The following is a 55,843-nucleotide window of genomic DNA, read 5'->3' on the forward strand; positions in this document are numbered from 1 at the left end:
CGCCGGGGGCACCGGGGGTGCCGCCACCGGTGGGTGCCGCGCCGGTGGGGGCGCTGCCGGCCGCGGTGGGGCTGGCGGCGGTGGCCGTGGCCGCCGGGCTCGGCGCGGCCGTGGCGGGGTCCGCCGGGTCGCAACCGGTGAGCAGCGCGGCGGCGCCCGTGGTGAGGGCGAGGGCCAGGGCGATGGCGGAGGCGTGGGACCGGCGGCGACGGACAGACATGAGTGGTTTCCCCCAGGACTTCGTGTTGACAGGAAGAGCTTCGCAACGCGGGTTCCCGAATTCGTGTGCTGTCTGTCACAGGCCTGCCACAGCGGGCAGCCCGCCGGTGGACGGGCTCCGCCGCCGGGCTGCCCGGCGGCGGAGCCCGCGGTGCAATGGAAGGGACGGGGCGCGTCGCCCGAGCCGGGAGAGTCCGATGGAGAAGGTCTACGAGCTGTACATCAGCACCACGCCCGAGCGGCTGTGGGAGGCGATCACCGATCCCGGGATCAGGAGCAGGTACACCTTCGGGGCCCGGGTGAACTCCGACTGGACCGTCGGCTCCCGCTACGAGCTGACGGCGCCGGGCGGGATCGGGCTGCTGGGGGAGGGCGAGAACCTCGAGGTCGAACCGCCGCGCCGGCTGGTGCAGAGCATGGTGGCGCTCTGGAGCGAGCAGGTGAAGAGCGAGGGGAACTCCCGGGTGACCTGGGAGATCGAGCCGGTGGCCGACTCCTGCCGGCTCGTGGTCACCCACGACCACCTGCGCGAGCACGCCAACGCCGAGCTGTACGGCGGCTGGCCGATGATCCTCTCCGGCCTCAAGACCTGGCTGGAGACCGGCCGGGTGCTGACCACGCCCGGGTCGCTGCGCTACACCTGAGCGGCACCGCTCCTGAGCGGCGCCGCACCTGGGCGGCCGGCGCCCGGCGGGGCTCAGTTCCGGTTGAAGGTCCGGGTGGCCGCCGCGGCGATGGCGATGCCCAGGGTCCAGCCCAGGACGGTCAGCACGGCGCTGACCACGGCCGGCACCCCGTGGTACTGCCAGACCTCGGACTGGCCGAACCGGATGATGGGGATCAGGTGGTCGGCGGCGTAGAGCACCGGGTTGAAGACCGAGGTGTCCTCGCTGCTCACCCGCTGCGGCCGGACCCGGTCGAAGTACGCGCTGCTGACCGCCAGCAGCCCCAGCGCCCAGCCGATCGCCCGCAGCGGCCGGTAGCCGTAGCCGACCAGCAGGTCGAGCAGGTAGCCCGGGATCCGGCGCGGACGCGACAGCTTGCCACGCAGCACCCGTTGCCGGGTGAGCAGGACCGTCCTGGCCTCGCCGTCGTTGCCGAGCCTGCGGTAGTGGTCCGCCAACTGCGCGTACGGCTGGGCGCGGTAGGCGCCGACCCGGTGGCGTTCGGTGTGCCGGACCTGGCGGCGCAGCAGCGGCAGCCGCGCGGAGGCGTCGGCGTAGCGGTCGAAGGTGCCGTAGCTGAAGCCGTCCAGGTCCAGGCGGCCGGGCCAGCTGCGGGCGTCCTCCTGTATGCCGCCGGCGGCGCTGGCGGCGGCGAGCGTCAACAGGGCGTCCGGGCAGGCCATCGCACGCAGGTCGAGGTAGCCGGCGATGCGCACGCCGGTCAGCTCGATCTCGCCGTCGGCGCGCATCCCGGCGCCGATCCGCAGGTTGTCCTCGACCGTCATCCGGCTGGCGAGCAGGGCGGGTTCGCCGGGGCAGGGGGAGAACAGGGCGCCGCTGAGGTCGAGTCCGCGTCCGAACCGCGCGCCCGACAGGCGCACCGTGCCGGCGGCGGTGAAGCGACGGGTGTCGGGGCCGCCGGAGTTGGGGGCGAAGGAGGCCTCGCTGGAGACCGCGAGCGAGGGGGCGTGCAGGGCCGGGCCGCCGAGCCCGTCGAGGGTGGCGCCGGTGAGCAGCAGCGAGCTGCCGATGTGCGCGCCGGGCAGCCGCACCTCGCCGGTGGCCACCAGGCGCATGGCCAGCAGGCTGCGGCCGATCCGGATCCCGCCGGCGTTGAGGGAGGGCGTGGCGGCGTCGGGGCCGAGCAACTGGGTGTCGATCAGGGTCAGCTGGCCGCCGATCTGCGCGTGGATCAGGCCCAGGGTGCCGTGCAGCACCGCCCGGTTGGCCAACAGGCCGGCCTCGACCACCACGTTCTCGGCGTGCACGGCGCGGCCGCCGCGGCCGGTGATCACGGTGTCCCGCAGGTCCAGGGTGCCCTGGATCCGGGCGCCGAACGCGCTGAGCAGCGGCAGCCGCGAGCCGCGCAGGTCCACCGACTCGGCGCTGGCGCCGTCGAGCACCAGGGCTCCCTCGAACCGGCACGCGCGCAGCGCCAGGACCGGGGAGAGCTGCCCGTGGTCGACGGCGAGGTCGCCGGTGATCAGCGCCCCGGTGAGCCGCACGGCGGCCACCGACCCGACCTCGGCCGGGCCACCACCGAGCAGCAGCGCGGCGATCACCTCGCCGCGCACCGCACGGTCGGCCGTCCACCGGTCGGCGGCGGCCGGGTCGTCCAGTGCGGCGTCGCCGGTGCGCAGGTCGACCGTCTCGCCGCGGGCGAAGGCCTGCCAGACCCGTCGTTCGGTGGCGGTGAGCCGGCCGAGCCGGGTCGGGGCGGACGGGGTCGCGGCGGCGGGCGGACGGCTCATACGATCATCTTGCCGCAGCGACCCCAGAGTGGTCCCGGGTTCGCCCTTCTGACGGACGGACAGCCTGACGGTCACTCCGGTAGCGCGGTCCGACGGTCGTTCCACAGCCGGCGACGTCAGGGCGCGACGGCGAGGCCCAGGGAGTCGGCGCCCATCGGCTTCGGCGCCCCCTTCTCGTAGAAGACGTCGAGTTCGGTGACCGTGAAGCCGGCGCCGGTCAGCAGCTCCACGATCGGCCGGGTGAGGTGGCAGCCGTCGAAGACCCGCTGCTCCAGCGGGTCGAGCCGGTGCTGCCAGCGGCGCACGTTCTCGTCCGGCGCCAGGCCGTGCTCGATGAAGTGCAGTGCCCCGCCCGGCTTGAGGACGCGGCGCACCTCACGGAGCGCGGTGTCCGCGTCCGGGACGGTGCAGAGCGTCCAGGTGGAGAGCGCGGCATCGAACGTGTGGTCGGCGAACGGCAGCGACTGGCCGTCCAGGCCGGCCCGCTCCACCGGCGTGCTGCTGGCCCGCAGGCGCTTCTCGGCCAGCTTCCAGCCCACGTCGGACGGGTCGACGGCGGCCACCCGGGTCACCGCGTCCGGATAGAACGGGACGTTGTGCCCCGAGCCGAACCCGATCTCGAGCACCTCGCCCGCCAGCCCCTCGCAGACCCGGCGGCGCAGCTCGTCGGCCTCGCCCATCCCGCAGGCGACGTCGATGATGCGCGGAACGATGTGTGTGGCGTAGAACCCCATCTTCCTCACCATCCCTCCCGACCAGTCTGGCACCATCGCCGCCGGGGCGGGCGTCCCGGCCGGGACGCCCGCCCTGCTCGGCGCCGTCTCGGCCGGGCGGCGCGGTCAGCCCCGGTAGGGCGGGGTGATGCCCCAGTCCCAGCGCGGCATCGGCGACTCGGGCAGCGGGGGCGGGTTGGGACCGGAGTAGAGCACGGCCATCCGGGTGCCCCACTCCAGGTAGTACGCCAGGACCGCACGGAACTCGGGGTCGGCGGGCAGGCCCACCTCGTCGGCGGTGTCCGCCAGCAGCGCCACCCAGCGCCTGCGCTGCGGCTCGGTGACCCCGCGGCCCAGGTGCCGCGAGGCCATCTGCCGGTGTCCGCCGTGCTCGGTGCTGTAGCGGGCCGGGCCGCCGAAGACCTCCCCGAGCCAGGCCGCCACGTGCTGGGCGTGCCCCGGGTCCTTGCCGGCGAAGACCGGTGCGAGCAGCTCGTCCTCGTCGACCCGCTCGTAGAAGCGGGTGAAGAGCCGCTCGAAGGCCGGCGCCCCGCCGGCCCAGTCGTACAGGGTCGGCGTGGAGCCGCCGCGGCCCGCGACGTCGGTGACCTCGTAGTGCCGCATCTCCTCGATGGACTCGACGTACGGCTTGATCTCGGCGAAGAAGGCGGCGAAGTGCTCGCCCTTGCGGAAGCCCCCGAGGTGCTCCTCGGCGGAGGTCCAGCGGATGCGCAGCACGTACGCGCCCGGATCCTCGGTGCAGCGGGCCAACTCGTAGTCCACGCACTGCTCGGCCGCCCCGAGCGGCCCGGCCGCCCGGCGGTAGGCGTCCTCGAACGCCGTACGTTCGGCGTCGGCGATCCGGTAGCGGATGTATTCGACAATCATGAGGGGACTCAACCGCACCTCCGGGGCCCGGACAAGGACTGACCCGGCGGTAAGTACCCGGAACAGGACAGTGATGCCCGAGAACGGTCGACAGTTCCACTGCCCGGTCGAGCTGACGCTGGAGGTGATCGGCGGCAAGTGGGCCACCCTGGTGCTGGCGCACCTCAAGGAGGGGGTGCACCGCTACGGCGCGCTGCGCCGGCGGATGCCCGGGGTCAGCGAGAAGGTGCTGGTCCAGCGGCTGCGCGCGCTGGAGGCGCGCGGGCTGATCGAGCGCCGCTCGGACGGCGGGACCCCGCCGGGCGTCGAGTACCGGCTGACACCGGAGGGGCACAGCCTGGTCCCGGTGCTGCAGGCGCTGTACGACTGGGGGCAGCAGCGGGCCGCCCGCACCGGTGTGCGGATCGAGCCCGCGGTGATCGATCCGGCCTGATCCGGACGGTCGGGGGTCCGGCGCACCGGTCCGTCAGCCATCAGCCGTCAGCCGCCCGCTGTCAGGCGTCAGCCGTCCGCCCGGGCGAGCCCGTCGTCCAGGGCGGTGCGCAGCCAGTCGTGGGCGGAGCCGAGCGTCGGCTCCGGCGGGCCGGTCGGCGGCCCGGTCAGCTCCCCGGCCAGCGCCCAGTAGCGCTCGACCACCGGGTCCGCCGACATCGCCAGCAGGCCGCTGAGCTGCCGGCGGAAGGCGGGGGTGTCGCGCAGGCCGTGGGCGCGCGCGTGGGCGGAGACGAAGCAGTCGAGCGCCCCGCCCTCCTGCGGTGGCCGCTGCGCCCGCAGGTCCAGCGAGGCCAGCCGGTACGCCTCGCCCAGGCCGTCGTAGAGCACGGTCGGGCGGAACTCCTTGTCGACGGGAGGCGTTTCGGGCCGGCAGCGGCCGATGGTGCGCAGCGCGTCGGTGGTCAGGGCGTGCAGCCGGGCGAAGGTCAGCACCTGCTGGGGCGTGGGGTCCGCCGGTGGCTGCGGCACCGCCGACTCCAGGATCGCCGAGACCAGCCGCTTCGGCAGGCGCGCGGGCAGCGCGAACCGCCAGAAGCGGGCCAGGGCGGCCGTGGTGGGCGGGGCGCTCACCGCGCCGACCAGCCGCAGCCGGTCGGCGCGCTCCTCGGCCGGGCAGTCCCGCACCAGCTGCAGGGCGGCCTCCCGCCAGCGCAGCGCGGCCAGTTGGGAGCCGACCTCGCGCAACTGCCCGGCGATGACGTCCGCCAGGTCCTCCTCCCGCTCCAGGACCCGGCCCACCTCGGTGACCGGCAGGTCCAGGGTGCGCAGCGAGCGGATCAGCCGCAGCCGCTCCAACGCCTCGGGTCCGTAACGGCGGTGGCCGCCGGAGCTGCGGCCGGCGGCCGGCAGCAGTCCGCGGTCGGAGTAGAAGCGGACGGTCTTGACGGTGGCGCCGGCCTGCTCGGCGAGCTCCCCGATGCTCCACAGATCGTCGTCGGACACGACTTGAACCTCCCTCAGGGGGAGTTCCTACGGTACCTGTGAGCGCGCGGGGCCCGCAGGGCGGTCGGTCGCGCGGACCAGAGGCAGGAGGAGGCGGTCATGACGGCGTTCGTGCTGGTGTCGGGGAACTACACGGGGGGTTGGGTCTGGCAGGAGGTGGCCGAACGGCTGCGCGGGTCGGGGGCCGAAGTACACCCGGTGACGCTCACCGGGATGGGGGAGGGCGGCCCGCCGGCCGATGCGCACACCGACCTGGAGACGCACGTCGAGGACCTGCTGCGGGTGATCGACGCGGTGCGCGAGCCGCAGTTGGTGATCGTCGGCCACGACTACGGCATCCACCCGGTGCTGGGCGCGGCCGACCGCCGCCCGGAGCGGATCTCGCGGATCGTCTACCTGGACGCGGGCCTGCCGCAGGACGGCGACTCGGTGCTCGCCACCCTGCGCGACCCGTCGGTCCGCGAGCGGCTGCTGCAGCGGGCCGAGCGGTCCGCGGACGGCCGGTGGATCGCCCCGCCCCCGCTCGACGAGCAGGACGTCTGGGGCAGCATGGCCGGCCTGACCGAGCCGGCCCGGCAGCGGCTGACCACCCTCGCCGTGCCGCAGCCGCTGGGCACGTTCACCGGGCCGCTGCGGCTGTCGGGGGCGCTCGCGGCGCTGCCGACGTCCGGCATCTTCTGCACCGCCGGCGGGATGAGCGTCGCCCTGCTGCAGAACATGGTGCGGATGGGCGACCCGCGCCTGCAGCCGCTCGCCGACCCGCGGGTGGGCTTTTTCGACCTCGACACCGGGCACTGGCCGATGCTCTCGCGCCCCGCGGAGCTGGCCGAGCTGCTGCTGCGGGCGGCGGCGGGCGAGGGGACGCGGCTGGTGGCCGACGAGCGGCCCGACTTCCACGGGCCGTTCCTGCTCGACGTGGAGCAGCGGCCGCGCGAGCGGGTCGGGACGGTGGACCTGTACCTGCCCGACGTCCCGGCGGACGCGGCTCCCCGGCCGGCGGTGATCCTGGTGCACGGCGGCCCGGTCCCGGCCGAGGCGAGGCCCACTCCGCGCGACTGGTCGATCTTCACCGGCTACGCCGGGTACCTGGCGAGCCAGGGCGTGGTCGGCGTGACCTTCGACCACCGGCTCCACGACATCGGCGACTACGGGGTTGCCGCCGAGGACGTGGCGGCGGCGGTCGAGCTGGTCCGGGCCGATCCGCGGGTCGACGCGGACCGCGTCGCGCTCTGGTTCTTCTCCGGCGGCTCGCTGCTGTCGACCCCGTGGCTCGCGGCGCCGCCGCCGTGGCTGCGCTGCCTGGCGGCGACCTATCCGATGCTCGCGCCGCTGCCGAACTGGGGGTTCTCGGACGCCCGGTTCAGCCCCGCGGCGGCGCTGGCCGGCGCGGGGGAGCTGCCGATCGTGCTGACCCGGGTGGAGCTGGAGTTCCCGGAGCTGGTGCCCACGGTCGAGAAGTTCCTGGCCGCCGGCAAGGAGTGCGGGGCCCGCGTCGAGGTGATCGACGTGCCGCTCGGGCACCACGGGTTCGAGACGATCGACCACACCGAGCCGGCCCGCGAGGCCGTGCGGCGGGCGGTGGCCTCGGTGCTGGGCCACCTGGGGAGCCTCGACACCGCTTGAGGGCCCGCCCCCGGTCCCGGCCCCCCGCCCCCCCCCCCCCGCCCCCCCCCCCCCCCCCGGCCCCCCCCCCGCCGGCTCGCCCGGACCGCCTTCGGGGACGGGTCGGGTGGGCCGGGGCAGCCCGGGGGGTGGGGTCACCGGGCCGGGCGCACACCCGTGTGGACGGTGACGGCGGTGAGCAGGAAGGCGTCGGGACGGCGCAGGATGCCCTGCGGTGCCTCGGGGTCGACCAGGACGTCCAGGGCCTGGAGGTCCTCGGGGTGCAGGGCCTCGCCCATGCTCTCCCGCAGGCGGGTCAGGTGACCGTGCAGGAAGGCGCGGGCCGCCTCGCCCAGCGGCGCGGGCAGGTCGACCAGGGCGGTGGTGCTCCCGGTGTCGACCAGGCCGGCGCGGCCCAGCATCGCGGGCCAGTCCTCGAGCACGGCGGCGCTGCCGGGCAGTTCGGCCCGCATGGTCTCGAACCACTCCTCCTGGACGGCGTCGATCCGCGACTGCAGGCCCGGCCGGCCCAACTGCGGGTCGCGCGGCAGGAAGCGCATCGGCAGGCCGCCCTCGGCCACCGCGAGGACCCCGCCGGGCCGCAGCACCCCGGCGAGCGCGTCCAGCGCGCCCTGCTGGTCGCCCAGGTGGTGCACGGCCTTGCTGCTCCAGACGAGGTCCGCCGCACCGAGCGCCTCGCGCGCGCCCTCGGCGCCCGCGCCCAGCGCCTCGTGCAGTTCCACCCGCCGGGCGGTGACCCGCTCGCCGAGGCCGAGCCGCCCGGCCCGGGCCAGGGCGGCCGTCAGCAGCCCGGGCGCGCCGTCGACGGCGACGGTCTCGGCGCCGGGGAAGGCCTCGGCGAGCACGCCGGTCATCACCCCCGGACCGCTGCCGACGTCCAGCACCCGCCGGACCTGCTGCGGCGAGCCGAACAGCGTGCGCAGGTGCTCGGCCGTCCGGCGCAGGGCCGGGAGCTGCAGCTCGCCGTTGCTCTCCAGGTGGGTGGCCAGCACGTCCCAGTCGATCTCGGTGTGGTGGCCGTGGCCGTGGCCGTGGTTCTGTCCGTGGCCGTGACCCGCTCCGTGCCGGTGGCCGGCCGCGGGTCCGGAGGTGCTCTGTGGGCTCATGGCGGTGAGCGTGCACCCGCCGGCGCGGGACGGCAACTACTGTTGCCGTTTCCGGGACGGCGCGGTGGAATGCTCCCATGGACAGTGCCCCGCCGCACCAGGCGGTCCTCGACGAGGTCGGTCCCCGGCTCAGGCGGCTGCGCGCCAAGCGCGGCCTGACGCTGGCCGCGCTCAGCGAGGTCACCGGCATCTCCAAGAGCACCCTCTCCCGGCTGGAGTCCGGCCAGCGCCGACCCAGCCTGGAACTGCTGCTGCCGCTCGCCGCCGCCTACCGCGTCCCGCTGGACGACCTGGTCGGCGCGCCCGAGGTGGGCGATCCGCGGGTCCGGCTGACGCCGCGCACCCTGCCGGGCGGCGGCACCTTCGTGCCGCTCTCCCGGGGTCCGGGCCCGCTCCAGGCGTACAAGCTGATCGTCTCCGACCGGGGTCCCGAGCCGGACTTCCGCACCCACGAGGGCTACGAGTGGCTCTACGTGCTGGCGGGCCGGCTGCGGCTGGTCCTCGCCGAGCACGACCTGGAGCTCGGCCCCGGTGAGGTCGCCGAGTTCGACACCCGGCTCCCGCACTGGTTCGGCAGCGCGGACGGTCACCCGGTCGAACTCCTCAGCCTCTTCGGCCGGCAGGGCGAGCGCATGCACGTGCGCGCCAGGCCCCGCTCCTGACCGACCCGCCGCGCTCGCGGCCTGCCGGCGGCGTGCTCGTGCCGCGCCGGTGGCGCACCCGCACCGCACCGCACCCGCGCCGCACCCGCGCCGTGCTCGCGGCGTCAGGCCCGCGGGAGCGTCCACCCCTGCCGGTGCAGCCGCTCGAAGCCGTCCAGCAGCAGGTCGAGCGCGAACTCGAACTCGGCCTGGTCGTCGCAGCCCCCGCCCACGATCGACTCGTCGCGGTGGCTGCCGGCCATGGCCATCTCGAGGATGTGCGGGTAGCGGGCGGCCATCGCGGCGAAGGTGGCCGCCTGCGCCTGGGGGTCGACGCTCGGCGCGGCCGGGAAGAGCTCCTGGGTGAAGCCCCACATGCGGCTGCCGAGCGCGTGCATCACCTGGTGGGTCAGGTCGACGGAGAAGCCGCCGGCCCGGAAGGTCCCGATGATCGAGTTCAGGTAGTCCAGCACGGCCGGGGTGGGGCTGGTGCGCGACTCGATGACGCGCGAGGCCCAGGGGTGGCCCAGCAGGGCCCGCCGGGCGGACAGCACCCGCCGGCGGATCGCGCTCTTCCAGTCGGCGCCGGCGGTCGGCGGTTCGATCTCGCCGACGACGGTGTCGACCATCCCGTCGAGGAGCTCCTCCTTGTTGGCCACGTGCTTGTAGAGCGCCATCGGTACGACGTCCAGCTCCTGGGCGAGGTTGCGCATGCTCAGGGCGTCGATGCCGGCGCGGTCTGCGAGCGCGACGGCGGCGCGCAGCACGCGCTCGCGGTTGAGCGGGGCCCGGCGTGCGCCGGCCGCCTGCTGGGGCATCCTGACCAACCTCCCGGTCCCACACCGGCCGCGCGCCGATTTCGTCCTTGACGAGTGTACGGCGTACGCCCTACCGTCGGCAGCAGGTCGGGTGTATGGCGTACACCTCAGCTCCGTCGACGAGGCCCGACCCCTGCCCACGAAGGAGTCCCGATGGCCGCACGGAGAACGACCGCGACGCTCGCAGGCGTGTTCTACCTGGTCACCCACGTGACCTCGATCGCCGCGCTCGCGCTGTACAGCCCGGTCCTGAACGGTCCCGACTACGTCCTCAGCACCGGCCCGGACACCCAGGTGCTGCTCGGCGCCTTCCTGGAGGTCCTCCTCGCGCTGTCCATCGTCGGCACCGCGGTCACGCTCTTCCCGGTCGTCAGGCGGCAGCACGAGGGCCTGGCCCTGGGGTACGTCGCCCTGCGCACCCTCGAAGCCGCCGTCATCACGGTGGGCATCGTCAGCCTGCTGGCGGTCGTGACGCTCCGCCAGCACCTGGCCGGGGTCGCCGGCACCGACACCGCCGCACTCGTCATCGTCGGCAAGGCCCTGGTGGCGGTCCACGACTGGACCTTCCTGCTGGGCCCCAACTTCGTGCTGGGGGCCAACACCGTGCTGATGGCGGCCCTGATGCACCGCTCGCGCCTGGTGCCGCGGTTCATCGCCGTGCTGGGCCTGGTCGGCGGCTCGCTGATCTTCGCCTCGGCGATCGCCGAGCTCTTCGGCCTCTACCGGCAGATCTCGGTGTGGGGGTCCCTCACCGCGGTCCCGGTGTTCGCCTGGGAGCTGGCGTTCGCCGGCTGGTTGATCGTCAGGGGCTTCAGGCCCGCCGCCGGTGCGCCGGCGACGGTCGCGCTGGCGGGGCCGGCCGGTGAGCGGGCCTGACGGCAGGGCGGTACGGGGTGGGTGGGACGCGCTTCGCACCCCATCGCGTTAGGTGGGTATGGACCGCACAACGGAACGTTCGGAGGCGTCCGCACCGCTCGACTTCATGGAGTTCGCCGCGGCGCGGGGGCGTCATCTGGTCAGGACCGCCTACCTGTTGACGGGAGGCGACGCCCACCTGGCCGAGGACCTCGCACAGGAGGCGCTCGGGCGGATGTACGGCAGGTGGCGCAGGATATCCCGGCTGGACAACCCGGCCGGCTACGCGCAGACCGTGCTGGTCAACACGTTCCTCTCGCACCGGCGCCGCCGCAGCAGCGCGGAGCAGGTGACCGACCGGTTCGCCGAGGTGGCCGTCAACGACCCGGACCCGTCGCTGCGGGTGACCATGCTGCGGGCGCTGGGCGAACTGCCCGCGCACGACCGGGCCGTGCTGGTGCTGCGGTTCTGGGAGGACCGCGACGTCGAGCAGACGGCCGCCATCCTGCGGCTGAGCCCCAGCACGGTCCGCTCGCGCAGTAGCCGGGCGCTGGTGCGGATCCGTGCCGTCCTCGGCCAGGAACTGGACGAACTCGCCAGCCCCTGAGCCGGACCCGCGACGCCGTCCCTCCGCAAGGCCGCACGAGCCGCACGAGCCGCACGAGCCGCACGGCCCGCACCGCCCCGCGCGGCGCACTCCGCACCGCCCACCGCCCAGCCCCCCGACGAGAGACACGGAGTCTCGCCATGCCCTTCGACGACCAGTTCAGCCGGCTCCTGCACGAGGCCGCCGAGCTCGCCCCCGACCCGCCGGGGGCGGTGCTGGCCGGCTCGGCCCGGCGGATCGGGAGGCGGCAGGCGGTGCGCCGGCGGGCCGCGATGGCCGGCAGCGTGGCGGCTCTGGCCCTGGTGGGCCTGGCCGCGGCCGAGTTGGCGCCCGGCATCGGTGGCAGCAGCCGGGTGTCGGCGGCCGGCGCTCGCTCCGGCCGGATCACCGGGGCGTTCATGGACGACACCCTCAAGTCGCTGCTGCCGCCCGGGCAGGTCACCGACGACCAGGGTTTCGGCATCGGCGAGATGGCCCTGCCCGGCATCGGGCCGACGGCCACGCTGAAGTACGACGACGGGCACGGCGCCGGCATGGTCGTGCTGTCCACCAACCGGGTCCCGGTGCCGATCGTCCAGGGCACCGAGGGCACCCGGTGCCAGGACCCGTTCGAGGCTCCCGTCGAGGGCTGCGTGCGGACCGTGCGACCGGACGGCTCCGTGCTGGTGATCGACCGGCTCGGACCGCGCGCCCCCAACGTCACCAGGAACTGGATCGCGATCTACACGGGCACCGACGGCCGCCAGGTGCGGGTCGACGAGTACAACGCGACGACCGCCGGCCCCCCGCTCACCCGGGAGAACCCGCCGCTGAGCGCCGACCAGTTGACCGCGGTGGTGACCAGCACGGCCTGGAACCCGGTCTTCGAGGCCTTCGACCCCGTGCCCACCGGTGCGCCGACCGCCCCGGCGGGCTCCGCCGCGGCGAGCCCGGAGCCGTCCGCGATCCTGGCCACGGTCGGCCACCTGCTGCCGCCCGGCGTCCTGAGCGAGGCCGGGTCCACCCCCCAGGACACCGCCGGCCAGGCGCACCTGCGGGTCACCGTGGAGGGGCGCGCCAGCCTGCTCCAGGTCACCGTCTTCCCGCAGTGGCAGCAGGGCGTGGACGAGCACCCCCGGCAGACCTTCGAGTCCGGCGCCGCGCCCGGCACGCTCCTCCGCACGGTGGACGGCTCCAGCGTGATCACCACGGCGGTCGGCGCGAGCAAGGGCGGCGGCGGTCCCGACCTCCAGTGGTCGGTCGACGTCCTCCACCCGGACGGCACCCGGGTCAGGGTGACGGAGTGGAACGGCGCCAACGGCTACGACTTCGAGCCCGGGACGCCCGCGCTGACGACGGACCAGCTCGCGGACGTCGCGACCGCGTCGGCCTGGCGGCACTGAGCCCGGCAGGGGCCCGGTGGGCGGCCGTGGTGGTGCGGCGGGCCGGAGCTCAGTGGCCGGCCAGGCCGAAGGCCGCGGCGGCGATCCGGTACTGGGCGGCGAACGAGGCGCCGCCCCGGCTGGTCGGGGAGAGCGAGTAGACCAGGTCACGGCTCGCGTCCCGGGTGGCGAAGACGCCGTTGGTGTAGCCGGGACGGCTGCCGGTCTTGCCCCAGAGCACCGTGCCGTCCGGTGCGGTGAAGCGCATCAGCCCGGTGCTGAAGCAGGCGCGCCCGGCGGTCGGGCCGATGTCGCAGTTCTGGTTCTGGACGTTCGGCACGTCCGGGACGGCGAACAGCTCGGCCTGCTGCGCGGGCGCCAGCAGCCGGCCGCGCAGCAGCGCGGACAGGAAGCGGTCCAGGTCGGGCGCGCTGGAGACCAGGCCGCCCTCGGCCCACGGCCAGGGGCTCTGCTCGGTGACGTCGGCCTGCTCGGTGGAACCGTCCGGCCCGGGGAGGGTCAGGTAGACGTGCGCGGTCGGGTGCGGCAGGCGGGTGTCGTCGGCGGCCGGGACCGAGGTGTTCCGCAGCCCGAGCGGCCGCAGGATCCGGGCGTCCACCTCATGGGCGTAGGAGTGTCCGGTGACCCGCTCGACCAGCAGACCGGCCAGGTAGTAGTTGAGGCCGTTGTACTGCTGGGCGGTGCCCGGCTGGAACCGCATCGGCTGCCCGACGGCCTCGGCCACCACCTGCTGCGGCGTCCAGCCCTCGGTGGCGTGGTCGACGAACCACTGCGCGCCGCCGTCGTCCCCGCCCAGGTCGCCGCCGGTCGGCAGGCCGCTGGTGTGGTTGAGCAACTGGCGCACGGTGATGGGCGGGTAGGACGCCGGCAGGGTGCCCGGCAGGTACTGCTGGACGGTGCCGTCCAGACTCACCCGGTGCTCGCCGGCCAGCTGCAGCAGCACGGTGGCGGTGAAGACCTTGGAGATGCTGCCGATCCGGAACCGCCCGTCGGCCATGACCGGCCGGTCGGTGCCGAGCTCGCCGCTGCCGGAGGTGCCCGACCAGCGGCCACCCGCGCCGTCCACCAGCACCACCGCGCTGGTCAGGTCGGCGTTCGGCAGGCCGGTGATCGAGGCGCGCAGGGCCTGGGCGTCCGGCGGCGGCAGGGTGCCGGCGGCCTGGGCGCCGGTCACCGTGCCCGCGCCGAGCGCCACCACCAGGGCGCCGACCGCCGCTGCGCCGGCCCACCCGCGGCGGGCCGAACGGCGCGGCGCGGTGGTGGAGTTCGCGGTGGGGTGCGGCGCGGCGGGCTGGGTCATCTCGGTGCTCCTCGGCGGTCGTGCACGGTCCGGCTGGTGACACCCGAAAGCCTGCCGGGCCCGCACCCGCCCGGTCATCGGGGACCCACCCCGATCGACCCCTGAGTCGCCCCTGGCGCCACCCCCGAGGCGGGGAGGCGGTGCTGTCGGGAAATCAGTTCCGCGGGCCGCGCCGGGATTCGTGGTGCGGGACCGGAACCGATCCGGTGGATCGCATCGTGTACGGGTGGCAGGCCCGACGTCCCCGATCCCCGCCGACGCCCCCGAGGAACCGCATGAGCACGCACAGCACCGCCCGCCGCCGCATCCTGCCCCTCTCGCTGCTCACCGCGGCCGCGGTCCTCGCGCTGAGCGCCTGCGGCGGCGGCGCGAACGGCGCCGGTGCCGGCTCCGCCGCGGGCGCCACCCCGGCGGGAAGCCCCGCGGCCTCGCAGCCGGCCGCCTCGCAGCCCGCGGCGTCCCAGCCCGCCGCCTCGCCGCCGGGCGCCTCGCAGCCCGGGTCGGCCACGCAGCCCGCCGGATCGGCCGCCACCGGCCACCCGAGCCCGGCCCGCAGCTCCGTCCAGCCCTCGGCGGCGGGCACCAGGAGCGGCAGCCCCAAGCCGGGCGGTTCCGACACCGCCAGTGACGCCTACGCCTTCGCGCACCCCTGCGCCGGCGAGCAGGTCACCGTCAAGGCCGGCTACGACGCGCAGTTGGGCGCGACCAGGCGGCTGATCCAGGTCACCAACACCGGCGGCACCGCCTGCGGCCTGAGCTTCTACCCGCTGGTGGCCATCGACGCGGCCGCCACCGTCCGCGGCGGCAGCGGCCAGGTGCAGACCGTCCAGCCGGCCGTGCCGGGCGACCTCGGCGACGGACAGGGCTACCCGCTGCAGGCGGGCCACACCGCCTACGCCGTGATCGACCTGAACCCCGGCCACGGCACGGCCGGCGCCAGCCGCCAGTACGACGAGCTGTCGGTGATCGCCAGCACCAGCCTGCCGAACGCCTACACGGTCAGCACGGCGATCACCGAGCAGGGCGGCAGCCCGGGCAACCCCTACGTCAAGTCGCCGTTCCTGGGCCGGTACTCGGACACCATCGCCGACGCCGCGGCCACCGCCGTCCCCGGCCACTGACTTGCGCCTGCCGCAGCGTCAACTCCTACCGTCGTGCGTGGGGCCGGATGGACCGGCCCGGCGATGGGAGGCACGGCCGATGGCCTGGTCGATCGCGGAGGTGGCCCGGATGTCCGGGGTGACGTCCCGGACGCTGCGGCACTACGACGAGATCGGTCTGCTGACGCCCGCGTGGATCGGTGGCAACGGTCACCGCTACTACGAACAGGCCGGTCTGCTGCGGCTGCAGCAGATCCTGCTGATGCGGGAACTGGACCTGGGGCTGCGGGAGATCCGGGCGGTGCTGGACAGCCAGGTCGATCAGGTGGCCGTGCTGCGCGAGCACCACCGGCGGCTGCTCGGCGAGCGGGACCGGCTGGACACGCTCGCCCGCACGGTCGGTCGCACCATCGCCGCACTGGCGGAAGGCAAGGACGACAACGACATGACGAAGATCAACAGGCCGGAGAACCTGTTCGAGGGGTTCGAGCCCTCCGCTGCGGACGCCGTCCGCGAGGCCGAGGTGCGCGAGCGCTGGCCGGCGGCGTGGGAGCAGTCCCGGCAGGTCGTCGAGGCGATGACGGCCGAGGACCAGGATCGGTGGCAGCGCGAGGTGACGGCGCAGCTGATCCGGGTGGCGGAGCTCATGGTGGCCGGCACGCCGGTCGCCGACCCCGCGGTGCAGGCCGAGATGGAGGTCCACTACCAGGGCGTGTGCCGGTTCTGGACGCCGAACGCGGCGGCCTACCGGGGGCTGGGGCAGACCTACGTCGACGACCCGCAGTTCCGGGCGAACTACGACCGGATCGCCGACGGGCTGGCCGAGTACCAGCGCGACGCGATGGCCGCCTACGCCGCCGCCCGGCTGAGCTGACCGGCGGCCGGGCCGACGCCCGCCGAGCCGGCCGGCGGCCCGGCGGGGTGCCGGCCGGCGACGCGACGTCCACCGGAACCCGTCGGGCCCCCGCGGTGCTGTGAGGATCGACCCATGAAGATCTACCTCTCCTCCGACATGGAGGGCACCGCCGGGGTCGTCGAGTGGGAGCAGTGCCGCCCGACCGGCCCGGACTACCCGTACTACCGCGACCTGCTGCAGCGGGAGGTGAACGCGGCCATCGAGGGCGCGCTCGCCGCCGGGGTGAGCGAGTTCCTGGTCAACGACTCGCACGGCCGGATGGCCAACCTCCGTCCCGACGAACTGGCCGGCTCCGCGCGCTACCTGTCGGGACGCCACAAGCCGCTCTACATGATGCAGGGGCTCGACCCCTCCTTCGACGCGGTCTTCTTCGTCTCCTACCACGGCTCGATGGCCGGCTGCCCGGCCACGCTGTCGCACACCTACAACCCGCAGGCGATCGCCGAGGTCCGGCTGGGCGGCGTGGTCGCCGGCGAGAGCGCGATCAACGCCCTGGTCGCGCTGGGCCACGGCGTCCCGGTGGTGCTGATCACCGGCGACCGGACCACCGCGCGGGAGCTGCAGCCGTTCTGCCCCGGCGCCCGCGCCGCGGTGGTCAAGGAGTCGATCAGCCGCTTCGCCGCCGACAGCCTGCACCCGCGGCAGGCCCGGGACCTGATCCGGGAACAGGCCAGGCTCGCGGTCCAGGCCCTGGCGGAGCCCGGGTCGCCGGCGCGACGGCTGCCCGCCATCGAGCTCCCGGCCACGCTGACCGTCCGGTTCCGCAACCCGGACCTGGCCGAGATGGCCACCTGGATCGCCGGGGTCGAGCGGGGCGGCGTGGGCGCGGAGCGGGACGACCCGCTGCTGGTCCGGCTGACCGACGACGACCCGATCCGCCTCTACCGCAGGTTCGTCACCGTCGTGATGCTGACCCGCGGCATCGCGGAGTAGGGCCGGCCCGCTCCGCCGTCCGCCGGGATCGCCGCCTACGAGTCGGGCTTCGTGGACCCCGGCCAGGGTCCCTCCCCGGTTCCTTCGGTACGGGCGCCCGCTCACCGGGCCCGTTGGGTGACGGCGATGCAGGTGAGGACGGCGAGCGCGGTCACCGGGGCGGCCGGCGAGGGGCGTTCGGCCAGGACCAGGACCGCCCAGAGCAGCGTCAGCAGGGGCTGGGCCAGTTGCAGCTGGCTGGCCTTGGGCACGCCGATGGCGGCCATGCCCCGGTACCAGAGGACGAAGCCGCCGAACTGCGAGACCAGGCCCAGGTAGGCCAGGCCGCCCACCGCGTGGGCGGTGAGCCGGACCGGCTCGGTCGCCAGGGCGAGGCCGGCGGTCAGCGCGGTCACCGGCAGCGCCGCGAGCACGCCCCAGGCGATCACCTGCCAGCCCGGCATCTCCCGCGCCAGGCGCCCGCCCTCGGCGTAGCCGGCCGCGCAGACCAGCAGCGCGCCGAAGAGGTACAGGTCGGCGAGGGAGAGGCTGCCGTGACTCTGCTGGAGCGTGAAGCCGAGCACGGCGGCCGCGCCGGCCAGCGCCGCGCACCAGAAGGTCCGGGTGGGACGGGCGCCGGTGCGCAGTGCCGAGGCCACCGCGGTGGCCAGCGGCAGGACGCCGATCACCACCGCCGAGTGCGCCGTCGAGGAGGTGCGCAGCGCGAGCGTGGTCAGCAGCGGGAACCCGACCACGCAGCCCGCCGCGACCACCAGCAGCCCGGGCCGGTGCCGGCGCGCGGGGAGCGGCACCCGGCCGGTCGCCAGGCACGCGGCGGCCACCGCCGCGGCGAGCACGCCGCGCAGACCGGTCGACGTCCACGGGCCGAAGCCCTGCAGCGCCCAGGCGGTGGCCGGGAAGCTGAAGGAGAAGGCGAACACGCCCAGCCCGGCGAGGACCGTCCCGGTGCTGATTGCTATCGCCTTCGAGGGGATAGCGCTATCTTGTGCTGTCATGCACGAGCGTAGCAGTGTGGGCGAATTGGCGGCCAGGATCAGGGCGGACCTGGAGCGCTACTCCATCGGTGAGAAGCTGCCGTCCAGTCGCGCCCTGATGGAGCGTCACCAGGTGAGCCCGGTGACGGTCTCCAGGGCGATCGCCGTCCTGGTCGCCGAAGGAGTGGTGGTGTCCCGTCCGGGGGCCGGCGTCTTCCGGGCCGAGCCCCGTCGCGCCGCCGCCGCGCCGCAGGACCTCTCCTGGCAGGAGGTCGCGCTCAGCGCCGAGGCCGGGCAGCCGCCCTCGCGCAGCACGGACGCCTCCGCGGTGCTCGGCGCGCTCGCCGTGCCGCCGCCCGACGTGGTCGACCTCAACAGCGGCTACCTGCACGCCTGCCTGCAACCGGAGCGCGCCCTGGCCGCCGCCCTGGCCCGGGCCGGGCGCCGCCCCGGCGCCTGGGGACGCCCGCCGGTCGAGGGGCTGACCGAGCTGCGCGCCTGGTTCGCCCGGGACATCGGCGGGGACCTGACCGGCACGGACGTGCTGATCGCGGCCGGCGGGCAGAGCGCGCTCACCACGGCGCTGCGCTCCCTGGTCGCGCCCGGCGCGCCCGTCCTGGTCGAGTCCCCCACCTACTCGGGCACGCTGGCCGTCGCCCGGGCCGCCGGACTGCGCCCGGTCCCGGTGCCGACGGACCGCGACGGCGTGCGGACCGACCTGCTGGCGGACGCCTTCGCCGCCACCCGGGCGCGCGCCTTCGTCTGCCAGCCGCTGTTCCAGAACCCGACGGGTGCCGTGCTCTCCTCCGAGCGCCGCCGCGAGGTGCTGCGGATCGCGCGCGCGGCCGGGGCGTTCGTCGTCGAGGACGACTTCGCCCGCCGGCTGGCCCACGCCGACGCCCCGGGGCTGCCCGCGCCGCTGGCCGCCGACGACCCGGACGGCGTGGTGGTCCACGTCAGGTCGCTCACCAAGGTGACCTCGCCGAGCCTGCGGGTCGGGGCGCTGACCGCCCGCGGTCCCGCGCTGGCGCGCCTGCGCGCCGTCCAGGCCGTGGACGGCTTCTTCGTCCCGCGCCCGCTCCAGGAGGCCACCCTGGAACTGGTCGGCTCCCCGGCCTGGGCCCGCCACCTGCGCGACCTCGCCCTCGCGCTGCGGGAGCGGCGCACCGCGGCCGTCACCGCCCTGCGGCGCGCCCTGCCACACCTGCCCGAGCCGCACGTCCCGTACGGCGGCTACCACCTGTGGCTGCGCCTGCTCGAGGGCACCGACGAGCAGGCGCTGACCGCCGCCGCCCTGCGTGCCGGCGTGGCGGTCACCGCCGGCCGGCCGTACTTCGCCGCCGAGGCCCCGGCCCCGCACCTGCGCCTGAGCTACGTCTGCACCCCGGGCGCCCTCCAGGTCGCCGACGGCATCGACCGCCTGGCCCGGGCGCACGCGGGGCTCGTCGGTGCACCGGTGGAGAGCCGGGCCGACGGAAAATGAGTTGTCCGCGGGCGGCGGCCTCGATCATGATCGCCCGCATGGACCAGTACTGACTGCCACGTAGCACCAGCCGACCCTGTCGCGCGATCGATCTCGGAGCCGGACGACCCGCCCCGAGGCGATGACCCGCGCCCTCGCGCCCTCGTGTGCATTCGTCAGTTCCCAGGAGCCGCGGCCCGGTCCGTGAGCGCTCCTGCCCCGTCCTGAAGGCAACCATCCATGAATACCGACCGCAAGGCCCGCTGGGCCGTGCGTCAGTCCGCGCTGCCCACCGTCGTGCGCCCCTGCCCGGACTGTTCCGGCACGCGTCACCGCCCCTCGGGCAAGATCCGCGTCAACGCGAACGGCAAGCTCCTCGACGTCTGGCTCCTGCTGAGCTGTGCGGGGTGCGACCGGACCTCGAAGGTGCCCGTCCACGAGCGCGTCCACGTCTCGACGCTGGAGCCCGCCCGCCGGGAGGCCTACGAGAACAACGACCCTTCCGTGGTATGGGAGTTGACGATGAGTGCGGCTCTCGCCGCGAAGAACGGCTACCGCCTCGACTGGACCGGCACCTGGGCGGTGGAGAGCCGCATGCCGCTGTACGCACTCGACGACCCGACGCCGCTCACGGTCCTGGTCGGCTTCGAGGTGCCCGCGCCGGTCCGGGTCGAGCGGCTGCTCATGCTCGGGCTCGGTCTCAGCCGTACCGAGGTGCGGCGGATGGTCGGTGACGGGCGCATCCGCCTGCCGCTGGCGCTGGACGCCAAGGCGCACCGGGACTTCGAACTCACCCTGCACGGACCCGGTTCCGTCGACGCGGTGAACGCGGAGCGGTCGAAGCGTGCCGGCGAGCGACCCGGGGCCGCGCACGTCGACCTGAGTCGCATCGGGCCGCCCGCCACGTCACGGCAGGAGCCGCGCTCGGTGTCGGCGGGCGCGTAACGCGGGCACGGCAGGGCCCTGCTGGACGGGCCGGCGGGTCGGCGCGGCCGACCGTCGAGCCGTCGGGGGCCCTGCCGTGCGCGGCGATCCGCCGGCGACCTGCCGCGGGTCCTCAGGGCGCGGTCGGCGCCGGTGCCGCTACGCCGGGGGCGGGGTGGCGCCCGAGCGCAGCGTGAGCAGGGTGATCTCGCTCGGCGCGAAGACCCGGAAGGGCGGCCCCCAGAAGCCGGTGCCGCGGCTGGTGTAGAGCTGGGTCCGCTCCCCGTGCCGGCTCAGGCCGTGCACCACCGGCTGGTCCAGCCGGACCAGGAAGTTGAACGGCCAGATCTGGCCGCCGTGGGTGTGCCCGGAGACCTGCAGGTCGATGCCGGCGGCCGCGGCCTGCGGGACGAACTTGGGCTGGTGGGCGACGAGCAGGACGGGCCGGGCCGGGTCCGCCCCCGCGAGTGCGCCGAGCAGGTTCGCACGGTGTCCGGCCAGGCCGGAGGACTCCGCGGTCACGTCGTCCACGCCCGCGAGCACGAGGGCGTCCCCACCGCGCTCCACCACGACGTGGCGGTTGTGCAGCGGTTCCCAGCCCAGGTCTGCCATCCGGTCCAGCCAGCCCTGGGCCTGCCCGCCGTACTCGTGGTTCCCCGTGACGTAGACCCTGGCCAGCCGCGACCGGATCGTGCCGAGCGGGGCGGACTGCTCCCGGCGCTGCTCGGGGGTGCCGTCGGCGATGTCGCCGGCGTGGACCACCACGTCCGCGTCGAGCGCGTTGACCGCCTCGGCGACGCGTGCCGACCAGGTGGCCCGGTCGATCGGCCCGTAGTGGGTGTCGGCCAGCACCACGACCCGGGTCCCGTCCAGGCCACCGCCGAGCCGCGGAAGGTGGACGTCCAGCCGCTTCACCCGGGGCACGCGCATCGCCTCGTGGTGTCCCCAGGCCAGCAGCGCGGCCCAGAGGACGGCGACGGCGACGGCCACGGTCCTGGCCCGGCCGGTGCCGCCGACGTCCAGCCCGCTCAGCACGAGGTCGGCCAGCGCGCCCAGCAGCGACCAGGTGAACAGCACCCAGACCATCCCGAGGGAGGTGTCCGCCACGCGCGCGGCCCGGTCGCTGCGTCGCGCGCCGTGGCCCGCGACCATCAGGAAGGGGAAGGCGACCGGCCACAGGGCGAGGACGACCGTGCCGGCCAGGAAGACCGGCAGCGGCCAGTCGACACCGGAGGCGAACAGCGTCCACCAGGGCGGCAGGCACAGCACCACGAGGATCAGGACGGCCACGGCCAGCCGCCGGACCATGGAGCGCCGAGGCCTGGCGCGCCCGCCCGGGCTCTGTGCGCGCGACCCGGGCGCCTGCCCGGTCCCGCTCCGGGCTTCGCTCCCGACTCGGGCTGCTGTCCCGGCCCCGGCCCCGGAGCGGTCGACGGCAACGATGCTCTCGGGCCCCTGACCGTTCGACCGAAGGGCCGGCTGCGACCCGATGGATCCGCTCTCTGTCACTGCGTCGCCCCTCACGTCCGTTGCCCCCATCATCCGCCACCCCGTCGACCGTCAAACTCGCCCGGGTCGCCGGTGCCGTCGCCGGCGCCGAGCGGGCGCCGGGGTGGGAGGAGGAACCGGCGCGGGCGCCGGAGGCCCGCTGACCGGGTGCGTGGCCGACCGGGTGCGTGGTCGACCGGTCCGCGCGGGTGGCCGGCAGATCACCGGCGGGGTGGGCAACGGGCCGGCGACTGCGGCCACGGACCGCGCCGGGCTCGGGAGTTCACCTCTCCCCGGGGCTGCCCAGTCCGTCCCGCTGCGGAGGAACCCGCTCGATCGCGGTCTCCTGGTCGGCCCGCAGCCGGCAGGTGGAGGCGGCGGCGAGTTTGCGGCGCAGGACGTCGGCCTCGGCCAGCGCCTCCTCGGAGGGCGGCAGCGGCGACCTCCCCCGGCAGGGCGGGGCGGCGCCGGCCGGGGACGGGGCGACGAGCCGTTTCGTGGGGTACCGGTTCAGCACGACCACGGTGCCGCTGCGCTCGCCGACCGTGCGCCCGGTCCCGGTCGGCGCCAGGGCGTACCGGGCGATGACGGCTCCGGCGGTCGTGGTGACGGACAGGAAGGGCTGGTCGAGGCGGCGGCGGACCTCCACCACGGCACCGGCCAGGTGGTGCGGCACTTCGTAGAAGTTGCCGCGGAAGGGCACCGTGCCCGCTTCGGTGACGGTGCGGCGGTCGCAGATCCAGACCGGGTACGGCGTTGGGGGCAGTCCGCGCAGGTCCTCGGTGCCGGGCGCGTCCATCCGGGCCGCGAGCCGGTCCAGGCTCTCCTGCGCGCCCTGGAGCGTGGTGTCGTCCGGCAGGGCGCTCCACCAGGAACGGGTGGCGCCGTCGAGGCGCTCGCGCGCCGGCGACAGCGGTTCGTCGTCCGGGCAGAGCCGGACTCTGGCGCCGTAGTAGCGGGCCACCTGCCGGAACTGCGGCCTCACCCGGCTGCCCGTGTCGCCGTGCACGGCGCAGGGCCGGCCGAACCACCAGTACTCCGGGGTGCCGCCCAGTCGCCTCATCACGTGCTCCATGGCTTCGACGAGTTGGGGCAGCCCGACGTTCTCGGCCAGCGCCGCGCGCCAGCGCCCGGAGCGGGTGAGCGACCCCAGCAGCACGTGCGCCCGGTTCTCGCGACCCCAGCGGGCCGGCGGGTCGGGCAGCTCCAGCCAGTCGAACCGGATGGCCTCCTCGGCGCCCTGCACGGTGCGCGCGCCCCCCGTCGCGCCGAGCCCCTGGCACTGCTGGCAACGGGGCCGGGCCTGGTGCTTGCGCAGGGCGCGGGTGAAGGTCGAGTAGCCACCCGGGTAGGACAGCTCGACGACCTCGTCGAAGAGCACGGCCGCGGCCAGGTGCGGATCCTGCGCCAGCCGCAGACGGCAGTAGGGCAGGAACTGCGGAAAAACATCCGGAGCCGGACTTCGAATACCTGGGGTTCGTTTGCCGGAGAGATGCGATCTCACTGTCTTCCGGTCGCGCCCGAGATGCCGGGAAATCGCCGAGACGGACCATCCCTGACGATTGAGTCTGAGCGCTTCCATGTATTCTTCCCAGCTGAGCAACATGCCCCCTCGTGATCAACTTACACCTCCCGGCAGGGCAAATATGCCGGAGGCAAGCCGGAAATATAGCAGAGGGGGTGCATGATCAAGATAGGGAAACGTTTCTCCCAATTTGTTGATCATGGAGATTTTCGGTGAGCGGTGCCCTCGTTGCTATGAAACTACTCGTTGTGGGGAATTTCGTGCACAGGGTAGGGTTCGGCAGAAAAGAACCACCCCGCGCCACCCCAGGGAATTTCGGCGAGCATTGCCGGTATCGAATATGGAATGACGCCCGGATGCCGCACTAACCGGCTTGCGCCCTCTCTCGTTGGGCAGCCGTGATCTCACCTTGCCAGCCATACCGCCCAGCACCCCCGCGCCGGGACCCGGTGGCCAGTATCGGGAACTGGCTCTTCGTCCCCGACCGCCGGAACGCGGCCGGGGACGTGCGCACCGGCTACCTGTCGCGCAACGGCGAGCGCGTCGTCCTCGCGCACACCTCGCGGCTGTTGGCCGACTTCCTGCGCAGGATCCGCCAGCTGGAGAGCGACTTCGCCGCGCGGCTCGGTGCCCATCCGTTCCCGGTCGACGAGCCCGGTTCCCGCACTGGAGACCTGTCGTGTACGACCGGATGAGCGATCTCGTCCCGCCGTACGGGGCCCCCGGCCACGGCGGCTGGTACGGCGAGGGGCTGGCCGAGGAGGTCGACCTCCTCGCCGGCGATCCGCACGCGTCCTGGTCCCTCGCCGGCTCGGCGGGCGGCTGGGAGGGGGAGGGGACGTTCGTCCCCCAGTTCCCCCACGCCCGCGGGTCGGTCCATCAACACACGTTGACCGCCTCCGACCCGCCGGGCGCTCCCGCCTCCCGGCATCGGCGACGGCCCCGGCTCGGCGCGCCGTCGTGGCCCCGGGTGATCGGCGCGCTGTTCGGCGTACTGACGGCGGTGACGGTCATCGCGGTGTGCGTGCTGGGCTGGCTGCTCTCCTACCACCCCTTGCAGGACCTGGCGTTCACGCGGGTCCCGCGCGGACTCTCGCAGCTGTGGCCGGTGATCATCTACGGGCCGTGGCTGGCGGGCTGCCTCTCCGTCCTGCGCGCCGCCCTGCACGGGCGCCAGCCGATCCACTCCTGGGTCGTGGTCATCCTCTTCTCCACGCTGGCGACCGGACTGTGCGTCGCCGAGGTCACCCGGACGGCCTCGAACCTCGTCGTCGCCGGCCTGCCTCCGCTGACCGCCGTCATCTCACTGCACCAGCTCGTGCGCCAGCTCGTCACCGCCCCGGGCGTGCGCCGCCCGCCGGGCCGGGCGGCCGCCCACAAGCTGGGGGCGTCCGCTCCCGCGAGGTGAGGGCGTCCGCTCCCGCGAGGTGAGGGCGTCCGCTCCCGCGAGGTGAGGCGACCGGACCGAGCGGGAGCGCCTCCGGCGCCCTGCCCCGGCGCCCTGCCCCGGCGCCCTGCCCCGGCGCGCTGCCCCGGCGGGCGCCTCGCGAGCGAGCCCGCCACGGGGGACGATGGAGGCCCCCGGGACCGGGGGCATCGTGAGCGCGGCGTCCGGCGCGGCCGGCAGCGGAAGGCCCCGCACCAGCACCAGGAGGGACGATGGGCCGAGCCGACAGGGCACCCGGACCGGGCCCCACCGGCCACCGTCCGCACCGGCGCGTCCCGGCGACGTTCGTCGACCACGTGGGCCCGGGCGGGGTCGTCGTCCGCTGGGAGTCGCGCCATCACCGCAAGCACCAGAAGCCGGCCACCGGATCGACCTGGTGGGCCCCGGCGGCCCGTGGCTGGTGGATCGCGGTCCTGTTCGCCGTCGGATCGCTGCTCTTCGCGCTCGGGTCGGTGTCCGGCTACGCCGACGCGGTCGGAGCCCGGGGGGACACGATCACCTACTTCATCGGCTCCCTCTTCTTCACCTCGGCCTCCTTCCTCTGCTACCGCGAGACGGTCGACGCCTCCTCACCGGCCCAGAACCCCCGTCACCGGCGCTTCTTCACCTACCAGCCCCGGCGGATCGACTGGTGGTCCACCGCGGTCCAACTGGTCGGAACCCTCTACTTCAACGTCAGCACCGCGCTCGCCATGGCCGACAACCTCTCCGCCCGGGCCGCCCACCAGCACGTGTGGCGACCCGACGCGATCGGCTCCGTCTGCTTCCTGGTGGCCAGCGCGCTGGCCTGGTACGAGACCTGCCACGGCTGGCTCGCCTGGCGCCCCCGCACCTGGGCGTGGTGGATCACCCTGACCAACCTGGTCGGGTCCCTCGCCTTCGGCATCTCCGCGGTGGCCGGCTACGTCGACCCGGTCACCGGCCAGGTGCACGATGTCGACCGAGCCGACACGCAGACCCTGATCGGCGCGCTGTGCTTCCTCGCCGGTGCCGTCCTCCTGCTCCCCGAACGCACCGAGGAATCCCCCGGCTGAGCCACCGCCGGCGCCCTCTGATCCGGCTCCGTGGCGAGGAGCTTCCCGCACGGCCTTGGCGGAGCCGGTGGGATGGTGCGACGATCCACCGATCGTTCCCGGTCCACGACGACGACCGGAGCCGCACCGAACAGGGGGAGTGGGACGTGCCCAGCACCGAACTGATCCGCAGCTACGACATCGCGGCGACCCCCGCCGCCGTGCTCACGCATCTCGCGCAGCCCGAGAACTACATCGGGCTCTCCCCGCTGCTCGTGGACGTGCGCGACGTGCGGGACCAGGGCGGGGTGACGCACTACGTGGCCGTCGAGCGCTTCCGGTTCCTCGGACTGGTCAGCCACGACAACGTCATCCAGGTCACCCTGCGCACCGAGGACGCGCGGCTGCCGGGCGGGGCGGCGGTCAGTGGCGAGGTGGTCAGTCCCGGTGGCGTGCGGATGGACTACCGCTTCGCCGTCACCGCCCGGGACGGCGGGGGCTCGGTGGTCGTCGACACCTTGCGACTGCGCGCGCCGTTCGGTCTGCTCCGTTACGCGGCCGGGAAGGCCGCAGCGGTGCAGGCCGAACGCGGCCGCGTGCTGGCCCGGCGGCTGGGTACCGGCAACTGAGTCCGGCGGGCCACTCGTTGAGGACGGGCAGGGTCTGACACCGGAGCTCGAGACGGCTCGGCCGTCGGCACCCGCGGCCACCGGTCGGCGGCCACCGGCCGAGTCCGCGTCACGACCCGATGGATCCCGTCACGCGAAGGCGACGACGGCGGCCATCCACTGGTGGTCGCAGCTGCCGACGGCCGCGTAGGAGCCGGCGACGGTCACCCGCTTGTAGCCGGTGGCCAGTTGGTCCGAGGAGACGGAGAGCGTCGGCAGGGCGGTGAAGCCGTCCGTCCAGGTCACCGGCGCGCCCCCCTGGACGCCGGCGACGCCGAACACCAGCTCGGGTCCGACGCTGGTGGTCGGCGTCGTACCGGAGTTGAAGTCCGTGCCCCGCGCGCCGCTGGCGGAGGCGTGCCGGTCGACCGTCCTGACACCGGTCAACTCGTCCACGATCACGTGCTGTTCACCGGCTGACGGGTAGCTGAGGGTGATCGCGTCCGAGGGTGAGAGCGCGGTGGCCACGGTCGCGGTGAGGACCAGGGTGCGGTCGCCGGCGGCGCCGTCGCTCTGGTCCGCGGCCATCACGTAGGTGTCTCCGTGGCTGTCGGTCGCCCGGACCTCCCCCGGGCCGGTGTTGGTGAGCATCACCGGCACCACGAGGGTCTCGCCGGCGGCGACCGCGCGGTTGACCGGGAGTGTCGTCGACGTCTGGTACGTCGTCCCGGTCGCGGAGGCGACGCGGGCGACGTAGCTCGGCGCGGCCGCCACCGGCCCGGTGACCGTGACGGTGTCCCGGTCGGTGGCGAGGACCGTTCCGGCGCCGAGCGCGGCGCCGACTGCCAGCACGGTCAGGTGCGTGAGGGCGCGGCGGCGGCGCCGGAAGCGGGACGGCCGGGCCGGGGCGTCCTGCGGCGACTCGGGCGGCGTGCCGACGTCGGTGGCGGCGGCCGGCGGAGCGGCGCCGGGCGCGAGCCCCTCGGCGGGCTCCTGCGACTGCGACTGCGGGGGCGGCTGAGGGGGTGCCTGCGGGAGCGCGGCCGCCGGCTCCGGGAGGCGGTGATCGGCCGCCTGACGATCGGACGCGGCGCTCGCGGCCGCCAGCCAGCGCCGCCGCCACTCGCTCTCGTGGCCGCCGCAGGCCTGGACGTAGCTCCGGGTGGTGGGCCAGGACGGCAGCCGGGATCCGGACGCCGCCTCGTGCAGCGTGGTGTGGGAGATCGCTCCGGTGGCCCCCGCCATCGCCCGGAACGAGGGATTCCCCGCCTCCAGCCGCAGCTGACGCAGTGCGGCGGCGAAGTCCGTGACGACGGACTGGCGTTGCCCCGCGACGGGCCCACTCGGTTCGCTCGTACTCACTGGTGTTCCCCCCCTGGTGTTCGATGTTGTCAGACCCCTGTCAGGGGCTGCCGAACACGTGACGAATCCCCAGGATTGGGTCCCGGCATACCGGAAGGCGGCCCCGGATTCGTCCCGGCCCCCGGTCCCGCAACGTAGGAGGTTCACCATGATCCGAAAGACGATCACCACCCTGGCCCTCGCCGGCGCCACCCTCTCCGGGGTGGTGCTGGCGGCCCCCGCCCAGGCCACCGTCGGACACTGCATCAACGGGCCCCGCGGCGGCGAGCGGCTCTGTCTCAACGGTTACTTCTACAACGCGGCCGAGAACTACACCCAGTACACCTTCACGCTCTCCGGGCCCAACACCGACTACCGGGTCTACGCGGGCAGCCTCTCCGGTCCCTCCGGCATCGTGCACCTGGGCAACGACACGTTCTCGAAGAACGGTCACTACGCGGCGACGCTCTGCATCACCGAGGGCACCACCGGATGGCGTGACTGCGCGTAAGTCCCTTGCCGCACACGCCTGACGGCCGGTCCGGGGCGCCTGTATCGGGCCCCGGCCCGGCCGTCGGTCCGCGCCCGCCGCTGTTGCCGGGTTGTGACGCCCACCGCACCGATCCGGGACGCCCCGAGGGAATGTCCTCCCTGTCGTCGAAGCACACGTCCGGGGGAAGTCCCATGCCCACTCGCGCCATTCGCGGCAGTACCGTCGCCGCCATAGCCCTCGCCTGCGCCGTCACCGGCACCGCGCTCCTGCTCGCCGGGTGCGGCCCGGACGAGACCACCAACGCCGTGCCGACCGCCTCCTCCGCCCCGGCCGTTCCCACCAACCCGCCCACCGGCAAACCCACTTCCGTCCCGACCAGGAGCACCCCCACCGCGTCGCCGGCGATGAACGGCACCGCGGGCAGCAGGCTGACCATCAGCAACGGCACGCGGTACGTCCTGATGAACGGCACCTCGGTCGACTTCGGGACCGCCGTCCGCGACCTCACCTGGTCCCCGGACGGCCGCAAGGCGGTCTTCGTCGACGGCGACGGTGACCTGGTCACCGCCGACCCGGGCGGCGGCGGGCGTGTGGTCGTCGCCCGGCACGCTGCCGGGCAGTCCTGGTCGCACCCGGCCTGGGAGTCCGTGCCCTCCTCCTACGGGCACACCCTGCCGCAGCAGATCCTCTTCGTCGCCGACGCGGGCGGCGTCACCACCCTGGAGACCGTCCCGGCCGACGCCGTCAACGGCACCCCGACCGCGCTGCCCCTGCAGCTGGGGGAAGGCCGGCCCGAGGTGCCGCAGACGGCCAACACCTGGCCGAACACCGGCGGGGGCAGTTCCGACGTCTACGCCAACACGCAGACCGGTGACATCTACATCCGCGACGGCTACGCCCGCATGGACAGCAGCGACAGCGTGTTCACCCCCGGCACGGAGCCGACGCTCTCCACCGACGGGGAGGAGGTGGTCTTCGTCCGTTCGGTCGGCGGGCACGACCACATCTTCGAGCAGCAGGTGGACCGGCAGGGGTCCGCCAAGGACCTCACCCCGAACGCGACCGTCGACTACAGCGAGCCGGCCGTGTCCCCGGACCGCACCACCATCGCCGTCCGCACGCCCGACGGCATCGCCACCCTCCCCGCCGACGGCTCGGCCGCCCCGAGGCTGGTCTCCACCGACCACGGCCTGCCCGCCTACCGCTGACCCACCCGCCCGGGCGGGCGGGTCCTGCGGTGTCGAGTGTCCGCGGACGAGGTCGGCGGTGCTAGGCCCGCAGCAGTGCCTGGTAGGTGCGGAGCGGCGCGTCCTCGTCCAGCGGGGCGATCGCCGCGATGTAGCCGTCCGGGCGGACCATGATCCGACCCCCCTTCGGGAGACCGTACCGGGCGGCCGTCCGGCCGTCCGGGTCCGCGAACACCGCGTCGTAGCCGGTCGGGGCGGTGTCGGCGGCACCGACGAGCAGTTGTCGGACCGTCACATCGGCGACCGGCGCCGGCGTGGCCGCCGGGTCGTGGCCCGCCACGGTGAGCAGCACGTGCTCGTGCGCCCCGGCGAGTGCCGCCCGCAGCTCCGGGTCGGCCGCCGAGAGGTGGTCGCCGGCGTGCAGCTCGCCGCCACCCCGGCGCTGGACCACGATCGGACTCTTCCGGTACGCGATCGCCGTCTCCTCGGTGCGGTCGGCCATCGCCTGGCGGACCGGGGCGAGACCGGTGAGCAGGTGCATCCCCTTGTTGCGCAGCTTCTGCGCGATCGGGTTGACGAGCGTGCCGACCCGGGTGAGCGTGCCGGCGAACTTGATCACCTCGGCGCCGACCGGGTGGCGTTCCGCGTGGTAGCTGTCCAGCAGGGTCGGGCCGACCTGGCCGGTGCCCACCAGGGCGAGCTTCCACGCCAGGTTGTGGGCGTCCTGGATACCGGTGTTCATGCCCTGGGCCCCGGCCGGGCTGTGGACGTGCGCCGCGTCGCCGGCCAGCAGCACGCGGCCGACCCGGTACTCGGGCACCTGGGCGTGGTGCACCTCGAAGACGGTGAGCCAGCGCGGGTGCCGGATCCGGATCGGCCGCCCGGCGCGCTCGTCCACCACCTGCTGCAGCCACTCCAGGGTCGCGGTGCGCTCCTCGTCCGGGGCGATGTTGGCGATCAGCCGCAGCCGGTCGCCCTGCATGGGGAAGACCAGCAGCGGGCCGTCGTGCGGCGCGAAGAAGGTGTACATGCTGTGCGGATCGAGGTCGTGGTCGGCGTCCACGTCGCCCATCAGGAACCGCTCGCCCTTGAACGTGCCGGCCAGCGAGCTGCCGACCAGCTTGCGCGCCTGGCTGTGCGCGCCGTCGGCGCCCACCAACCACCCGGTGCTCGCGCTCTCCGCGCTCCCGTCGGCGTGCTCCAGCACCACCCGGACGGCGTGCTCGTCCTGGGTCAGACCGGTCAGGGTCACTTCGCGCTCGACGGTGACACCGTGCTCGGCGAGCGCCTCGGTGAGGATGCGCTCGGTCTCGGTCTGCGCGATGGTCACCGAGAACGGGAACGCGCTGTCCACCAGGTCGAGGGCGATCCTGGCCACCACCTCGCCGTCCGAGTGCATCTCCATCGCGGTGGTCCGCACCCCGGCCTCGATCAACCGGTCCACCAGGCCCAGCCGCTCGAACATCTCCAGGCTGCGAGCGTGCACGACGATGGCGCGCGACTCCGTCGTGGGCTCGGCCAACCGGTCCACGATCCGCACCGGCACCCCGCGCCGGGCCAGCTCCAACGCAACGGTCAGCCCCACCGGGCCCGCACCTACGACGATGATCGGGTCGCTCACCAGTTGTCCTCGGGTTCGTGCCAACGGAGAATCACCGGACCGGCGTTCGACTACGGTGCACGCCGGCTCCATCAGTGGGCAGCCTATCGATCACCCGTGCGGGCATCGCCTCATTCCGCAGATCCGATCACCGCCTCGCGAACCCCATGCTGGAGGTGGCCGAGTGGAGTTGATCGCCGCGACTGGCTTGAAGACTGCGTCGAGGTCCGGTCCCGGCCGGTTGGCTTCTCGTCGCGATCTGCCGCCGGCGTGCCGCCGCCGTGGCGGTCGCGGCCTTCGGTTGCGGCCTTCGGTTGCCGTCGAGTCATGTCGACAGGTGGAGCCGAATCTCCGTTGCCGGAGCGAACGCGGGGCCGATAGCCTTGGGCGCGGCTGGATCTTCACAATTTCCGCATCGTACGGGGGAGAGGGCGGGTTGCGGAGTTCTCCGTCGGCCTCACCGCTGTCGGCGTTCCTCGGGGACGAATCGAAACAATGACGGAGCGCACGTGCGCCTCCGCCGCGGGTGCCACACCGGCGGCCGGATGCCCGTCGCACGGTGACCCGTCGCCCGGTTACCCACCGACGCCGAGCCCGTGACGAAGCAGCACCTGACAGTGCTTCCGCACGGCACCGACCACTGATCACTGGCCACTGACCACAGCGGCGGGGCGGCCTCCGCAGGACCCGCGACCATCCCGCCGTCGTTCGCGCGACGCGGCCGGGCAGGAGCCCGCGCGCCGCACGACCTTCAACTCCGAGAGGGACCCACCATGACGGAGCGCTCCGGCGCCCCACGACGCCGACTCGGCCGCCTCGCGCGCCGGCTGGCCGTCGTATCCGCCGTCGCCACCGCGCTGGCCGGTGCCGCCGGCCCGGCCCTCGCCGACGCGCAGCCGCAGGCCACCCCGTCCGCCTCGTCCGCCTCGTCCGGCACGGGCGTCCCGGGTGACCTCGACGGTGACGGCGTCGCCGACATCACCATCATCTCGTCGAGCCTGCCCGGCCTGCGCGTCGCTTCGCCCGCCGGTGTCCCGTACACCGCGTCGGACGCGGCGCAGAGCCCGGACGGCAACCAGTGGAACACGTATCTGGTCACCCACCGCGGGAGCCTGACGGGCAGGTCGGTCGACGACCTGTTCGCTCTGAGCACCGCGACCGGCAAGCTCTACGAGGTTCCCAACGACGCCGACTTCGGCGCGGCCCCAGGCCGTTTCACCCACCCTGAGCACGACACCGCCATCGCCAGGCCGGCCTGCGCCGCCCCCACCGACTGCGGCGGCTACCGCGCCGACTGGACCGGCACGACCCAGCTGATCGCCATCGACGGCGTCAGGAACACCGCCGGCCTGCCCGACCTGCTCACCGTGCAGGACGGCAAGCTCTGGTACTACCCGGGCACGGCCGGCCCGCTGCTCGGCAGCCCGGTGCTGCTCGGGAGCGGAGACTGGTCCGGAACCACCCTGATCGCCCCGGGCCGGGTGAGCGGCCGGCCGGCCCTCTGGGCCCGTGACGACAACACCGGCGGCGTCGTCGGCTACCCGTTGGTGTTCAACGCCGACGGCACCCCCGCCGCCCTGCTGAGCGCGCCTCAGGACACCCAGATCCAGGCAGCCGTCGGCGGCACGGGTGGCACCACCCGCTGCCTCGACGGCGACGCGATGGTCGGTTACTGCGCGGGCCCGAACCGCTTCGGCGGCTGGCTCCGGGGCGCCGATGCCACGTTGCAGAACAGTGGCGCCTGCCTCGACGCGACCACGGCCGCGCAGGGTACGGCCGCGACGGTGCAGCGGCAGGCGTGTGACGGCCGGCCGTCCGAGCGCTGGACGATCGGTGCCACCGGCTCCATCGCGAACGGTGCGAGCGGCCTGTGCCTGACCGCCGCCTACGACGGCTACAGCCCGCACCCCACGCTCGAGACCTGCACCGGGGCCGCGCTGCAGCGCTGGGGCGGTGCCGTCGCCGCGGACCAGAGCCTCACGCCGCTGCCGGCCGCGCAGGCCGTCCTGCCGCTGAACCTGTACCAGAACCTCTCGGGTGTGGGGTACACCGCGGTCTCCTACGGAGACGTCGACGCCGACGGTCTCCCCGACCTCTTCCTGGTCGACACCAACCTCTACCTGTACCCCGGCGCGCCCGCCCAGGGCGGCCTGCCCGCGTTCGGTGCCCGGATCCCCCTGGGCGAGAGCACGAGCACCCAGTCCTCCGCCGGCTACCTCCCGGCGGACACCGTGCTCTACTCCCGGTGCGCCAGGCTGACCATGCAGGCCCAGGGCGACCTCGTCCTCACCAAACTGAAGACCGGTCAGACTCTCTGGTCCAGCGGCACCGCGGGCCACCCGAACGCTTCCGCCGCGGTCCAGGGCGACGGCTCGCTCGTCATCAAGGACGCGTCCGGTCAGCAGCTCTGGAGCACCGGGACGGCCGGCGGCCAGCCGGCCAACCTGGCCCTCCAGGACAGCTGCAACCTCACGCTCAGCACCATGCAGGGCATGACGTGGTCCACCCGAACGTACGACCCCGACTACGACACCACCGGCCACCCGCTGACGGCGGTCACCACGCTCGCCTCCGGCACCAGCATCGCCATGGCCACCACGCACCTGGACATGCAGGGCGACGGCAACCTCGTGCTCTACGGCACCGTCACCGGCCGCGCACTGTGGAGCTCCAGCACCTGGGGCCACCCCGGGGCGAGCGCCGTGCTGCAGGCCGACGGCAACCTCGTGGTGTACGACACCGACCACAACGCGCTCTGGGACTCGGGCACCTGGGGGCGCCCCGGTGCCCACCTGACCCTGCAGAACGACCGCGACCTGGTCCTCTACGACGCTGACGGCAACGTCCGCTGGCACACCGGCACCACTTTCCAGGACCCCGCCTGGCGCGGTGTCCCGGTCACCGCGGGCACCACGCTCGCCTCGGGCACGTCGCTGTCCTCCCCGGTCGTCCACCTGGACATGCAGGCGGACGGCAACCTCGTGCTGTACCGCACCAGTACGGGCCGCGCACTGTGGAGCTCCAGCACCTGGGGCCACCCCGGGGCGAGCGCCGTGCTGCAGGCCGACGGCAACCTCGTGGTGTACGACACCGACCACAACGCGCTCTGGGACTCGCGCACCTGGACCACCCGGGGCGCCGAACTGGTCGTCCAGGACGACGCCAACGCGGTCATCTACGACGGCGACGGCCGCCCGGTCTGGAGCACCGGCACCTACCTGCAGTCCTGACCTCCCACCGACGCCCCTCCCGGAGCCCGGCCCCGCACCCAGCGGCGCCGGGCTCGCCCGGTCACGGGCGATGACGCTGTACCGCTCCGTGCCCGGTGGGACCGAACCGGTCGAGCTCACGGGGCTTCGTACGCATCGCGGTCCGGCGACAGCCCCGACGCATCCTCGACGGCGTCCCGATCCTCATCGACCGACTGCCTGGGGCGCGAGAGGGGCGCCGTCTGCGACGGAACGGCCGATGGCCCGGATCGCGTGATGCGGTCCGGGCCATCGTGAAGGCGGAGGACTACGAGACTCGGACGCGTGAGGGGTTGCCCCCAACACGCTTTCCAGGGCGGCCGGCTCCGGGCCTGTGACCACCCGGCCGAGCACCGGACAGCCGTGTCGGACCGGCCCGGCGCCCTCGGCGCTTCAGAGGGTGGCGGCGCGCAGTGCGATCAGGGCGATGGAGGCCATGGTGAGGACCACCGCCGGAGGCGCGCCCTTGTGGTCGCCGACTCGCAGGTGGGAGGCGACCGCCCCGGCGAAGTAGAGCGTCAGGCCGATCGCGGCGGCGATTCCGACGGGTCCCCACCAGAGTCCGGCGAGCACACCGGCCGCGCCCGCGACCTGAGCGCCGATCAGGAAGGCCATCATGCCCCGCGGCACTCCGAGGGTGGCCATCTGCTCGGTGATGTGCCGCGTCCGCAGGGACTTGGCCCCGGCCGATACCAGGAGAACGGCCGACATGAACACGGTGACGACGGCAAGGGAGACGAACACGGCTGAAACCTCAATCGTGCGAGAGGCGAGCAAGGGACGTGCGCACCTCCACGACGATAGGCGGCCGATAGGTACCTCGAGGTAACCTTCGGGGCATGAGCCAGCGACCCGCCATCGCCTTCCTCGCCGACTGCCCCGCTCTCCTGGCGATGGAGATCATCGCCAGCAAGTGGTCCATGGTCACGCTCTTCGCGCTCACCGACGGCCCGGTGCGCCACGGCGAGCTGGTCGAGCTGAGCGGCGGCATCTCACGCAAGGTACTGACCCAGACGCTGCGCCGGCTCCAGGCCAACGGGCTCGTCGAGCGGCACGCGTACGCCGAGGCGCCGCCGCGCGTGGAATACGGCCTGACCGATTTGGGACGAACCCTGGAGGAGCCCATCAGGATGCTCACCGCCTGGGCGCGGCAGAACGGCGAGGCGGTCGTCACCTTCCGGGAAGCAGCCGACGCGGCCACGACCACCGACTGAGACCACGATCCGGGTGGGCAACCTACGCGTGCGGGGCCTTCGGAGCTGTCGGTGCTACTCGCAGACGGGGCCGCGGCCCGGCTGCGGTACCACGAAGAACTCCGTCACGAAGCCGGTGACCGCGCCGTCGACGCTTCGACCGACCCACGTCGGGTAGTGGCCATCGCCCCAGCCCGAGGAGAAGGCGACGAAGCAGTGGCCGCTCTCGGGATCAGCGAGAACAGCCGGTGTGCGCACCATGGAGTTCTCCGCATCGAACAGGGCGGTGACCAGGGGCCCGCAGTCCTCGCCGAGCAGGTCTCCGAGCGGGACGGTCACTGCCGCATCGACGAAACAGCCCGTCCCGGCGTCGACGCCGTAGCCGAAGAACTCCGTGTCGCCGAGCTCGGCGAGGGACTGACCGTCGCTCAGGGCCAGCGTCCACTCCCGGGTCGGCTTGTCGCTTATCTGCAACCAGGCGGCGGCGACCCGCTCATCGGTGAACTCGGGGAGCTCGGTTCGGGTGAGTTCGACGACCGACAGCACGATCAGGTAGGTCCCCGGATCCACCTCGGCCGTGAACGGATCCACGTCGTCGCCGAGGCCGATGAACGGGTCGCAGGCCGCAACCTGGCCCGAGGGCAGAGAAAGCGCGGCCTCGGGCAGCGCGGTCACGGTGGCCGTCACTCCCCGGCCGCAGTCGTACGAACTGCCGGCCGTGAACAGGCGCACCACATCAGGGGCAGGTAGCGGCATCGGGGTTGACCCTCGCAATAGTCGGATGGATGGCCGGTCGATGCCTCCACGGGTTGACCCCTCCGAACGCAGACCGTGCTGCCCAGACGCTAGCCCCTGGCACGGACAGGTCGCGGCAGCAGGTCGCCGCGCCAGGTCGCCGCGCCAGGTCGCCGCGCCAGGTCGTCCTCAAGAGCCGGCTGACGCCGGAGGCGCCCGGACCCTACGCTGGAGTGGCCGTACTGGCTTGAGGGCTGCACCGCAGGGGAGCCGATCACACGAGCACTGCCCCGAATCCGCCCCGGCCGCCGAGCCGTCCTGGCGAACCGAGCGACAGCTTCCTCGGACGGCTCCTGTCGGCACCTTTCGAAGGTCTGGACTTCCGGTCAGGCGCGCTTACGGCTGAACCAGCACTCTCTACCCATGGACCAGTCACAGCTACCGCGTTCTCTCCCGAGGGCGGCCTCCTGGCCACGGCCGGGCCGTTCTTCTCGCCGGACGGACAACTCCTAGCCGCAGTTACGGGAGTCCGCGACCCGAAGCAGAAGCAGACTCCAACCGATGTGGTCCGGCTCAGCGGTAGCGTTCGACGAGCGCGTTGCCGATCGAGGCCAGGTGGGCCCGCACGTTCGGAGGGCCGGTTACCTCGAGCCATTCGACGAGCCCGGCGAGCTCGCCGGCGAGGGTGTACTCGTCGCGGCCGCGGATGACGACCTCGATGCGGCCGTCGGTTATGGTGCCTCCCACTTCGAGTCGATCGCCGAGTCCGATCCGGAGTATGCCTATGCCGTGGGGTGTGCAGAGCGCCTGGATCTCCAGGGGCGTTCGCCTGCGTTCGACCTCGTCGGCGATCTCGCGCCAGCTCCCGGCGAGGTCGAAGTCCTCGGGCCGGTTCACCGGATCGTCGGTCGGGTCGGCGGACGACACGCGGTCGATCCGGAAGGTCCGCCGGCCGGCCTCGGTACGGGTGACGAGGTACCAGGCCGGGCCTTTGGCGACGATGCCCAGCGGGTGGACGGTTCTCATCGTTTCGGTACCTTTGCCGTCGATGTAGCCGAGCCGCACCTGGACGCCGCGGATCACCGCGTCCTGGAGTTCGTCGAGGAAGTGGGGCGGTCGCTGCTCGGCCCGGTTCGCCCCCCATTGTCGCGGGTCCATCACCAGTGACGACGCCGCCGCCTCGGCCTGCACGCGGAACGGCTCCGGCAGGGCATGGACGAGCTTGCGCAGAGCCGCTTTCACAGCCGGTGTCGCGGCCGAGGCCGGGCCGGCGACCAGGAACAGGGCGCGGGCCTCACCCGCGGTCAACCCCGACAGGTCGGTGCGGGCGCCGCCCACCAGGCGCCAGCCGCCGCCCCGGCCTTGCACGGAGTACACGGGCACCCCGGCCATGGCCAGGGCGTCGAGGTCGCGGCGGGCGGTGCGCTCGGAGACCTCCAGCTCCCGGGCGACCTCCGCCGCCGTCACCTGCTCGCGTCGTTGCAGCAACAGAAGGATGGCCACCAGCCGGTCGGTCCGCACGCCGAGAAAACTCTCACGCAAACCGGTCACGAGGTGACCGGTTTCGGGAGACAGGATGGCGCCATGACCTCAACCGATTTCCCCGAGCCCACCCTCGTTCCGGTCAACGGTGTGGAACTCGAAGTCTTCGAAACGGGCCGAGAGAACGCGGGAAAGCCCATCGTGCTCTGCCACGGCTGGCCGGAGCACGCCTTCTCCTGGCGTCACCAGATGCCCGCCCTCGCGGCGGCCGGCTACCACGTCATCGCCCCGAACCAGCGGGGTTACGGCCGCTCGTCCCGCCCGGACGAAGTGACGGACTACGACATCGCACACCTGTCGGGCGACCTCGTCGCGCTCCTTGACCACTACGGCTACGAAGACGCCACCTTCGTCGGCCATGACTGGGGCGCGTTCGTCGTCTGGGGCCTGACCCTGCTGCACCCCGACCGCGTGAACAAGGTGATCAACCTGAGCCTGCCCTACCAGGAGCGCGGAGAGAAGCCCTGGATCGAGTTCATGGAAGCCGTGCTCGGCGGCGACTTCTACTTCGTCCATTTCAATCGGCAGCCGGGCGTCGCGGACGCCGTCTTCGACGACAACACCTTCCGGTTCCTCCGCAACCTGTACCGGAAGAACGAGCCCCCCGCGGAGCCCCAGCCGGGCATGGCGCTGATCAATCTCGCCAGAGCGGATGCACCACGCGGAGAGCCCATCATGAGTGACAGCGAACTGGCCGTCCTCGTCTCCGCCTTCGAAACATCCGGGTTCACCGGCACCATCAACTGGTACCGGAACCTCGACCGCAACTGGCACCTGCTGGCGCACGCGGACCCGATCATCCACCAGCCCACCCTCATGATCTACGGCGACCGGGACCTGGTCGCGAGGTCCGAGAACCTGGCCGAGTTCGTCCCCAACGTGGAAGTGGTCAGCCTGGACTGCGGCCACTGGATCCAGCAGGAGAAGCCCGAGGAAACGAACCGAGTGATCACGAAATGGCTGGAACATCAGGACCGGCCGAGCTGAGCTTCAGCCAATCCAGATGCCACCCGGTGAAACCCGGCGCGCGAAGCGTCGGCCGGCGGTGCTGACCGGGTGCGACCAGGGCACGTCGGTGACTTGGCACCCGAAGTCGTCGGCAAGGACTTGTACGAGCTTGGCACCAACGCCCTGTCGGCGATAGGAGTTCGCCACCCGGACCAGATCGATGAGCGGGCGCAGAGTGCCGTCCTCGTTGGTCGGACCGGCACCTCAGGTGAAGTGGCCCGCCTACCCCTCGTACCAGATGTGGTCGATAGAGGCGCCGCGAGCCCGGTTGACGGCCTCCGTGGAGGCAGCGGGCAGGTCGGGAGCATCACCCCGCATCGTCGTGGCATCGACGTACCCGTCGCGGTCGACTTCGACGGTGGCGTACCAGCGGTAGGACCGGACAAGGATCCTCCGGGACTGTGGGCCGCGCCGATCCGGATCGAGGTAGATCGTTCGCTCGGCCATGCGCTCTGCTCCTCGTCCGTGGCGTTCTGTCTTCACGGAGGTCTGGATCAGCAGTGCCCCGGCCGTCACCGCCACCGCTGCCTCTGAGTCGATCCTGGCCGATACGAGCGCGGGGCCGGTGAGCTGTGGCTTGGTCCTGCCCTGCTTGGCTTCGCTCAAGCCCGTGGGACACGGCACCTGCAACCAAGACTGCAACCAGGAGACGACGAAGGACCCGGCCGCTGAGCGGTCGGGTCCTTCGGCTGCCACGGCTGGCAGAGGCGGAGGATACGAGATTCGAACTCGTGAGGGGTTGCCCCCAACACGCTTTCCAACCGTTCGTCCGGGAGTCCGGGGACGGCCGTATGCATCCTGAACTGTGGCGGAGTGACCCGTCAGCTGGGCTCTGAACGATGCTGGACGGGGGTGAATGCAACCAGAACTGCAACCAGAGTCTGCTTCGTTTGGCAGCGGATGCGCGTCACCGACCGTCCGACCCGCGAGGGCGGTCAGCCAGTCGGCGGAGGGTGTCGAAAGACAGTACCCCGCGCGTCTCCACATCGACCTTGGTCGCCTGGAGCGCCTGCGTAGCAGCTTTGCTGAACATCGTTGCTAGCTGGCCGCAGAGCTTGACGGTCGACAGTTGCCGCAACTCATGGTGAGCTGGGGGGCGGTAGCGGCCTAGGTACTTCGAAGCGCTGTGTTCTCCGCGGACATATTCCAACAGGAGGGAACAGAGGGCGGGGGCATCCTTGGTGGCCGCGTCGTGGGTCTGGGCGTTCAGCGCCGCGGCTGACCTGGCAAGGCTCACCAGCGCGTAGCCCGCTCGGTCTTCGTCAAGCGTGAAGCCGACATGGTCGTCCAGTGCTACAGCCGCCAGGCCGGCCGATGTCTGGGCCTCCGCTTCGTCCCGGAGCGAGATCGAGAACTCCACAAGGAACGCCCTGACCGCTCTGTGGTAGTCGTCGTAGTCTGCAAGCTCAAGGGCAAGTTTTCTAGCGTAGGCACCGGCTCTCTGCTGCCCTTCCAAACGAAGGGCCCGCAGCAGGGACACCCGTGACTCGAGAATCTTGCGGCCGGTGCCCTGCACTGCCCCCTTGGCCGCCCAGACTGACTCGGGGGCCGACAGGGAGCGGGACAGCAGGTAGGCATCGCGATAGCCCTCGAGGGTTGAAGCCTGCTTCGCCAGGCGCTCCCCGCCAGCCTGGCCAACAAGTTCATAGACCTTCGAGGCGGCTCCTTCTCGGTGTAGGTAATCGACTACCGTCGCAGCGATGGAGGGATGCCGGCAGTAGACACGGTTCCCGGCGAAGGTCACTGCGGCCTCCCGGCCGAGCGTTTGTAGGATCTTTCCGTCGGCGAAGACCGGGTCGAGGCCCGCCATGGCCGCGATCACCGATCTGCTTGCGCCCTTGCCGCGGTTGCCGTCTGTGTCGAGCGCGTGCTGCATGATGCAGATGCCCCCGAAGATATCGCCGAGGTCGACGGAGTCCGTCAGCTTGATCTCATGCAGCTTGCTGACCAGATCCTCCACGCGGGCACTCAGACCCGCCCCGTACCGGACGTCGAGAACCGCTCCGAAGAGCGTGTTGCTCTCGGCGGCCATAGCGCTGGCCGACGCCGCGAGGCGCTCCGCGACGGTGTCAATCTCTTGACTGCCATTCGGCAGCATCCCAAGACCCTGCCAGGTCAGGGCGATGTTCCTGGCGTCGTCGTTGGTGATGCCATGGAACAGGACGTCCTCGATCCATGGTCGCAGTGCCGAACCGGCACCCTGCCACCACAGCCGGTCTTGACTGGCTAGCAGAAAGGCGATGCCCGACCCTTCGACCGCCCAGACATCCTTCGTGGACACCATGTCGTCCGTGATCAGGTCGGCCTCGTCAACGCAGATCAGGGTCTTCCCAGTTGCGCGGACGTCGTTCAGCCAGTCCTTGGTCAACCGCGGTGCGCCCGGTTCCCGCCACAGCACGGTCCACTCCGGTCGTGAACTCGCCACCGCATGCGCTACCTGGCGCAGGGCCAGGGACTTGCCCTCGCCGAGCGGACCGATGGCCACTGCACCGCCACCACCACCGACCCGCAGGCACTCGACCACCTTCTGCTCTAGGGAGACCGTTGAACTGAGGACGGGCCAGGAGCCCGGCGCGGCGTCCGCCCACACCGGCTGGCTGCCCTCCGCGAAGGCCCCCGGCTGGTACGAGGCCGTGTCAACCAAAATACGCGGCACCCGCGAGTACCCATAGTGAGAAGAGGTCTCCTCGGGTTCTGTCTCCCGTTCCAGCTCATCGGTAAACAACTCGTGTCCGTCGACGCCGAGATAGAGGGTGAAGCCGGGAGCACCCACGAAGTCACCGAGAGTGCCGCTCGTTACAGCGGCGGCATCCGTTTCATAAGCCGCCCAGAGAACCTCGGCGTCCAGCAGGTCGGCCTTATTGTCGAGGACCTGGCTGCGCAGGCTCCTCATGAAGCTGTCGAGCCACCCGCTGTAGCCCACCACCAGCACGACCGAGTTCGTGAGCAGCCGTCTCAGCAGATCGTCCAGTCCAGGGCGGGCGGAGGTGATCCTTGTCGGCACGTTACTCGAAGCCTGACCAGTCCAGTAGCCGTGGATATGCAGCACCGGGTGGGCGATGGCTTCGTTCAGCTGTCCCATTGCGGGGGCGGTGTCGGTTGGAATGGGGATTGGGACCGCTTGAATTCCGGCCTGACCGAGGGCGATCTCGATCAGCGGGTCGAAATTTGTGGTGATGATCGGGCCCCGTGCCCGCCCGCTCAGCGACGCAAAGAACTGCGCGAACCGCCGGTACCCGCGGGGAATGAGCCAATTTCCCGTCCTCGCGTAATCCCGGCAGCGTTCCTCGTCTCTGGCAACCTTCGCCACATCCTCCTGGCGCACGTCGGGGCACGCCTGGAGCACAGCCGTCCGGATCGCCCGCATGACCGTAGGCTCACCTGCCTGCTTGGTCAACACCGCGGCCGCGCTCTGGTACTTGAGGCCAGGGTCCGAGGCATCGGCGACGGTCTCGTCGAACCTGGCCAGGCCCGCCCTCGGCACGTGCTCTCGGAAGATGTCCGTGAGCTGGGGGACGCTGGGGAGGACCTCGCTGCTGATTCCCGAACCGAAGACAGTGACAAGGCGACGATCGTCCTCCTCGGCCAGGTACTGGAGGCGGATCTTGAGGTCGGTGATGTCACCGAAGTCGATAGGACCCATGAACCGATCCAACCACTGCGGCTGGGAGGTGCGCACCTTCCGCCGCACTCACGTGTCACATAGACGATTTCAAGCCACCTCTGAATGCGGCTAGTTCACCGATCACCGAGAGGGCGGGCGACACTTATGATCGACCCGCGTCGGAGCCAAGGCAGAGGAGACGTCACCGTTGAGCCAGTTGCAGCTTGCCATCACAGCGATCCTCACCGCCGCTGGCATCGCCCTGCAGATCTGGTCGTCGGCGCCAAGCCGGGCCGAGCGGCAGTACGCCCTCCAACTCCCCTCCGTTCTGCTGTACTCGCTCGCTGCGGCGCTCTTCCTGTTCTCGATCTTCCCGGACTCGCTGACGGAAGGCAGGGCGCTGGGGTTCGGTCTGACCGGTGCGGCGGGATTTGCTGCCTTCTTCATGCTGATCTCGTTCACCTGGCTAGCCAAGACCCGTCGACGGGACGAGCTGACCGCCCAGCTGAAGAAGGCTCAGCGCGAGAACGTGGCTCTGCGGAGGCAGTTGGCCGGTGAACGCGTCTCGGGAGAAGGTCCGCGACCGCTCGCGCAGTCCACCCGGTACGACGTCCCCCTGCGCGGCAGCAGGCGGCACCGGATCGGAGTGGTTACCGGGAACCTGGCGAATGTGCTCGGCGTCGATGTGTGGGTCAATCCCGAGAACACCCGCATGGAGATGTCCCGCGTCGATGAGCCGACTGTCTCCGCTGTGATCCGATACCACGGAGGGCGCCGCGACGACGCCGGGCATCTAATCGACGACGCCATCGCCAAGGAACTCGTCGAACGGATGGACGGCCGGCAGCATGTATCGGCGGGCCAGGTACTGGTCACAGGGCCAGGCGAACTCCTGGAGAGCCATCAGGTTCGGAAGATCGTGCATGTTGCTGCGGTCGAAGGGGAACCTGGGTCTGGTTTTCGCCAAGTGATGGACCTGGCGCGATGCGCCCGCAACATCCTGGCGGAGGTTGACCGGCTTGCCGAAGCTGGGGAGTCACTGCGATCTGTCGTTGTGCCGTTGCTGGGAACCGGCGGAGGCAACAGCGATCTGCACCGCACCGTGGACACCCTGCTGGCGGCTGTTGTGAGCTACTTCGAAGCTCATCCAGCGTCTCGCATCCGGGTCGTCTATCTGCTGGCCTACACAGACGTACAGGAAGCTGTCTGCCGGACCGCCCTCGACGCGCGTCCCGAGCTCTCGGCGAGGGCGTGAGTCCGGTCCATGAGGTCCCGGCGTGGCGGAGGGTCTCCAGCCACTGTGAACCGCCATCACGATGGATGCTTTTCGGCAATCCTGCTTGAGCAACTATCGACTCGACGACAGCCAGATCAACTGCTCAGCCACTCTCCTGGCCGTGATCTTTCTGGGGTTCGTTCGGGCATGACCATGGGCAGCACCCTGCCAGAGGAGCGGTGCCCAGCGACTGCGAATGCGGGAGCTCAGCCATAGAGTTGGCCCGCCGGGTGGGGTCGTGCGGCCAGCCGTTCCCGGCGGACGCCTAGGGTCGGCTGAGCCGGGATTACTGCTCGTAGGCCCAGGCGCGCCCAGTCTGGCGGTACTGCTCGACGGGGATTGGGGTGATGCCGCTCCGCATCCGTGCGGTGTAGAGCAGGCCGTCGAGGTGGTCGATCTCGTGGTGGACCAGGCGCGCGAGTCCCCGCTCGTAGGCGGTGGCCGCCGGCTGACCGTCGAGCGTGGTGGTCTCGACAGCGATCCTTAGCGCTCGGGGGACCATGCCGCGGACGTCGAAGAAGGAGAGGCAGCCTTCGAATTGCTCGTCCGTCTCGTCGGAGCGGTCGGTGATGCGGGGGTTGAGCAGGACGATCGCCGGTGCTCCGGGCTCGGCCGGCTGGACGATGGCTGCGGCGCGGCCGATACCGATCTGGGGCGCGGCGATGCCCATGCCCTTGGCGAAGGGATGGACCTGGCCCATGCGCTCCATAGCGGTGAACAGGTTCTCGACGACCTGCTCGGCGGCCTCGCGCTCGGTGGGCAGGTCGAAGGGGCGGGCTGGCTCGGCGAGGATGGGGGCGCCCTCCTGGACGACTCCGAGGTCACGCATCTGCTCACTGGGCCGCACCTGGATCACCTGAACTCCCCTTGGTTTGTGTCGAGTTCGGGTCGGGCCCGGAACCGCCATTCCGGACGGTACCGGGCATGGAGGGCCGGCGTGGAGGTGCTCCAGGAGAAGACGCGCATCCCGTCCTCCTCGCGCCGGATCGGGGCGGTCCGAAGTGGCGCCGCTTCGGCGGTCATGGACGTCTCGGTGCCCCACACCGCAGGGTCGAGGGCGGCGGGGAAGGCGAGTTCGACTTCCAGGTGCTCGGTGGGTAGGCGGACCGCGCGCTGGAACCAGCGGCCCCACTTCTCCTCGCCGACCGAGTAGGCGTACTCGATCCAGACCGCGGTTGTTGACGAGATCATGGGCTGGGAACCCGGCAAGTCCGCAAGGATGCGTCGGCGGTACCAGCACCTGACGGGCCCCGTCCTCAAGGACACCGCCGACAAGATCGGCGGGCTGCTGTGGGGGACGGGTGCGACCGTCTGAGATCACAGCCGACGGGCGCCCCGATCACGTCCGTGATCGGGGCGCTTCGGATCGTAGGACCGAGCGGCGCTGATCGTGAGGCCAGCAAGGGCGCTCGGTGAGCGCTCGTTGGCCGTTGGGCCACCGAATCTTGGCAACCAGCGCCGCTTTGAGCAGGGTTGGTCTTGGCGGGCTTACCAGTAGGCGCTGTCGTCCCAGGGTTCGAAGCCGGCGAACTCGGCGGGGTCGTCGTCCTCGTCCAGCGCGGCCAGCCCGGCCGTGCTGAAAGTGCCACGTTGCCACGCCAGGAGAGTGTCGGTCAGGCCCTGCTTCAGGGGTGGTCCCTGGTCGGTGTGGCGGGGCCAGACGATCAGAGGCCAGCTGTCCGGGTCGTCGCCTTTGGTGAGCCAGCCGAGTTGGTCGCCGTCGATGGAGTTTGCGAAAGGGAGGAACCCGCCGGGCTCGGGCCAGGTGGTGAGCGGATACCACTGGGGGTGGCTGCCCTTGAGCTGCCGGTACCCGCCTGTGGTCGACTCGACGTGCTGGAGGTAGCGCCGTTCGCCTGTGCGCAGTGGGGTGAGGAAGCGCAGCCAGCCACTCCAGCAGCCGGCGCCGTACAGGTCCATGAGGGTGACGTACTCGCGCGGCAGCGTTGTGCCCAGCTCGGCGAAGAGTCCTGCCCATTTGCCGCCGCCGAGGTAGGGGTCCGCTGGTGGCGGAGCCAGCAGGCGCAGGGCGTCCAGGCCGGTACCGGTTTCCAGAGCGGTGCGGCGCTCGGCGTCGGTGAGCCGAGGAGTGGTGGGCTCGGGCGGGGTCCAGGGCTGGGCGGTCGGCAGGAAGGCGGTGCGGGCGATGCTGCCGGGGAGAGGGCCGATCAACGGTCCTGGTGGGGACGGCAACTCCCATTCCGCGCGGACGGTGTGCCGCAGGTAGCCGCTGAAGGTGAGGTCGTAGCGGTGCCAGGGCCGCAGGCCGCTGCCGGGGATGCCGTCCGAGTGATTGACGACCACTGTCCACTCGTTGGGGTTCTCGGAGACGGAGGTGTCCCAGAACAGGACATCAGTGCCCCGGGTTTCGCCCCAGGCGAGCAGTCCGCCTGGCTCGGGAGAGATGGCGGGACGCTCGTGCTCCGGTAGTTCGCGGGCCTCGATGCGAGCCTCGCGGTGGGTGTCGCGGAGCCAGTCACCGTAGTCGAAGCGGCCCTCCTGGACACAGGGGACGTGTATCCACAGGTATTCGCCGAAGTCCAGCGGGCCGTGGGCGCCGGCCAGTTGCTTGTAGTCGTCCGGCAGACTGAGTCCCAGCCACTCCTCGACCGCTGTCCAGTCGACCGCGACCGGAACTGGCGGACGTTCCGGGTGTGGCGTGGTGAAGGCGGCGACATCCAAGCTCACGTGGGTTCCTCTGTGTCGGGCGGCTCAAGTGGACGCCAGCGAGAGTATGCGAGCTTGATCGCGTGAGCCCGGCCTGGTCATGTTTGATCCGGCAGCCGGCGGGTGGATGTCAGAGGTGAGCCCGGACCTGGCGCACGGGGTGTCCGAGCACGTCCGCGAGCCTCGTCAATTCCTCGTCGGTGAACCAGCCGCGGTCGGGATTCCAGACGGCGATCTCGAAGCGGGCGAATCCGCAGGGCCAGTCGTAGTCCAGCGCATCCAGTGACGACTCGGCGCCGCAACAGGGGGCCTCGATGGCCAGTGTGGCGAAGCCGTCCTCGCAGTGTGCTTCCAGCAGGTCCGCCCACCACTCGGTGTCGATCGACCCGCCGCAGTGCGGGCAGCCGATCCTCTCCAGGTTCTCGCCGCAGTCGACGACCGTGAGCCCGTCATGCCATGTGACGTCGATCTCGACGTCGACGCCGTCGGGCATGCCGCAGGCCAGCTCCGCAACGATCGCGGCAGCCTGGTTGCCGGCGTCCTGGTCGGGTTGCCAGTGCGGGTCGGTCGGGATGACCGACAGGACGTCGTCGCTCATGCGCTCACTCGATTCCTCCGGCGGAAGCCCTCAGCCTGGCACGGCTGAAGCCCGGCCACGGCAACTGCGACCAAAACTGCAACCACGGAACGACGAAGGACCCGGCCGCTGAGCGGTCGGGTCCTTCGGCTGTCATGGCTGGCAGAGGCGGAGGATACGAGATTCGAACTCGTGAGGCGTTGCCCCCAACACGCTTTCCAACTGTTCGTCCGGGAGTCCGGGGTCGTTCGTCAGTGTCCTGACCTGCGATGAGACGATCGGCAGACGTCCACCCGGACAGCTGTGAACACAGGCGAATGCAGCCGGAACTGCAACCACCCGACGTTCCTCTCCGCGAGGTCCGACATGCGACGTCTCGGCTCGATGCCAGAGCGCAGCGGCAGGGGCAGGACGGTAAAGGCTCTACTTGCTGTAGTGGTAACGGCAGGCGACGACACAGACGGTGTCGGCTTGCTCGTCGAGGACGTAGACCAGGCGGTGCTCTTGGTCGATCCGGCGGGACCAGGCCCCAGCGAGCTCATGACGCAAGGGCTCGGGCTTGCCGATGCCCTCGTTGCCGTTGCGGCGGATGTCGTCAATCAACTGGTTGATGCGCTTGAGGAGGCGGCGGTCGTCCGCTTGCCAGGACAGGTAGTCGTTCCAGCCGCGCTCGGTGAACTGGACCTTCACGCGGTTTGCTCGGTGGGGCCGTCGGGGTCGATCAGCTCGCGGGCCTGGACGCGGCCTTCCCGGTATTCCTGCAGGGAGCGGCGCAGGTGGTCGGCGTTCGCCGGGGAGCGGAGCAGGTAGTCGGTCTCGCGCAGTGACGCGTACTCGGCGAGGGAGACGACGACCAGCGGTTCGTGGCCGGCGCGGGTGATAACGAGTTCTTCGGCGTCGTTCTCGACGGCGTCGAGCGCGGCGGCGAGGTTGCCGCGGAGTTCAGTCGCACTCATCGTCTTCATGCTGTACATAATAACGTACGCTCCGCGCCTGGCTCTGCCTCGGTGCTGCGGGGGTTGAGTATCGCTTGCCTCGACTTCATGATCGCTCCACCTTCGGTGCCGGCGCTCCCCGCAGGATCGGCGGACTCATCTGGCATATGAAGAGGGAGTCGGACGACGGGGTGCCGGACGGGGGTGAATGCAACCAAGACTGCAACCAGGGTCAGAACGTCTTCCCTGGTAGGGGCACCCTGAAGGGACCGCACGAATGGAGTTGGTGGCGCCCGAGCCGGGGTGCACGACCAGTGTGCGTATGGGCCATCCCGCTGTGCTGAGTCGTCGCTGGAGCCGGTTTGGCGCGCCGACCGCGAACCCGTCCCCGGCCTGCGCCAAAAGATCTTTCCGTGAGGGCGACGGTTTTTTCGCCCGCCGCTGGTCTGGATAGGTACCGCATCCGATCACCACTGTGGAGTCTCTGATGTCAGATCCCGTTCAGACCGCCGTCGTCACTGGTGCCAGCCGTGGATTCGGGCGTGCGATCGCCGCCGCGCTCGTCGCCCGGGAAATCCAGGTCATCGGTATCGCCCGCGACGGGCAGGAACTGCGCGGCGTCCACGACGACCTCGGCGAGTGCTTCACGCCCGTCGCCGCCGACGCCACCGACGAAGCGCTCGCCGCGGAGGTGATCCGCAGGCACCGCCCGGGTCTGCTCGTCCTCAATGCCGGGGCCACGCCGTACATGGCGCCCGTGCAGGAGCAGACCTGGGAGACCTTCAGTCGCAACTGGGAGGTCGACACCCGACACGTGTTCACCTGGACCGGGGCGGCGCTGCGGGAGCCGTTGGCGCCGGGCAGCCTGGTCCTGTCGATGTCCAGCGGGGCCGCTCTGGGCGGCTCCCCGCTCAGCGGCGGGTACGCCAGCGCCAAGGCTGCCATCCGGTACCTGCGCCAGTACGGTGCCGAGGAGTCGGGCCGGGCCGGGTTGGGGATCCGGTTCGTCACGGTGCTGCCGAACATGACCCCGGTCGGCGGGGTGGGCGACGTCGGGGTCACGGGCTACGCCGTGCGGGCGGGCGTCGACCGGGAGACCTTCCTGGAGGGGCGGCAGCCGATCCTCACCCTGGAGCAGGTCGGCAAGGCCGTTGTGGAGCTCGGCGGGAACCCGGACAGCAGTCCGGAGTACAAGCTTGGTGGCGAAGGTCTGAGCCCGATCGGCTGAGCCGCCGCCCCGCCCCGCCGCCCACCCCCGCCTGCAGGTGGCCCGCCACACTCCCAGGAGGATCCGCGATGCCGTCGAATACCCAGTTCTCCACCCTGACCGAGCCGTTCCGGCCGGAACTGCTCGCGTACTGTTACCGGATCCTCGGCTCGATCCACGACGCTGAGGACCTGGTACAGGAGACCTACCTTCGGGCGTGGCGTGGGTTCGACGGCTTCGAGGGCCGTTCCTCGGTGCGGCGGTGGCTGTACCGGATCGCCACCATGGCCTGCTTGACGGCACTGGAGACACGCAAGCGCAGGCCCCTGCCGTCAGGGCTGGGCGCGCCCTCGGACGACCACCGGGTGGCGGTGGCTCCCCGCGAGCCGACGGTGGAGTGGCTTCAGCCGGCGCCGGACGCTCGCTTCGGCGCCGACGACCCGGCGACGGTCGTGGCCGCGCGGACGGGCGTTCGCCTCGCCTTTATCGCCGCACTGCAGTACCTGTCCGCCCGCCAGCGCGCCGTGCTGACCCTGCGCGACGTGCTCGGGTTCCGTACGGCCGAGGTGGCGGAGGTGTTGGACACGACCGTCGCGGCCGTGGACAGCGCGCTCCGCCGCGCCCGCGCCCGCCTGGCCGCCGCCGGACCCGTCGCGGATGACCTGGTCGAGCCGGACGAGCAGATCTGGCGCGGGCTCCTCGACGGCTACGTCGACGCCTTTACCCGCGCCGACCCCGACGCCCTGGTGCGCCTGCTCCGCGCCGATGTCGAGATGGAGATGCCACCGACCCCGACCTGGTTCACCGGCCGCCAAGCCGTCCTCGGCTTCCTGTCCGTCCGCGTCCTGCGTCCGGACCTGTGGCGGATGACGCCCACCCGCGCCAACGGCCAGCCCGCCCTCATCGTGCACCATCACACGGGCGACGGCCGGTACGAGCCCTACGGCATCCAGGTCCTGACCCTGCGCGGGTGCCACATTGCCCGGATCACCGCCTTCAACGACCCGGCCCTGGTGGCGACCTTCACTGCCCACCCTCTCGAAGTCCGCTGACACGCGCTCTCCTGGGGTCCGCCGGGGCCGGGGCCGGTTTAGCCGAATCGGCCCACCGGATGCCGGCTGGCCTGGGCGCGCGGCATTCAGCCTGCACCCCTTGGCAGGGTCGCCGCACCCGGCTCAACTCAACCCGGGTCATCATCGATACGACGAAGGCCCAGACCGCTGATGCAGTCCGGGCCTTCGGCCGGCGGAGGATACGAGATTCGAACTCGTGAGGGGTTGCCCCCAACACGCTTTCCAATTCTCCTGGGCGCTGTTCGTCGGGGTTCACACCGTTCTGACCCGTGGCGGAGCGAACCGCCGGATATTGGTCGAACACGCCCGGGCAGGGGTGAACGAGACCAGAACTGAGACCGGCCGAATCGTGAGTCACCATAGCCGGACGAGTCCGCACGGGCATGACGCTCCGCAGCAGAGGTCCGGTCAGACCCCTGCGGCCAGGGACAGGCCAGTGAACAGCATCGTCGTTGCGACCAAGGCGTCCAGGGTGCGCCATGAGGAGGCACGCCGGAAGAAGCCGGTGAGCAGGCGGGCGCCGAATCCCAACGCGGCGAACCAGCACAGGCTCGCCAGTGCGGCGCCGAGCGCGAACTGCCAGCGCAACGTGCCGTGGGTGGCTGCGACGGCGCCGAGCAGGAGCACCGTGTCGAGGTAGACGTGCGGGTTGAGCCAGGTCATCGCGAGGCAACTGAGCACCGCGCGGCGGCCGGAACGGACGGCCGGTCCGCCGCCTTCCAGGCTGGAGGCTCGGAAGGCGCGCCGAGCGGCGATCACGGCGTAGCAGAGGAGGAAGGCCGCGCCGACCGCGCGCACCGCCGTCAGCGCTGTGGGCCACGCTGTGATCAGCGCGCCGAGCCCGCCCACGCCGCAGGCGATGAGTACCGCGTCGGAGACCGCGCAGATCGTCACCACCGGCAGGACCGCCTCTCGGCGGACGCCTTGGCGCAGGACGAAGGCGTTCTGCGCTCCGATGGCGACGATGAGTGACAGGCCGGTCCCGAACCCGGCCGCAGTGGCGGTGAGCGTGCTGTCCATGAGCGTCACCGTAGGCAGCCGCGTCGGCACAAGGCCAGCTAAAGATTTTTACGTATGATTAGCAATCATGAAGTCCGAGCTGCCGCACGACTTGGTCCGGACCCTGCTCGCGGTGGTCGACGAGGGCACGTTCGACGCGGCCGCGGCGGCCTTGCACGTGACGCCTTCGGCGGTGAGCCAGCGGATCAAGGCGCTGGAGCAGCGCACCGGGCGGGTACTGCTGACACGTTCCCGGCCGGTGCGGCCGACCGAGTCGGGCCAGGTCGTGGTGCGCTTCGCCCGTCAGCTCGCCCGCTTGGAGGACGACGCGCGTGACGCACTGGGCATGCCCGAGAGCGCGGAAGGCGTCGGGCTGTCGGGTGCCTCCTGGCTGCCGATCGCGGTCAACGCGGACTCGCTGGCGACCTGGTTTGTGCCCGCCCTGGCCTCGCTGGCGCAGGACGCGCGGCTCCACGTCGACCTGCGACGGGAGGATGAGGCTCACACGACCGCGCTGCTGCGCGCGGGCGAGGTGATGGCGGCGGTCACCTCCTCGCCCCATCCGGTGGCGGGCTGCTCGGTGCACCGGCTGGGAGCGATGGTCTATCTCCCGGTCGCCACGCCGCAGTTCGCCGCTCGCTGGCTCGACGGAGACCCGGCCGCACTGCTTCCGTACGCCCCCGTGGTCTGCTTCGACCGCCGCGACGAGCTGCAGGACGCCTTCGCCCGCGATCTGACAGGCGGTCGAGGAGCAAGCCCCCGGCGGCACTACGTCCCGTCCAGTGAAGGCTTCGCCGATGCCGTAACTGCCGGTCTCGGCTGGGGCCTCGTGCCACGCAGCCAGGCCGAGCCCCGGCTGAACAGCGGTGCGCTGGTCCGGTTCCTCCAGGGCCGCACGGTCGAGGTGCCGCTCTACTGGCAGCAGTGGCGCCTCGACTCGCCCGCACTGGCGGCTGTCGCCACAGCGGTAGCGGCGGAAGCGGAACGCGCTCTGCGGTAGCTGGGCCAGTGGTGACCGAAGCGGCAACCACGAGACGACGATGGCCCGGACCGCTGAGCGGTCCGGGCCATCTGCCGGCGGAGGATACGAGATTCGAACTCGTGAGGGGTTGCCCCCAACACGCTTTCCAACTGTCCGTCCGGTCGTCCGCCGACGACCGCAGGTGTCCTGACCTGAGGGGGATCGGCCCGTCGGCTGACGTCCGAATGACGGTGGACGAGAGTGAATGCAACCAGAACTGCAACCACGTCGAGCGTCGATTGCCGCTGGTCAGCGGGGGAGCACGGCTTCGCGATCGAGGGTGCGCTTGATCACGCGGATTCCCTGGTCGACCATCTCGGCGATGGGCTCCCCGAGGCTGTCCGGTGTCACGTCGGTGATCCAGACGAAGCGGCTGCGGCTCTCGGTGTCGCCGAAGACCTGCATGGACGCGTGGTGGTGCGTGGGCTCCAGCGAGCCGCCGAGCACCGCGTAGGCGATGCGCCGGGCCTCGTCGTCGATGTCGACGATGAGTTCGTGCACCACGGCGCCGTTCGTGAAGGTCACGATCCTGATGTCGTCTTCGACGCGGGTGTCGGTGACCTATCCCGGCGCGAGGCGCTCGTGGACCTCACCGAAGTCGCGCACCGCTGCCCAGACGTTCTCGGGGGCATTGTCGATCAGGACTTCGCGGTGGATGGATGCCATGGGTCGATCTCCTCTCTGCCGGCGCTCACTCGCCGGTGGTCGCGGAGGTGAGGCAGAACGGGTGACCCTCGGGGTCGGTGAGGACGATCCACTGGCCGTCGCCCGGCTGGAACTCGGGCCGGGACGCTCCGAGACCGAGCAGTTCCTCGGCAGCACCGTCCACATCGGCGACGGTGAAGTCGAGGTGCACGTGCCGGGTGCCGTCGGGCCAGCCCGGCGACCGGTAGCCGTCGACACGGACGAAGGCGAGTTGGACCGGGGTGCCGTTGCCCAGAGACGCGAAGTCCTGGTCGTTGTGGGTGATCTCCCACCCGGTGGCCTTCTGGTAGAACGCGGCGAGCGCGGTCGGATCGGCGCAGTCGATGACGACGGTGCTGAGCTGCTTGAGAACGGGCATGCCGATGACTCCTGGGTATCCGAACTGGACGAGGCGCGCGGGGGCGTGGCCCCTCGCACCCCGCCAGCGTGCTCGTGACGGCAGGTCCCGGTCTTGAACATCCTTGCGTGGTTGTCAGATCCACCGCGTAGCGTTCGAAAGGTGCTCACTGCTGTTCCCGTCGCCACCCGCCCCAACTTCGGCATCAGTGCGGTGGCCTGCCACGCCGACCACACCTGGTGGTCGGCGCCGGAGGTCCGCAGTGACTACCGCGTGGTTCTCGTGCGCCGTGGCCGGTTCCGCAGGAGTGCCGCCGGAGTCCCGGCCGACCTCGACGCGACCGTGGCCTACGTGGGCGCACCGGGCGAGGAGGAGAGCTTCGCTCACCCCGTCGGCGGCGACCACTGCACCGCGATCAGCGTGATGCCGGAGCTGTGGCGCTCCCTGGCCGGCGACGGTTCCGTGCAGGCCGCGCAGTCGCTCTACGTCGACCCGCGGCTCGAACTGGCCCACCGGCGCCTCATCGCCACCGCTCGCTCGGGCGACGTCGACTACGCGCTCACCGAGGACCTGCTGGCCCTTCTCTCGACGGCCATCGGTCGCACTGTGGCCGGACCGACCCCGCTGGGCAGTACGTCGGCCGAACACGATCGCCGCCTGGTCGCGGCTGCCCGCGAGGCGATTGTCGAAGGGCACCCCGCCACTGACACGCTGTTCTCGCTGGCCGAGCTGCTGGGCGTCTCGCCCTACCGCCTGAGCCGGGCGTTCCCGCGCGAGCTCGGCGTATCGGTGACCCGCTACCGCCACCGTGTCCGCATCGGCCGGGCGCTCGACCGCCTGGAGGCCGGCGAGAACAGCCTCAGCACCCTCGCCGCCGACCTCGGTTACGCCGACCAGGCCCATCTGACCCGGACCATGCGCCAGTACCTCGGCCACACCCCGACGAGACTGCGCCGGCTTCTGGCGCCCGCACCCTGAACATGTGCGCCGAGCGGCGCCAGAGCTGTGGCAGCAAGACGAAGGCCCGGGCCGCGTGGTGCGGTCCGGGCCTTCGATCAAGGCGGAGAATGCGAGATTCGAACTCGTGAGGGGTTGCCCCCAACACGCCTTCCAACTGTCCGTCCGGCCGTCCGGGGACGGTCGCAGGCGTCCTGACCTACGATGGAATGGCCGGACTGCCGGGTGCCTGACGGCGCCGAACGTGGATGAGCGCAACCAGAACTGCCACCACGCTCAGCGTGGATATGGGGCGCCGCCGTCTCACACCGACACTGACCAGCGCGATGGAGGGCCGCGACAGCTCTCGTCCCCATTGGCATCGCCGCGCCACTCGCCCGCGCCCGCACCGGCCCGCAGTACTGCCTCAGTCGTGGCCCCCTCAGCGCTTGACGCGCACCCGTGGCGGCTCGGTGGCGGCTGAGGCAGCGGCCGCCGACAATCAAGGTATCGGGGCTTCTCACGCCGCCACGCGAGTGTCCCGTATGCCAACCCGGCGGAGGTCGCCATGGACGACCGGGGCCTGCCGCGCGAGCGCGGAGGAACTCACCCCGAATTGCACGACGTGGTGATCGTGGGTGCAGGTCAGGCCGGGCTCGCGCTGAGCCACGAGCTCACCGCGGCGGATGTCGAGCACGTCGTCCTGGAGCGCGAGCGAGTCGCAGAGAGCTGGCGGGGCCGCTGGGACAGCTTCTGCCTGGTGATCCCCAACTGGACGGTCCGGCTGCCCGGCGCCTTCTACGGCGGCGGCGACCCGGACGGGTTCATGTCGAGGGACGCGATCGTCCGGCAGCTGGTCGGCTACGCTGCGGGCTTTCGGGCTCCGGTGCGCGAGGGCGTGGCGGTCACCGAGGTCCACGGTGACCCGCACGGGGGTTTCCGGCTCAGCACCTCCGCCGGGCCCGTGCTCGCACGGCAGTTGGTGCTTGCGGTGGGCGGCTACCAGAAGCCGCACCACCCGCCGGCGTGGCGCAGCTTGCCGGACTGGGCGCACGTGATCGACGCGGAGGACTACGCGAATCCGACGCTGCTGCCGCCCGGCGGGGTGCTTGTCGTCGGCAGTGGTCAGACCGGTTGCCAGATTGCCGAGGAACTGGCCGAAGCCGGCCGCCGGGTCCATCTGGCCTGTGGGCGCGCGCCGTGGATCCCCCGTCGGGTCGAGGACCGCGACATGATCTCGTGGATCGAGGAGACCCCGTTCTTCGCCGCCAAGGTCACCGACCTGCCCGACCCCCGGATGAGACTGCTGGCCAATCTGCAGTGCAGCGGCCGGGACGGCGGCCACGACCTGAACTACCGGACGCTGCAGGCCATCGGCGTCACGCTGGCCGGGCACTTCCTCGGCGCGCAGAACGGTGTCGCACGTTTCGAGGACGACCTGGACGCCAGTGTCGCCTTCGGCGACGCCCGCTACGACGACATCTGCCAACTGATCGTGAAGTGCCTGGAGCGCAACGGCCAGCACGTGCCCGAACTGCCGCGAGCCGCACCTTTCGTGGCCACCCCGGTGACCCAGCTCGACCTGTCCGGCGTCGGGACGGTGCTGTTCACCTCGGGCTTCCGCCCGGATTTCGCCCGCTGGGTCGATCTTCCCGAGGCGTTCGACGCGATGGGCTTCCCGGTCCAGCACGACGGATCCAGCACGGCAATGCCGGGACTGCACTTCATGGGTGTGCACTGGCAGCGGACCCGCAAGTCGGCGAC

General features: G+C 72.1%; 53 protein-coding genes and 2 pseudogenes (1 of these 55 cut by a window edge). 28 read left to right on the plus strand and 27 right to left on the minus strand.

From position 1 onward, the window contains the following. Positions 1 to 220: pseudogene (locus tag ABD323_RS12300) on the minus strand (hypothetical protein); the annotation flags it as partial. 196 nt (positions 221 to 416) lie between these two features. On the opposite strand from ABD323_RS12300, the gene ABD323_RS12305 reads away from it, so the two are divergent. Next, the gene (locus ABD323_RS12305; protein WP_344441419.1) at positions 417 to 863 is read left to right on the plus strand and encodes an SRPBCC family protein; all 447 of its coding nucleotides are present in this window, start codon (positions 417 to 419) and stop codon (positions 861 to 863) included. Between the two features lie 53 nt (positions 864 to 916). Here the strand turns inward: ABD323_RS12305 and ABD323_RS12310 are convergent, their stop codons facing one another. The 3 genes from ABD323_RS12310 to ABD323_RS12320 all read right to left on the minus strand — a co-directional run bounded on the left by ABD323_RS12310 (position 917) and on the right by ABD323_RS12320 (position 4,236). After that, complete coding sequence (locus ABD323_RS12310) at positions 917 to 2,635, minus strand: hypothetical protein (protein WP_344441420.1); 1,719 nt, start codon at positions 2,633 to 2,635, stop codon at positions 917 to 919. Positions 2,636 to 2,751: 116 nt separating this feature from the next. Then, complete coding sequence (locus ABD323_RS12315) at positions 2,752 to 3,369, minus strand: class I SAM-dependent methyltransferase (RefSeq protein WP_344441421.1); 618 nt, start codon at positions 3,367 to 3,369, stop codon at positions 2,752 to 2,754. Positions 3,370 to 3,474: 105 nt separating this feature from the next. Continuing rightward, positions 3,475 to 4,236, minus strand: a complete 762-nt coding sequence (locus tag ABD323_RS12320) for a group II truncated hemoglobin (RefSeq protein WP_344441422.1) — start codon at positions 4,234 to 4,236, stop codon at positions 3,475 to 3,477. Between the two features lie 73 nt (positions 4,237 to 4,309). Between ABD323_RS12320 and ABD323_RS12325 the strand changes: the two genes are divergently transcribed. Further along, positions 4,310 to 4,669, plus strand: coding sequence for a winged helix-turn-helix transcriptional regulator (locus ABD323_RS12325; RefSeq protein ID WP_344441423.1), 360 nt, complete (start codon positions 4,310 to 4,312; stop codon positions 4,667 to 4,669). 68 nt (positions 4,670 to 4,737) lie between these two features. Here ABD323_RS12325 and ABD323_RS12330 read toward each other — a convergent pair whose 3' ends face one another. Then, entirely contained in the window at positions 4,738 to 5,673 is a 936-nt protein-coding gene (locus ABD323_RS12330) for a MerR family transcriptional regulator (RefSeq protein WP_344441424.1), read from the minus strand. Between the two features lie 99 nt (positions 5,674 to 5,772). Between ABD323_RS12330 and ABD323_RS12335 the strand changes: the two genes are divergently transcribed. Next, positions 5,773 to 7,296 carry an alpha/beta hydrolase gene (locus tag ABD323_RS12335; RefSeq protein ID WP_344441425.1) on the plus strand — a complete coding sequence of 508 codons (1,524 nt, stop codon included), beginning with the start codon at positions 5,773 to 5,775 and terminating at the stop codon, positions 7,294 to 7,296. Positions 7,297 to 7,430: 134 nt separating this feature from the next. Here the strand turns inward: ABD323_RS12335 and ABD323_RS12340 are convergent, their stop codons facing one another. Further along, entirely contained in the window at positions 7,431 to 8,402 is a 972-nt protein-coding gene (locus ABD323_RS12340) for a class I SAM-dependent methyltransferase (protein ID WP_344441426.1), read from the minus strand. Between the two features lie 77 nt (positions 8,403 to 8,479). Between ABD323_RS12340 and ABD323_RS12345 the strand changes: the two genes are divergently transcribed. Then, a complete protein-coding gene (locus tag ABD323_RS12345; RefSeq protein ID WP_344441427.1) occupies positions 8,480 to 9,064 on the plus strand; it encodes a helix-turn-helix domain-containing protein in 585 nt (194 codons plus the stop codon). Between the two features lie 104 nt (positions 9,065 to 9,168). On the opposite strand, the gene ABD323_RS12350 is transcribed toward ABD323_RS12345, so the two are convergent. Then, positions 9,169 to 9,861 (minus strand): TetR/AcrR family transcriptional regulator, encoded by a 693-nt coding sequence (locus ABD323_RS12350; protein ID WP_344441429.1) that lies wholly within the window; start codon positions 9,859 to 9,861, stop codon positions 9,169 to 9,171. A gap of 153 nt (positions 9,862 to 10,014) precedes the next feature. Here ABD323_RS12350 and ABD323_RS12355 point away from each other — a divergent pair, with 153 nt between their 5' ends. The 3 genes from ABD323_RS12355 (at position 10,015) to ABD323_RS12365 (ending at position 12,705) form a co-directional block, all read left to right on the plus strand. Beyond that, the gene (locus ABD323_RS12355) at positions 10,015 to 10,737 is read left to right on the plus strand and encodes a DUF4386 domain-containing protein (RefSeq protein ID WP_344441431.1); all 723 of its coding nucleotides are present in this window, start codon (positions 10,015 to 10,017) and stop codon (positions 10,735 to 10,737) included. 58 nt (positions 10,738 to 10,795) lie between these two features. Next, positions 10,796 to 11,323 (plus strand): SigE family RNA polymerase sigma factor, encoded by a 528-nt coding sequence (locus tag ABD323_RS12360; RefSeq protein WP_344441432.1) that lies wholly within the window; start codon positions 10,796 to 10,798, stop codon positions 11,321 to 11,323. Positions 11,324 to 11,463: 140 nt separating this feature from the next. After that, positions 11,464 to 12,705, plus strand: coding sequence for a hypothetical protein (locus tag ABD323_RS12365; RefSeq protein ID WP_344441433.1), 1,242 nt, complete (start codon positions 11,464 to 11,466; stop codon positions 12,703 to 12,705). A gap of 49 nt (positions 12,706 to 12,754) precedes the next feature. Here ABD323_RS12365 and ABD323_RS12370 read toward each other — a convergent pair whose 3' ends face one another. Continuing rightward, positions 12,755 to 14,005 carry a serine hydrolase domain-containing protein gene (locus tag ABD323_RS12370; RefSeq protein ID WP_344441434.1) on the minus strand — a complete coding sequence of 417 codons (1,251 nt, stop codon included), beginning with the start codon at positions 14,003 to 14,005 and terminating at the stop codon, positions 12,755 to 12,757. A 275-nt stretch (positions 14,006 to 14,280) separates the two neighbouring features. Between ABD323_RS12370 and ABD323_RS12375 the strand changes: the two genes are divergently transcribed. The 3 genes from ABD323_RS12375 to ABD323_RS12385 all read left to right on the plus strand — a co-directional run bounded on the left by ABD323_RS12375 (position 14,281) and on the right by ABD323_RS12385 (position 16,954). Continuing rightward, positions 14,281 to 15,126: a DUF4232 domain-containing protein gene (locus ABD323_RS12375; protein WP_344441435.1), complete on the plus strand. Its 846-nt coding sequence runs from the start codon at positions 14,281 to 14,283 to the stop codon at positions 15,124 to 15,126. Between the two features lie 79 nt (positions 15,127 to 15,205). Further along, complete coding sequence (locus ABD323_RS12380) at positions 15,206 to 15,979, plus strand: MerR family transcriptional regulator (protein ID WP_344441436.1); 774 nt, start codon at positions 15,206 to 15,208, stop codon at positions 15,977 to 15,979. A 114-nt stretch (positions 15,980 to 16,093) separates the two neighbouring features. Further along, entirely contained in the window at positions 16,094 to 16,954 is an 861-nt protein-coding gene (locus ABD323_RS12385; protein WP_344441437.1) for a M55 family metallopeptidase, read from the plus strand. A gap of 101 nt (positions 16,955 to 17,055) precedes the next feature. On the opposite strand, the gene ABD323_RS12390 is transcribed toward ABD323_RS12385, so the two are convergent. Further along, the gene (locus tag ABD323_RS12390) at positions 17,056 to 17,949 is read right to left on the minus strand and encodes a DMT family transporter (RefSeq protein ID WP_344441438.1); all 894 of its coding nucleotides are present in this window, start codon (positions 17,947 to 17,949) and stop codon (positions 17,056 to 17,058) included. On the opposite strand from ABD323_RS12390, the gene ABD323_RS12395 reads away from it, so the two are divergent. Beyond that, positions 17,948 to 19,411 (plus strand): aminotransferase-like domain-containing protein, encoded by a 1,464-nt coding sequence (locus ABD323_RS12395; RefSeq protein ID WP_344441439.1) that lies wholly within the window; start codon positions 17,948 to 17,950, stop codon positions 19,409 to 19,411. The two genes, ABD323_RS12390 and ABD323_RS12395, sit on opposite strands and share 2 nt — an antisense overlap. 219 nt (positions 19,412 to 19,630) lie before the next feature. After that, complete coding sequence (locus tag ABD323_RS12400) at positions 19,631 to 20,335, plus strand: DUF1062 domain-containing protein (protein ID WP_344441440.1); 705 nt, start codon at positions 19,631 to 19,633, stop codon at positions 20,333 to 20,335. A gap of 138 nt (positions 20,336 to 20,473) precedes the next feature. On the opposite strand, the gene ABD323_RS12405 is transcribed toward ABD323_RS12400, so the two are convergent. Both ABD323_RS12405 and ABD323_RS12410 read right to left on the minus strand, forming a co-directional pair. Continuing rightward, on the minus strand, positions 20,474 to 21,622 hold the full coding sequence (locus tag ABD323_RS12405; RefSeq protein WP_344441441.1) for a metallophosphoesterase: 1,149 nt from the start codon (positions 21,620 to 21,622) through the stop codon (positions 20,474 to 20,476). 463 nt (positions 21,623 to 22,085) lie between these two features. After that, entirely contained in the window at positions 22,086 to 23,306 is a 1,221-nt protein-coding gene (locus ABD323_RS12410; RefSeq protein WP_344441442.1) for a Mu transposase domain-containing protein, read from the minus strand. A gap of 470 nt (positions 23,307 to 23,776) precedes the next feature. Here ABD323_RS12410 and ABD323_RS12415 point away from each other — a divergent pair, with 470 nt between their 5' ends. The 4 genes from ABD323_RS12415 (at position 23,777) to ABD323_RS12430 (ending at position 26,416) form a co-directional block, all read left to right on the plus strand. After that, positions 23,777 to 24,022: a hypothetical protein gene (locus tag ABD323_RS12415; RefSeq protein WP_344441444.1), complete on the plus strand. Its 246-nt coding sequence runs from the start codon at positions 23,777 to 23,779 to the stop codon at positions 24,020 to 24,022. After that, entirely contained in the window at positions 24,019 to 24,735 is a 717-nt protein-coding gene (locus ABD323_RS12420) for a DUF2637 domain-containing protein (protein ID WP_344441446.1), read from the plus strand. The genes ABD323_RS12415 and ABD323_RS12420 overlap by 4 nt, the downstream gene beginning before the upstream one ends. A 251-nt stretch (positions 24,736 to 24,986) precedes the next feature. After that, entirely contained in the window at positions 24,987 to 25,808 is an 822-nt protein-coding gene (locus tag ABD323_RS12425) for a hypothetical protein (protein ID WP_344441448.1), read from the plus strand. Positions 25,809 to 25,954: 146 nt separating this feature from the next. Beyond that, positions 25,955 to 26,416: an SRPBCC family protein gene (locus ABD323_RS12430; RefSeq protein ID WP_344441449.1), complete on the plus strand. Its 462-nt coding sequence runs from the start codon at positions 25,955 to 25,957 to the stop codon at positions 26,414 to 26,416. A gap of 129 nt (positions 26,417 to 26,545) precedes the next feature. Here ABD323_RS12430 and ABD323_RS12435 read toward each other — a convergent pair whose 3' ends face one another. Continuing rightward, the gene (locus ABD323_RS12435; protein WP_344441450.1) at positions 26,546 to 27,757 is read right to left on the minus strand and encodes a helix-turn-helix domain-containing protein; all 1,212 of its coding nucleotides are present in this window, start codon (positions 27,755 to 27,757) and stop codon (positions 26,546 to 26,548) included. A gap of 148 nt (positions 27,758 to 27,905) precedes the next feature. Here ABD323_RS12435 and ABD323_RS12440 point away from each other — a divergent pair, with 148 nt between their 5' ends. Together ABD323_RS12440 and ABD323_RS12445 are read left to right on the plus strand one after the other, a co-directional pair. Continuing rightward, positions 27,906 to 28,247: a hypothetical protein gene (locus tag ABD323_RS12440; protein ID WP_344441451.1), complete on the plus strand. Its 342-nt coding sequence runs from the start codon at positions 27,906 to 27,908 to the stop codon at positions 28,245 to 28,247. 173 nt (positions 28,248 to 28,420) lie between these two features. Then, entirely contained in the window at positions 28,421 to 29,437 is a 1,017-nt protein-coding gene (locus ABD323_RS12445) for a TolB-like translocation protein (protein ID WP_344441452.1), read from the plus strand. A gap of 61 nt (positions 29,438 to 29,498) precedes the next feature. Here ABD323_RS12445 and ABD323_RS12450 read toward each other — a convergent pair whose 3' ends face one another. Next, complete coding sequence (locus tag ABD323_RS12450; protein ID WP_344441453.1) at positions 29,499 to 31,037, minus strand: FAD-dependent monooxygenase; 1,539 nt, start codon at positions 31,035 to 31,037, stop codon at positions 29,499 to 29,501. Between the two features lie 752 nt (positions 31,038 to 31,789). On the opposite strand from ABD323_RS12450, the gene ABD323_RS12455 reads away from it, so the two are divergent. Then, entirely contained in the window at positions 31,790 to 34,246 is a 2,457-nt protein-coding gene (locus ABD323_RS12455; RefSeq protein WP_344441454.1) for a ricin-type beta-trefoil lectin domain protein, read from the plus strand. A gap of 411 nt (positions 34,247 to 34,657) precedes the next feature. On the opposite strand, the gene ABD323_RS12460 is transcribed toward ABD323_RS12455, so the two are convergent. Next, positions 34,658 to 35,008, minus strand: a complete 351-nt coding sequence (locus ABD323_RS12460; protein WP_344441455.1) for a DoxX family protein — start codon at positions 35,006 to 35,008, stop codon at positions 34,658 to 34,660. 95 nt (positions 35,009 to 35,103) lie between these two features. On the opposite strand from ABD323_RS12460, the gene ABD323_RS12465 reads away from it, so the two are divergent. Beyond that, positions 35,104 to 35,478: a winged helix-turn-helix transcriptional regulator gene (locus ABD323_RS12465; protein WP_344441457.1), complete on the plus strand. Its 375-nt coding sequence runs from the start codon at positions 35,104 to 35,106 to the stop codon at positions 35,476 to 35,478. Positions 35,479 to 35,532: 54 nt separating this feature from the next. Here ABD323_RS12465 and ABD323_RS12470 read toward each other — a convergent pair whose 3' ends face one another. After that, positions 35,533 to 36,132 (minus strand): DUF4241 domain-containing protein, encoded by a 600-nt coding sequence (locus ABD323_RS12470; protein WP_344441458.1) that lies wholly within the window; start codon positions 36,130 to 36,132, stop codon positions 35,533 to 35,535. 633 nt (positions 36,133 to 36,765) lie between these two features. Then, positions 36,766 to 37,713, minus strand: coding sequence for a helix-turn-helix transcriptional regulator (locus ABD323_RS12475; RefSeq protein WP_344441482.1), 948 nt, complete (start codon positions 37,711 to 37,713; stop codon positions 36,766 to 36,768). 63 nt (positions 37,714 to 37,776) lie between these two features. Between ABD323_RS12475 and ABD323_RS12480 the strand changes: the two genes are divergently transcribed. Beyond that, positions 37,777 to 38,721, plus strand: a complete 945-nt coding sequence (locus tag ABD323_RS12480) for an alpha/beta fold hydrolase (RefSeq protein ID WP_344441459.1) — start codon at positions 37,777 to 37,779, stop codon at positions 38,719 to 38,721. A 243-nt stretch (positions 38,722 to 38,964) separates the two neighbouring features. Here ABD323_RS12480 and ABD323_RS12485 read toward each other — a convergent pair whose 3' ends face one another. Both ABD323_RS12485 and ABD323_RS12490 read right to left on the minus strand, forming a co-directional pair. Then, positions 38,965 to 39,348 carry a hypothetical protein gene (locus ABD323_RS12485; protein ID WP_344441460.1) on the minus strand — a complete coding sequence of 128 codons (384 nt, stop codon included), beginning with the start codon at positions 39,346 to 39,348 and terminating at the stop codon, positions 38,965 to 38,967. A gap of 301 nt (positions 39,349 to 39,649) precedes the next feature. Then, positions 39,650 to 42,421 carry a P-loop NTPase gene (locus ABD323_RS12490; protein ID WP_344441462.1) on the minus strand — a complete coding sequence of 924 codons (2,772 nt, stop codon included), beginning with the start codon at positions 42,419 to 42,421 and terminating at the stop codon, positions 39,650 to 39,652. Positions 42,422 to 42,554: 133 nt separating this feature from the next. Here ABD323_RS12490 and ABD323_RS12495 point away from each other — a divergent pair, with 133 nt between their 5' ends. Beyond that, complete coding sequence (locus tag ABD323_RS12495; RefSeq protein WP_344441463.1) at positions 42,555 to 43,601, plus strand: macro domain-containing protein; 1,047 nt, start codon at positions 42,555 to 42,557, stop codon at positions 43,599 to 43,601. A 307-nt stretch (positions 43,602 to 43,908) separates the two neighbouring features. Here the strand turns inward: ABD323_RS12495 and ABD323_RS12500 are convergent, their stop codons facing one another. Further along, positions 43,909 to 44,451 (minus strand): peptide deformylase, encoded by a 543-nt coding sequence (locus tag ABD323_RS12500; RefSeq protein WP_344441464.1) that lies wholly within the window; start codon positions 44,449 to 44,451, stop codon positions 43,909 to 43,911. Between the two features lie 23 nt (positions 44,452 to 44,474). Further along, complete coding sequence (locus tag ABD323_RS12505) at positions 44,475 to 44,813, minus strand: hypothetical protein (protein ID WP_344441465.1); 339 nt, start codon at positions 44,811 to 44,813, stop codon at positions 44,475 to 44,477. Between ABD323_RS12505 and ABD323_RS12510 the strand changes: the two are divergent. Then, positions 44,785 to 44,937, plus strand: a pseudogene (locus ABD323_RS12510) (integrase); the annotation flags it as partial. The gene ABD323_RS12505 and the pseudogene ABD323_RS12510 overlap by 29 nt on opposite strands. Positions 44,938 to 45,110: 173 nt before the next feature. Here ABD323_RS12510 and ABD323_RS12515 read toward each other — a convergent pair. The 4 genes from ABD323_RS12515 to ABD323_RS12530 form a co-directional block, all read right to left on the minus strand. Continuing rightward, entirely contained in the window at positions 45,111 to 46,310 is a 1,200-nt protein-coding gene (locus ABD323_RS12515; protein WP_344441467.1) for an SMI1/KNR4 family protein, read from the minus strand. Positions 46,311 to 46,419: 109 nt separating this feature from the next. Beyond that, positions 46,420 to 46,887, minus strand: coding sequence for a hypothetical protein (locus ABD323_RS12520; protein ID WP_344441469.1), 468 nt, complete (start codon positions 46,885 to 46,887; stop codon positions 46,420 to 46,422). Positions 46,888 to 47,289: 402 nt separating this feature from the next. Then, complete coding sequence (locus ABD323_RS12525) at positions 47,290 to 47,556, minus strand: Txe/YoeB family addiction module toxin (RefSeq protein WP_270145951.1); 267 nt, start codon at positions 47,554 to 47,556, stop codon at positions 47,290 to 47,292. Next, positions 47,553 to 47,831: a type II toxin-antitoxin system Phd/YefM family antitoxin gene (locus ABD323_RS12530; RefSeq protein WP_270145953.1), complete on the minus strand. Its 279-nt coding sequence runs from the start codon at positions 47,829 to 47,831 to the stop codon at positions 47,553 to 47,555. Before ABD323_RS12530 ends, ABD323_RS12525 begins: the two co-directional genes overlap by 4 nt. 457 nt (positions 47,832 to 48,288) lie before the next feature. On the opposite strand from ABD323_RS12530, the gene ABD323_RS12535 reads away from it, so the two are divergent. Continuing rightward, entirely contained in the window at positions 48,289 to 49,029 is a 741-nt protein-coding gene (locus tag ABD323_RS12535; protein WP_344441470.1) for an SDR family oxidoreductase, read from the plus strand. Between the two features lie 68 nt (positions 49,030 to 49,097). After that, positions 49,098 to 50,060, plus strand: a complete 963-nt coding sequence (locus ABD323_RS12540; protein ID WP_344441471.1) for an RNA polymerase subunit sigma-70 — start codon at positions 49,098 to 49,100, stop codon at positions 50,058 to 50,060. A gap of 429 nt (positions 50,061 to 50,489) precedes the next feature. Here ABD323_RS12540 and ABD323_RS12545 read toward each other — a convergent pair whose 3' ends face one another. Continuing rightward, positions 50,490 to 51,101, minus strand: a complete 612-nt coding sequence (locus ABD323_RS12545) for a LysE/ArgO family amino acid transporter (protein ID WP_344441472.1) — start codon at positions 51,099 to 51,101, stop codon at positions 50,490 to 50,492. Between the two features lie 67 nt (positions 51,102 to 51,168). On the opposite strand from ABD323_RS12545, the gene ABD323_RS12550 reads away from it, so the two are divergent. After that, the gene (locus ABD323_RS12550) at positions 51,169 to 52,080 is read left to right on the plus strand and encodes a LysR family transcriptional regulator ArgP (RefSeq protein WP_344441474.1); all 912 of its coding nucleotides are present in this window, start codon (positions 51,169 to 51,171) and stop codon (positions 52,078 to 52,080) included. A 270-nt stretch (positions 52,081 to 52,350) separates the two neighbouring features. Here ABD323_RS12550 and ABD323_RS12555 read toward each other — a convergent pair whose 3' ends face one another. Beyond that, entirely contained in the window at positions 52,351 to 52,626 is a 276-nt protein-coding gene (locus ABD323_RS12555; RefSeq protein ID WP_344441475.1) for an SRPBCC family protein, read from the minus strand. A 166-nt stretch (positions 52,627 to 52,792) separates the two neighbouring features. Further along, positions 52,793 to 53,164 (minus strand): VOC family protein, encoded by a 372-nt coding sequence (locus ABD323_RS12560; protein ID WP_344441476.1) that lies wholly within the window; start codon positions 53,162 to 53,164, stop codon positions 52,793 to 52,795. Positions 53,165 to 53,305: 141 nt separating this feature from the next. Between ABD323_RS12560 and ABD323_RS12565 the strand changes: the two genes are divergently transcribed. Together ABD323_RS12565 and ABD323_RS12570 are read left to right on the plus strand one after the other, a co-directional pair. Next, the gene (locus ABD323_RS12565) at positions 53,306 to 54,121 is read left to right on the plus strand and encodes a helix-turn-helix domain-containing protein (protein WP_344441478.1); all 816 of its coding nucleotides are present in this window, start codon (positions 53,306 to 53,308) and stop codon (positions 54,119 to 54,121) included. Between the two features lie 526 nt (positions 54,122 to 54,647). Beyond that, positions 54,648 to 55,843 carry the 5' portion of an NAD(P)-binding domain-containing protein gene (locus ABD323_RS12570; protein ID WP_344441480.1) on the plus strand. The gene runs 70 nt beyond the window's last position, so 1,196 of the gene's 1,266 nt are visible here — the first part of the coding sequence; its start codon is at positions 54,648 to 54,650; the stop codon falls past the right edge of the window.

It is taken from the genome of Kitasatospora nipponensis (assembly GCF_039528135.1).
Classification (GTDB): Bacteria; Actinomycetota; Actinomycetes; order Streptomycetales; family Streptomycetaceae; genus Kitasatospora; species Kitasatospora nipponensis.

Coding starts and splice junctions, on each gene's coding strand:
- ABD323_RS12455 (WP_344441454.1), top strand. CDS start 31,790: ATGACGGAGCGCTCCGGCGCCCCACGACGCCGACTCGGCCGCCTCGCG.
- ABD323_RS12370 (WP_344441434.1), bottom strand. CDS start 14,005: ATGACCCAGCCCGCCGCGCCGCACCCCACCGCGAACTCCACCACCGCG.
- ABD323_RS12390 (WP_344441438.1), bottom strand. CDS start 17,949: ATGACAGCACAAGATAGCGCTATCCCCTCGAAGGCGATAGCAATCAGC.
- ABD323_RS12530 (WP_270145953.1), bottom strand. CDS start 47,831: ATGAAGACGATGAGTGCGACTGAACTCCGCGGCAACCTCGCCGCCGCG.
- ABD323_RS12420 (WP_344441446.1), top strand. CDS start 24,019: ATGAGCGATCTCGTCCCGCCGTACGGGGCCCCCGGCCACGGCGGCTGG.
- ABD323_RS12480 (WP_344441459.1), top strand. CDS start 37,777: ATGACCTCAACCGATTTCCCCGAGCCCACCCTCGTTCCGGTCAACGGT.
- ABD323_RS12545 (WP_344441472.1), bottom strand. CDS start 51,101: ATGGACAGCACGCTCACCGCCACTGCGGCCGGGTTCGGGACCGGCCTG.
- ABD323_RS12335 (WP_344441425.1), top strand. CDS start 5,773: ATGACGGCGTTCGTGCTGGTGTCGGGGAACTACACGGGGGGTTGGGTC.
- ABD323_RS12395 (WP_344441439.1), top strand. CDS start 17,948: ATGCACGAGCGTAGCAGTGTGGGCGAATTGGCGGCCAGGATCAGGGCG.
- ABD323_RS12535 (WP_344441470.1), top strand. CDS start 48,289: ATGTCAGATCCCGTTCAGACCGCCGTCGTCACTGGTGCCAGCCGTGGA.
- ABD323_RS12445 (WP_344441452.1), top strand. CDS start 28,421: ATGCCCACTCGCGCCATTCGCGGCAGTACCGTCGCCGCCATAGCCCTC.
- ABD323_RS12315 (WP_344441421.1), bottom strand. CDS start 3,369: ATGGGGTTCTACGCCACACACATCGTTCCGCGCATCATCGACGTCGCC.
- ABD323_RS12385 (WP_344441437.1), top strand. CDS start 16,094: ATGAAGATCTACCTCTCCTCCGACATGGAGGGCACCGCCGGGGTCGTC.
- ABD323_RS12310 (WP_344441420.1), bottom strand. CDS start 2,635: ATGAGCCGTCCGCCCGCCGCCGCGACCCCGTCCGCCCCGACCCGGCTC.
- ABD323_RS12560 (WP_344441476.1), bottom strand. CDS start 53,164: ATGCCCGTTCTCAAGCAGCTCAGCACCGTCGTCATCGACTGCGCCGAT.
- ABD323_RS12500 (WP_344441464.1), bottom strand. CDS start 44,451: ATGCGTGACCTCGGAGTCGTCCAGGAGGGCGCCCCCATCCTCGCCGAG.
- ABD323_RS12325 (WP_344441423.1), top strand. CDS start 4,310: ATGCCCGAGAACGGTCGACAGTTCCACTGCCCGGTCGAGCTGACGCTG.
- ABD323_RS12360 (WP_344441432.1), top strand. CDS start 10,796: ATGGACCGCACAACGGAACGTTCGGAGGCGTCCGCACCGCTCGACTTC.
- ABD323_RS12550 (WP_344441474.1), top strand. CDS start 51,169: ATGAAGTCCGAGCTGCCGCACGACTTGGTCCGGACCCTGCTCGCGGTG.
- ABD323_RS12340 (WP_344441426.1), bottom strand. CDS start 8,402: ATGAGCCCACAGAGCACCTCCGGACCCGCGGCCGGCCACCGGCACGGA.
- ABD323_RS12520 (WP_344441469.1), bottom strand. CDS start 46,887: ATGAGCGACGACGTCCTGTCGGTCATCCCGACCGACCCGCACTGGCAA.
- ABD323_RS12320 (WP_344441422.1), bottom strand. CDS start 4,236: ATGATTGTCGAATACATCCGCTACCGGATCGCCGACGCCGAACGTACG.
- ABD323_RS12425 (WP_344441448.1), top strand. CDS start 24,987: ATGGGCCGAGCCGACAGGGCACCCGGACCGGGCCCCACCGGCCACCGT.
- ABD323_RS12375 (WP_344441435.1), top strand. CDS start 14,281: ATGAGCACGCACAGCACCGCCCGCCGCCGCATCCTGCCCCTCTCGCTG.
- ABD323_RS12350 (WP_344441429.1), bottom strand. CDS start 9,861: ATGCCCCAGCAGGCGGCCGGCGCACGCCGGGCCCCGCTCAACCGCGAG.
- ABD323_RS12540 (WP_344441471.1), top strand. CDS start 49,098: ATGCCGTCGAATACCCAGTTCTCCACCCTGACCGAGCCGTTCCGGCCG.
- ABD323_RS12380 (WP_344441436.1), top strand. CDS start 15,206: ATGGCCTGGTCGATCGCGGAGGTGGCCCGGATGTCCGGGGTGACGTCC.
- ABD323_RS12440 (WP_344441451.1), top strand. CDS start 27,906: ATGATCCGAAAGACGATCACCACCCTGGCCCTCGCCGGCGCCACCCTC.
- ABD323_RS12365 (WP_344441433.1), top strand. CDS start 11,464: ATGCCCTTCGACGACCAGTTCAGCCGGCTCCTGCACGAGGCCGCCGAG.
- ABD323_RS12305 (WP_344441419.1), top strand. CDS start 417: ATGGAGAAGGTCTACGAGCTGTACATCAGCACCACGCCCGAGCGGCTG.
- ABD323_RS12355 (WP_344441431.1), top strand. CDS start 10,015: ATGGCCGCACGGAGAACGACCGCGACGCTCGCAGGCGTGTTCTACCTG.
- ABD323_RS12505 (WP_344441465.1), bottom strand. CDS start 44,813: ATGATCTCGTCAACAACCGCGGTCTGGATCGAGTACGCCTACTCGGTC.
- ABD323_RS12345 (WP_344441427.1), top strand. CDS start 8,480: ATGGACAGTGCCCCGCCGCACCAGGCGGTCCTCGACGAGGTCGGTCCC.
- ABD323_RS12400 (WP_344441440.1), top strand. CDS start 19,631: ATGAATACCGACCGCAAGGCCCGCTGGGCCGTGCGTCAGTCCGCGCTG.
- ABD323_RS12465 (WP_344441457.1), top strand. CDS start 35,104: ATGAGCCAGCGACCCGCCATCGCCTTCCTCGCCGACTGCCCCGCTCTC.
- ABD323_RS12405 (WP_344441441.1), bottom strand. CDS start 21,622: ATGGTCCGGCGGCTGGCCGTGGCCGTCCTGATCCTCGTGGTGCTGTGC.